Annotated in this window: 59 protein-coding genes, 1 tRNA gene and 2 pseudogenes (2 of these 62 only partly in view); 6 read left to right on the top strand and 56 right to left on the bottom strand. The window is 42.8% G+C overall.

Annotated features, from left to right (window positions below):
• From lysS to H7992_RS23910, 15 genes and pseudogenes are all read right to left on the bottom strand, one after another.
• On the bottom strand, nt 1-800 hold the 5' portion of the coding sequence (gene lysS / locus H7992_RS23840; protein ID WP_067213712.1) for a lysine--tRNA ligase. It extends 691 nt beyond the left edge of the window; only the first 800 of its 1,491 coding nucleotides appear in the window; its start codon is at nt 798-800; the stop codon falls past the left edge of the window.
• A 267-nt stretch (nt 801-1,067) separates the two neighbouring features.
• Nucleotides 1,068-1,157, bottom strand: a pseudogene (locus tag H7992_RS23845) (tRNA-dihydrouridine synthase); the annotation flags it as partial.
• Between the two features lie 7 nt (nt 1,158-1,164).
• Complete coding sequence (gene folK / locus H7992_RS23850; RefSeq protein ID WP_067213713.1) at nt 1,165-1,650, bottom strand: 2-amino-4-hydroxy-6-hydroxymethyldihydropteridine diphosphokinase; 486 nt, start codon at nt 1,648-1,650, stop codon at nt 1,165-1,167.
• Entirely contained in the window at nt 1,647-2,015 is a 369-nt protein-coding gene (gene folB, locus H7992_RS23855; RefSeq protein ID WP_067213714.1) for a dihydroneopterin aldolase, read from the bottom strand. Before folB ends, folK begins: the two co-directional genes overlap by 4 nt.
• Before the next feature lie 14 nt (nt 2,016-2,029).
• A complete protein-coding gene (folP, locus tag H7992_RS23860) occupies nt 2,030-2,878 on the bottom strand; it encodes a dihydropteroate synthase (protein ID WP_067213715.1) in 849 nt (282 codons plus the stop codon).
• Nucleotides 2,878-3,732: an aminodeoxychorismate lyase gene (pabC, locus tag H7992_RS23865; RefSeq protein ID WP_187046243.1), complete on the bottom strand. Its 855-nt coding sequence runs from the start codon at nt 3,730-3,732 to the stop codon at nt 2,878-2,880. The genes folP and pabC overlap by 1 nt, the downstream gene beginning before the upstream one ends.
• Nucleotides 3,733-3,748: 16 nt before the next feature.
• Nucleotides 3,749-5,158, bottom strand: coding sequence for an anthranilate synthase component I family protein (locus H7992_RS23870; protein WP_187046244.1), 1,410 nt, complete (start codon nt 5,156-5,158; stop codon nt 3,749-3,751).
• Nucleotides 5,159-5,348: 190 nt separating this feature from the next.
• The gene (gene cysK / locus H7992_RS23875) at nt 5,349-6,275 is read right to left on the bottom strand and encodes a cysteine synthase A (protein ID WP_067213718.1); all 927 of its coding nucleotides are present in this window, start codon (nt 6,273-6,275) and stop codon (nt 5,349-5,351) included.
• A 247-nt stretch (nt 6,276-6,522) separates the two neighbouring features.
• The gene (locus H7992_RS23880) at nt 6,523-7,443 is read right to left on the bottom strand and encodes a peptidyl-prolyl cis-trans isomerase (protein WP_187046245.1); all 921 of its coding nucleotides are present in this window, start codon (nt 7,441-7,443) and stop codon (nt 6,523-6,525) included.
• Nucleotides 7,421-8,308, bottom strand: coding sequence for an Hsp33 family molecular chaperone HslO (hslO, locus tag H7992_RS23885; RefSeq protein WP_187046246.1), 888 nt, complete (start codon nt 8,306-8,308; stop codon nt 7,421-7,423). The genes H7992_RS23880 and hslO overlap by 23 nt, the downstream gene beginning before the upstream one ends.
• A 16-nt stretch (nt 8,309-8,324) precedes the next feature.
• Nucleotides 8,325-9,089, bottom strand: coding sequence for a type III pantothenate kinase (locus tag H7992_RS23890; protein ID WP_187046247.1), 765 nt, complete (start codon nt 9,087-9,089; stop codon nt 8,325-8,327).
• Nucleotides 9,090-9,196: 107 nt separating this feature from the next.
• A complete protein-coding gene (ftsH, locus tag H7992_RS23895; protein WP_187046248.1) occupies nt 9,197-11,227 on the bottom strand; it encodes an ATP-dependent zinc metalloprotease FtsH in 2,031 nt (676 codons plus the stop codon).
• A 155-nt stretch (nt 11,228-11,382) separates the two neighbouring features.
• Nucleotides 11,383-11,925 (bottom strand): hypoxanthine phosphoribosyltransferase, encoded by a 543-nt coding sequence (hpt, locus tag H7992_RS23900; RefSeq protein WP_067213722.1) that lies wholly within the window; start codon nt 11,923-11,925, stop codon nt 11,383-11,385.
• Between the two features lie 28 nt (nt 11,926-11,953).
• Nucleotides 11,954-13,357 (bottom strand): tRNA lysidine(34) synthetase TilS, encoded by a 1,404-nt coding sequence (gene tilS / locus H7992_RS23905; RefSeq protein WP_187046249.1) that lies wholly within the window; start codon nt 13,355-13,357, stop codon nt 11,954-11,956.
• A gap of 87 nt (nt 13,358-13,444) precedes the next feature.
• On the bottom strand, nt 13,445-15,862 hold the full coding sequence (locus H7992_RS23910) for a SpoIIE family protein phosphatase (RefSeq protein ID WP_187046250.1): 2,418 nt from the start codon (nt 15,860-15,862) through the stop codon (nt 13,445-13,447).
• Between the two features lie 214 nt (nt 15,863-16,076).
• Here H7992_RS23910 and H7992_RS23915 point away from each other — a divergent pair.
• Nucleotides 16,077-16,150: transfer RNA gene (locus H7992_RS23915), tRNA-Met, on the top strand.
• A 549-nt stretch (nt 16,151-16,699) separates the two neighbouring features.
• On the opposite strand, the gene H7992_RS23920 is transcribed toward H7992_RS23915, so the two are convergent.
• From H7992_RS23920 to H7992_RS23950, 7 genes are all read right to left on the bottom strand, one after another.
• Nucleotides 16,700-17,128 (bottom strand): S1 domain-containing RNA-binding protein, encoded by a 429-nt coding sequence (locus H7992_RS23920; RefSeq protein WP_067213725.1) that lies wholly within the window; start codon nt 17,126-17,128, stop codon nt 16,700-16,702.
• Nucleotides 17,129-17,257: 129 nt separating this feature from the next.
• Nucleotides 17,258-17,677, bottom strand: coding sequence for an FtsB family cell division protein (locus H7992_RS23925; RefSeq protein ID WP_187046251.1), 420 nt, complete (start codon nt 17,675-17,677; stop codon nt 17,258-17,260).
• A 54-nt stretch (nt 17,678-17,731) separates the two neighbouring features.
• Nucleotides 17,732-18,199 carry a spore cortex biosynthesis protein YabQ gene (gene yabQ / locus H7992_RS23930; RefSeq protein ID WP_067213727.1) on the bottom strand — a complete coding sequence of 156 codons (468 nt, stop codon included), beginning with the start codon at nt 18,197-18,199 and terminating at the stop codon, nt 17,732-17,734.
• Nucleotides 18,196-18,492, bottom strand: a complete 297-nt coding sequence (gene yabP, locus H7992_RS23935) for a sporulation protein YabP (protein ID WP_067213728.1) — start codon at nt 18,490-18,492, stop codon at nt 18,196-18,198. Before yabP ends, yabQ begins: the two co-directional genes overlap by 4 nt.
• Nucleotides 18,493-18,580: 88 nt before the next feature.
• On the bottom strand, nt 18,581-18,871 hold the full coding sequence (locus tag H7992_RS23940) for an RNA-binding S4 domain-containing protein (RefSeq protein WP_187048032.1): 291 nt from the start codon (nt 18,869-18,871) through the stop codon (nt 18,581-18,583).
• Nucleotides 18,861-20,327: a bifunctional methyltransferase/pyrophosphohydrolase YabN gene (mazG, locus tag H7992_RS23945; protein ID WP_187046252.1), complete on the bottom strand. Its 1,467-nt coding sequence runs from the start codon at nt 20,325-20,327 to the stop codon at nt 18,861-18,863. Before mazG ends, H7992_RS23940 begins: the two co-directional genes overlap by 11 nt.
• 1 nt (nt 20,328) lies before the next feature.
• On the bottom strand, nt 20,329-21,921 hold the full coding sequence (locus tag H7992_RS23950) for a putative polysaccharide biosynthesis protein (RefSeq protein ID WP_187046253.1): 1,593 nt from the start codon (nt 21,919-21,921) through the stop codon (nt 20,329-20,331).
• Nucleotides 21,922-22,139: 218 nt separating this feature from the next.
• On the opposite strand from H7992_RS23950, the gene H7992_RS23955 reads away from it, so the two are divergent.
• Nucleotides 22,140-22,313 carry an aspartyl-phosphate phosphatase Spo0E family protein gene (locus H7992_RS23955; protein WP_082786772.1) on the top strand — a complete coding sequence of 58 codons (174 nt, stop codon included), beginning with the start codon at nt 22,140-22,142 and terminating at the stop codon, nt 22,311-22,313.
• Between the two features lie 270 nt (nt 22,314-22,583).
• Here the strand turns inward: H7992_RS23955 and H7992_RS23960 are convergent, their stop codons facing one another.
• From H7992_RS23960 to H7992_RS23975, 4 genes and pseudogenes are all read right to left on the bottom strand, one after another.
• On the bottom strand, nt 22,584-22,937 hold the full coding sequence (locus H7992_RS23960; protein WP_067213732.1) for a DUF3147 family protein: 354 nt from the start codon (nt 22,935-22,937) through the stop codon (nt 22,584-22,586).
• Nucleotides 22,928-23,344 carry a MarR family winged helix-turn-helix transcriptional regulator gene (locus H7992_RS23965; RefSeq protein ID WP_067213733.1) on the bottom strand — a complete coding sequence of 139 codons (417 nt, stop codon included), beginning with the start codon at nt 23,342-23,344 and terminating at the stop codon, nt 22,928-22,930. The genes H7992_RS23960 and H7992_RS23965 overlap by 10 nt, the downstream gene beginning before the upstream one ends.
• A gap of 153 nt (nt 23,345-23,497) precedes the next feature.
• A complete protein-coding gene (locus tag H7992_RS23970) occupies nt 23,498-24,721 on the bottom strand; it encodes an MFS transporter (protein ID WP_187046254.1) in 1,224 nt (407 codons plus the stop codon).
• Nucleotides 24,722-25,011: 290 nt separating this feature from the next.
• Nucleotides 25,012-25,159 (bottom strand): annotated as a pseudogene (locus H7992_RS23975) (cysteine hydrolase); the annotation flags it as partial.
• A gap of 1,132 nt (nt 25,160-26,291) precedes the next feature.
• Here H7992_RS23975 and lepB point away from each other — a divergent pair.
• A complete protein-coding gene (gene lepB / locus H7992_RS23980) occupies nt 26,292-26,837 on the top strand; it encodes a signal peptidase I (protein ID WP_067213736.1) in 546 nt (181 codons plus the stop codon).
• Between the two features lie 98 nt (nt 26,838-26,935).
• Here lepB and H7992_RS23985 read toward each other — a convergent pair whose 3' ends face one another.
• Together H7992_RS23985 and H7992_RS23990 are read right to left on the bottom strand one after the other, a co-directional pair.
• A complete protein-coding gene (locus H7992_RS23985) occupies nt 26,936-28,900 on the bottom strand; it encodes an iron ABC transporter permease (protein WP_187046255.1) in 1,965 nt (654 codons plus the stop codon).
• Nucleotides 28,900-29,883: an ABC transporter substrate-binding protein gene (locus tag H7992_RS23990; protein ID WP_187046256.1), complete on the bottom strand. Its 984-nt coding sequence runs from the start codon at nt 29,881-29,883 to the stop codon at nt 28,900-28,902. Before H7992_RS23990 ends, H7992_RS23985 begins: the two co-directional genes overlap by 1 nt.
• A 192-nt stretch (nt 29,884-30,075) precedes the next feature.
• Between H7992_RS23990 and H7992_RS23995 the strand changes: the two genes are divergently transcribed.
• Nucleotides 30,076-30,900: an ABC transporter ATP-binding protein gene (locus H7992_RS23995; RefSeq protein WP_187046257.1), complete on the top strand. Its 825-nt coding sequence runs from the start codon at nt 30,076-30,078 to the stop codon at nt 30,898-30,900.
• Nucleotides 30,893-31,600: a hypothetical protein gene (locus H7992_RS24000; protein WP_255428538.1), complete on the top strand. Its 708-nt coding sequence runs from the start codon at nt 30,893-30,895 to the stop codon at nt 31,598-31,600. Before H7992_RS23995 ends, H7992_RS24000 begins: the two co-directional genes overlap by 8 nt.
• Nucleotides 31,601-31,849: 249 nt before the next feature.
• On the opposite strand, the gene spoVT is transcribed toward H7992_RS24000, so the two are convergent.
• The 18 genes from spoVT to metG all read right to left on the bottom strand — a co-directional run bounded on the left by spoVT (nt 31,850) and on the right by metG (nt 50,604).
• Nucleotides 31,850-32,386, bottom strand: coding sequence for a stage V sporulation protein T (spoVT, locus tag H7992_RS24005; protein WP_067213740.1), 537 nt, complete (start codon nt 32,384-32,386; stop codon nt 31,850-31,852).
• Between the two features lie 90 nt (nt 32,387-32,476).
• Nucleotides 32,477-36,007, bottom strand: coding sequence for a transcription-repair coupling factor (mfd, locus tag H7992_RS24010; RefSeq protein WP_067213741.1), 3,531 nt, complete (start codon nt 36,005-36,007; stop codon nt 32,477-32,479).
• Between the two features lie 387 nt (nt 36,008-36,394).
• On the bottom strand, nt 36,395-36,625 hold the full coding sequence (locus H7992_RS24015; RefSeq protein ID WP_067213742.1) for an anti-sigma-F factor Fin: 231 nt from the start codon (nt 36,623-36,625) through the stop codon (nt 36,395-36,397).
• Nucleotides 36,626-36,679: 54 nt separating this feature from the next.
• Entirely contained in the window at nt 36,680-37,243 is a 564-nt protein-coding gene (gene pth, locus H7992_RS24020) for an aminoacyl-tRNA hydrolase (RefSeq protein WP_067213743.1), read from the bottom strand.
• A 312-nt stretch (nt 37,244-37,555) separates the two neighbouring features.
• Nucleotides 37,556-38,188 (bottom strand): 50S ribosomal protein L25/general stress protein Ctc, encoded by a 633-nt coding sequence (locus H7992_RS24025; RefSeq protein WP_067213744.1) that lies wholly within the window; start codon nt 38,186-38,188, stop codon nt 37,556-37,558.
• Between the two features lie 84 nt (nt 38,189-38,272).
• Nucleotides 38,273-39,232 carry a ribose-phosphate diphosphokinase gene (locus H7992_RS24030; protein WP_067213745.1) on the bottom strand — a complete coding sequence of 320 codons (960 nt, stop codon included), beginning with the start codon at nt 39,230-39,232 and terminating at the stop codon, nt 38,273-38,275.
• A gap of 14 nt (nt 39,233-39,246) precedes the next feature.
• Nucleotides 39,247-40,617, bottom strand: coding sequence for a bifunctional UDP-N-acetylglucosamine diphosphorylase/glucosamine-1-phosphate N-acetyltransferase GlmU (gene glmU / locus H7992_RS24035; RefSeq protein ID WP_187046258.1), 1,371 nt, complete (start codon nt 40,615-40,617; stop codon nt 39,247-39,249).
• A gap of 395 nt (nt 40,618-41,012) precedes the next feature.
• Nucleotides 41,013-41,297, bottom strand: coding sequence for a septation regulator SpoVG (gene spoVG / locus H7992_RS24040; protein WP_067213747.1), 285 nt, complete (start codon nt 41,295-41,297; stop codon nt 41,013-41,015).
• Between the two features lie 149 nt (nt 41,298-41,446).
• A complete protein-coding gene (locus H7992_RS24045) occupies nt 41,447-41,824 on the bottom strand; it encodes a RidA family protein (protein ID WP_067213748.1) in 378 nt (125 codons plus the stop codon).
• Between the two features lies 1 nt (nt 41,825).
• Nucleotides 41,826-42,653, bottom strand: a complete 828-nt coding sequence (purR, locus tag H7992_RS24050) for a pur operon repressor (RefSeq protein ID WP_067213749.1) — start codon at nt 42,651-42,653, stop codon at nt 41,826-41,828.
• A gap of 55 nt (nt 42,654-42,708) precedes the next feature.
• Nucleotides 42,709-43,575, bottom strand: a complete 867-nt coding sequence (gene ispE, locus H7992_RS24055) for a 4-(cytidine 5'-diphospho)-2-C-methyl-D-erythritol kinase (RefSeq protein WP_187046259.1) — start codon at nt 43,573-43,575, stop codon at nt 42,709-42,711.
• Between the two features lie 301 nt (nt 43,576-43,876).
• Nucleotides 43,877-44,053 carry a small, acid-soluble spore protein, alpha/beta type gene (locus H7992_RS24060; RefSeq protein WP_067213751.1) on the bottom strand — a complete coding sequence of 59 codons (177 nt, stop codon included), beginning with the start codon at nt 44,051-44,053 and terminating at the stop codon, nt 43,877-43,879.
• Nucleotides 44,054-44,185: 132 nt separating this feature from the next.
• Nucleotides 44,186-44,452 (bottom strand): biofilm formation stimulator Veg, encoded by a 267-nt coding sequence (veg, locus tag H7992_RS24065; protein ID WP_067213752.1) that lies wholly within the window; start codon nt 44,450-44,452, stop codon nt 44,186-44,188.
• Between the two features lie 142 nt (nt 44,453-44,594).
• On the bottom strand, nt 44,595-45,491 hold the full coding sequence (gene rsmA / locus H7992_RS24070; RefSeq protein WP_187046260.1) for a 16S rRNA (adenine(1518)-N(6)/adenine(1519)-N(6))-dimethyltransferase RsmA: 897 nt from the start codon (nt 45,489-45,491) through the stop codon (nt 44,595-44,597).
• A complete protein-coding gene (gene rnmV / locus H7992_RS24075; RefSeq protein ID WP_067214112.1) occupies nt 45,484-46,050 on the bottom strand; it encodes a ribonuclease M5 in 567 nt (188 codons plus the stop codon). The genes rsmA and rnmV overlap by 8 nt, the downstream gene beginning before the upstream one ends.
• Nucleotides 46,051-46,247: 197 nt before the next feature.
• Nucleotides 46,248-47,477, bottom strand: a complete 1,230-nt coding sequence (locus H7992_RS24080; RefSeq protein WP_187046261.1) for a resuscitation-promoting factor — start codon at nt 47,475-47,477, stop codon at nt 46,248-46,250.
• A gap of 135 nt (nt 47,478-47,612) precedes the next feature.
• Complete coding sequence (locus tag H7992_RS24085; RefSeq protein WP_187046262.1) at nt 47,613-48,380, bottom strand: TatD family hydrolase; 768 nt, start codon at nt 48,378-48,380, stop codon at nt 47,613-47,615.
• A gap of 250 nt (nt 48,381-48,630) precedes the next feature.
• Entirely contained in the window at nt 48,631-50,604 is a 1,974-nt protein-coding gene (gene metG, locus H7992_RS24090; protein WP_187046263.1) for a methionine--tRNA ligase, read from the bottom strand.
• A gap of 279 nt (nt 50,605-50,883) precedes the next feature.
• Here metG and H7992_RS24095 point away from each other — a divergent pair, with 279 nt between their 5' ends.
• The gene (locus H7992_RS24095) at nt 50,884-51,162 is read left to right on the top strand and encodes a transition state genes transcriptional regulator AbrB (RefSeq protein ID WP_067213757.1); all 279 of its coding nucleotides are present in this window, start codon (nt 50,884-50,886) and stop codon (nt 51,160-51,162) included.
• Between the two features lie 150 nt (nt 51,163-51,312).
• On the opposite strand, the gene rsmI is transcribed toward H7992_RS24095, so the two are convergent.
• From rsmI to H7992_RS24145, 10 genes are all read right to left on the bottom strand, one after another.
• Entirely contained in the window at nt 51,313-52,191 is an 879-nt protein-coding gene (rsmI, locus tag H7992_RS24100; protein ID WP_187046264.1) for a 16S rRNA (cytidine(1402)-2'-O)-methyltransferase, read from the bottom strand.
• A complete protein-coding gene (locus H7992_RS24105) occupies nt 52,169-52,456 on the bottom strand; it encodes a GIY-YIG nuclease family protein (RefSeq protein ID WP_067213759.1) in 288 nt (95 codons plus the stop codon). The genes rsmI and H7992_RS24105 overlap by 23 nt, the downstream gene beginning before the upstream one ends.
• The gene (locus tag H7992_RS24110; protein ID WP_187046265.1) at nt 52,440-53,192 is read right to left on the bottom strand and encodes a tRNA1(Val) (adenine(37)-N6)-methyltransferase; all 753 of its coding nucleotides are present in this window, start codon (nt 53,190-53,192) and stop codon (nt 52,440-52,442) included. The genes H7992_RS24105 and H7992_RS24110 overlap by 17 nt, the downstream gene beginning before the upstream one ends.
• Before the next feature lie 182 nt (nt 53,193-53,374).
• Nucleotides 53,375-53,746, bottom strand: coding sequence for a DNA replication initiation control protein YabA (yabA, locus tag H7992_RS24115; RefSeq protein WP_067213761.1), 372 nt, complete (start codon nt 53,744-53,746; stop codon nt 53,375-53,377).
• Between the two features lie 13 nt (nt 53,747-53,759).
• The gene (locus tag H7992_RS24120; protein ID WP_187046266.1) at nt 53,760-54,587 is read right to left on the bottom strand and encodes a PSP1 domain-containing protein; all 828 of its coding nucleotides are present in this window, start codon (nt 54,585-54,587) and stop codon (nt 53,760-53,762) included.
• Entirely contained in the window at nt 54,580-55,587 is a 1,008-nt protein-coding gene (holB, locus tag H7992_RS24125; RefSeq protein WP_187046267.1) for a DNA polymerase III subunit delta', read from the bottom strand. Before holB ends, H7992_RS24120 begins: the two co-directional genes overlap by 8 nt.
• 58 nt (nt 55,588-55,645) lie before the next feature.
• A complete protein-coding gene (locus H7992_RS24130) occupies nt 55,646-56,086 on the bottom strand; it encodes a YaaR family protein (RefSeq protein WP_067213763.1) in 441 nt (146 codons plus the stop codon).
• A gap of 20 nt (nt 56,087-56,106) precedes the next feature.
• Nucleotides 56,107-56,436, bottom strand: a complete 330-nt coding sequence (locus H7992_RS24135) for a cyclic-di-AMP receptor (RefSeq protein WP_067213764.1) — start codon at nt 56,434-56,436, stop codon at nt 56,107-56,109.
• Nucleotides 56,437-56,483: 47 nt separating this feature from the next.
• Nucleotides 56,484-57,119, bottom strand: coding sequence for a dTMP kinase (gene tmk, locus H7992_RS24140; RefSeq protein WP_067213765.1), 636 nt, complete (start codon nt 57,117-57,119; stop codon nt 56,484-56,486).
• A gap of 1 nt (nt 57,120) precedes the next feature.
• A protein-coding gene (locus H7992_RS24145) for an aminotransferase class I/II-fold pyridoxal phosphate-dependent enzyme (RefSeq protein WP_187046268.1) crosses the window boundary here: on the bottom strand, nt 57,121-57,671 show its 3' end. The gene runs 886 nt beyond the window's last position; only the last 551 of its 1,437 coding nucleotides appear in the window; the start codon falls outside the window, past its right edge — the gene reads right to left on this strand; it ends in the stop codon at nt 57,121-57,123.

A 57,671-nucleotide genomic window follows, 5' to 3' on the forward strand; every position in this document is an offset into this window, starting at 1 on the left:
AATTCAGGATTATGGCGCGTCGAAGTTCCCTCATTACGGAAAACACGTCCAATTTCATAAACTTTCTCAAGCCCACCTACAATGAGGCGTTTCAAATGGAGTTCGATTGCAATACGCATATATAGTTCCATATCGAGTGCATTGTGGTGCGTGATAAACGGACGTGCAGAAGCTCCCCCTGCAATCGCATGTAGCATTGGCGTTTCAACTTCAAGGAAACCTTGTCCATCTAAGTAACGACGCATCGACTGGATGATTCGGCTTCTTAGAATAAACGTCTCTTTACTGCCTTCCGTTGCAATCAAATCCAAATAACGCTGACGGTAACGTTGTTCAATATCCTTTAGACCATGGAACTTCTCAGGTAACGGACGTAGCGCTTTTGTAAGGAATGTGAATTCAGTCGCTTTAATAGAAAGTTCTCCAACTTTCGTTTTGAAGATTGTCCCTGTAATTCCGATAATATCTCCTAGGTCTGTACTATTGTAGAGTTTATAAGCATCTTCACCGATTGCATCTTGTCTTACGTAAATTTGAACCTGACCGCCAAGATCTTGCAGATTTGCAAATCCAGCTTTCCCTTTTCCACGCTTCGTCATGATACGACCTGCAATTGTTACTTCGTGAGGCGTTTCATCAAGATCTTCTTTCGAAATCTCTTCAAACCGCTCCCGGATTTCATTCGATAGGTGTGTACGTTCAAATCTTGAGCCAAATGGATCTAATCCACTTTCCCGTATATCTTCCATCTTCTGGCGTCTCACCAAAAGCTGGTCGTTCATTTCATCTAAGTGTGACATTTCTTTCACTCCTTCATCATTATCCGCTGCATTAGATAGCATGCATCTATTGTACACAATTTGTGCCGCCCGGACACGCTTTACTTATTCGCATTGTATGATTCATTTACAAAAAAGAGCCCCCACAATACGTGGCGGCCTGGATTATCCGACTCAAACAGCACTTACACTAACCGCCACTTGTTCGCGTTCCATCATTACATCGGCAAAGCCGTTCATTAGGTTAATTAAGTCAGCAGCTGTTTCCATTGTATTAATCATTCAATTCGCATCTTGAGGTGTTTCTACATTGCCGTTCCCGATTATAGGAATCGACACCGCTTCTTTCATTTGACGGATGATATCCCTGTTTGCTTTAGCATTTTCATTCGCCCTCTTGCAATAAATTATTGACCCCATTAACCTTCCTCCAAAGTATGACACCCGTGTCTACCATTGGATTGCCCATTAAAGGAGCAATTTCAAGAAGTGGAATAAGAACGAAGGCCCGCTCATGCATTCTTGGGTGCGGTACAACCAAGCTCTCTGTTTCAATACTGTCGTTATTATACAGCAAAATATCAAGGTCTGCAGTCCGCGGACCCCATCTTATATCACGAATCCGACCAAGCCCGTGTTCAATTTTTTGACAAACGCCCAGAAGTTCCTGCGCCGCCAAGTCCGTTTCCGCGCATACCACCATATTGAGAAAATCCGCTTGATCTGTAAAGCCGACGGGCGCTGTTTCGTAAATCGACGATACCGAAGTAACTGTTAGACCTTCGTGTGAATGAAGTGCCCGCACCGCCTCTGTCAGATGAAGTAACCTATCACCGATGTTCGAACCAATCGAGAGGTAAGCTACGTTCACTGGAAGTGCCCCCTTGTGATATCAACGGACACCGATGCATAATGACCTGGAATCGGCGGATCTGGTTTCACAAGCACGACACGAACACCAGTCACTTTATCCACAAATTCGGCTAATACAGCAGTTGCAATTTTTTCAGCAACCGTTTCAATCAATTTTACGGGTTCGCCTTCAACAATCGATTGACACACACTGTATACTTCCGCATAATTCACTGTTTTATCCAGATTATCCGTTTTTCCAGCCTCAGAAAGATTCGTAGCAAGAGAGACCGTCACACGGAAACGTTGGCCAAGCTTCGTTTCTTCAGGCAACGCCCCATGATAACCATAAAACTCTAATTCATTTAAATGAATATAATCCATAGCGCACCCTCCTATTATTCAAAATCTGTTTTCCCCGTCAGTACATCCATCATTTTCGCCATTCGCGCGATTTCCTTCACGTCATGAACCCGCATAATATGGCAGCCGTGTTCGATTCCATAACATACCGTTGCACCTGTACCTTCCAACCGTTCCTCGACCGGCAATCCAAGTACGTTGCCGATTAGCGACTTCCGCGAAGTTCCAAGAAGAACCGGGTAGCCCATTTCAGAAATTCGATCTAGTCCTTGCATCGTCCATATGTTTTGAATTGCATTTCGCGCGAAGCCGATGCCCGGATCGAGCCAGATATTATCGTGTGCTACACCAGCCGCAATCGCAATATCGACACTTTCTTCCAAGTCAGCGATAACTTCATCCATAAAGTTGCCCTCGTACTCTGCCTGCTCACGATTATGCATCAATATAATCGGCACACCGTGTTTTGCTGCAACGTCCGCGATGTAAGGTTCACGCTTCGCTCCCCATATATCATTTATTATCTGCGCTCCCGCAAGAATCGCTTCTTCCGCGACACCCGCCTTATATGTATCAATCGACACCGTACATCCAAGCTCTCTTGTCAAAGCCTTGATAACTGGAACCGTTCGTTCTAGCTCTTCTTCTAATGAAATCGGGATATGCCCAGGGCGCGTTGATTCCCCACCCACATCGATAATTTTTGCCCCGTCGCGAAGCATCTCTTCCGCGCGCTTAAGCGCCGCATCGATACGACCGTATTTTCCACCATCTGAAAACGAATCCGGTGTCACATTCAAAATACCCATAATAACCGTTTCTTTTTTGAAATCCATTTCCGTCTTACCAAACCGATATTTATCACGTGCACGAGCCAATTCCATCAACAGCAACCTTCTTCCATATCATCTATTGCCTGTATATAAAATGCATGTAGTTTTTTATAATAAGCGCCCATTGCCCCTGGTAGCGAGATTTCCTTAATCATAGATAGTGGCACAAGTTCCTGCACGGCATTCGTGACGAATAACTCGTCCGCTCCTTCTACATGTTCCTTACCGTAAAATCCTTCATTCACAGTAATTCCTGCAACTTTAGCGCATTCAATGATAAACGCACGTGTCGTCCCTGGCAGAATCCCTGTTTCGATAGCTGGAGTAAATAACGCACCGTCCTTCACCCAAAAAACATTTGACGTAATACCCTCCGCTACAAAACCTTCCTCTGTTACGAAAAGGCCTTCCAACTCTTTCAATGAAGGAAGCTCTAGCCGCCCCCGTACGTTATTAAGAAAGTTATGCGATTTGTGGCGCACAGTGCTCTCCGGTTTATCACGCAGAGTATCTAGCCAGACCGCCTTCTTTTCCGTACCACGAACAGTCGGAGCCAATTCTTTTCTGAATAAGATTACGTTCGGTGATGCGTATGAAGAGGGTGCAAGACCGATATCATGGACACCCGCAGAGACGTTCAACCGAAAATAGCCATCCTGTCCGCCATTTAACTGATCTAATTTACGCACAGCCGCAAGAATTTCGGTTTCATCATAAGGCATCGTAATGCGGTACTCTGTAAGTGCCGTATGCAACCTATCCATATGTTCATCATACAAGAGCACATTGCCGCCGTATGTCCTGAAGGTTTCAAAAAATCCAGCACCATATAGAAATCCATGATCGAACGGGGAGATTTTTAACTCCTCCGCACGCAGGAATTCACCATTCATCCAACACCACATACCGAATCCCCCAATCTCACTTTTCCGCCATCGCCTTTGCTTGCCAAAGCGCTTTTGCCTTATTCAACGATTCTATATACTCCGCTTCTGGTACTGAATCAGCGACAAGACCTGCGCCAGCCTGAATATGCGCAATACCATCCTTGATATATGCCGTTCGGATAACGATATTCAGTTCGAAATCACCGTTAAAGCCGAACCAACCAATAGATCCTGTATATAGCCCTCTGCGCGTCGGCTCAAGTTCTTCAATGATTTCCATCGTCCGGAGTTTTGGTGAGCCGGTAATTGACCCCCCCGGGAACACGCCTTTAACGATTTCTGCATTCGAAATACCTTCTGCCGCAGTTCCACGAACGTTCGATACAAGGTGCATAACGTGAGAATATTTCTCCACAACCATGAATTCATCCGTTTCCACCGTTTCCGGTGCACAAACCCGCTCAAAGTCTTCCCGTTCCAGATCTACGAGCATAATATGTTCGCCAGTCTCTTTTTCATTCGACAATAATTCCGCTTGAAGCGCAGCATCTTCGTTTTCATCTTTCCCTCTCGGCCGTGTTCCACCGATTGGTCGTGTACTTATTTCATCCCCACGCTTTTTCAATAACAGTTCCGGTGAACCAGATACGACAGCAAATTCCGGCGAACCCATTGAGGCCATATAAGGTGACGGATTGAATGAACGAAGTGCTTCATACATATCTAGCGGATGTGCTGACAACGGTTTTGATTGTCTCACTGAAAGATTAACTTGAGTAACATCTCCACTAGCAATATAAGTCTGCACGTCTCGGACCATTTGTTCAAACTGCGCTCCAGTTACAGATACAGCAAGATCATCTTCACCTAATACTACTTCCGCCGCTTTACTCGGCGTGAAGACTTGCTTGCTTAGTCCTTCCGAAACCGCAGTCATCCATTCAGCTTCCAACTCTGCTGGTTCCAATCCACAATTCGGAAGTGTCATGAAATAAGCCATTTCAGTCTTAACGTCAAGCACTACCCAGCGGTCAAATATATAAAAGAACAAATCAGGTGTATCGAGATCATCTATCGTATCGACTGGGATATTTTCATAAGTACGGACATAATCGTAACTGATGAATCCTGCCGCACCGCCTTGGAAGTCTGGCAGTTCAGGAATAGATTCCATTTCATGGGATTGAACAAAATCATTTAGCAATTCCAGCGGATTTCCTTCTCTTACTTCCTCCGTACCATCACGCCAGACAAGTTGTAATTTGTCGCCGTCCAATGTCCGTAACGTAACGAGCGGGTCAATTCCAGCCATGCATAGCGCACCGCCGCGTCCACTTTCAAGAAGGATATGACTTTCATGCTTGTGTGCCAACTCTTTATAAGCATAGAAGAGCTGTTCTTTCGTCATGGCTGATGTCATATAAGCGATCTTTTGTTTGTTCATCCCAGTTTCCTCCCGATAACAATTAGTATCTTCATCTTACCGCGTGAAAGCCGTTTTACGCTATAAAAAGAAAAGCAGATTATATCTTTTCATTTGAGGGGCGACCATATCCCACCACAGACCGATCATAACAAACAAATTTAAACAACAAAAAAGAAAGAGCATCTCAGCCCTTCCCCCTCCCACACTATTACTCTTCGTCAAATTGATATAGCGGAGTACTCAAATAGCGCTCACCGTTGGACGGAAGAATCGCAACGACTTTCTTCCCTTTACCAAGCTTCTTCGCCACTTGTAGAGCTGCAAAGATTGCCGCTCCGGATGAAACACCACCAAGAATACCTTCTTCGCGTGCTGCACGTCTTGCTGTGTCATACGCTTCGTCGTTCGTTACTTGGACGATTTCATCATAGATATCAGTATCGAGCACTTTTGGAATGAATCCAGCACCGATTCCTTGAATTTTATGTGGACCCGGCTTTCCACCTGATAGTACAGGCGAGTCCGTCGGTTCAACAGCAATGATACTTACTTCAGGAAAACGTTCTTTTAAGACGCTACCCACACCCGTAATCGTGCCACCCGTTCCAATTCCAGAAACGAACGCATCCACACGGTCTAGTGCATCTGCGATTTCAGGGCCTGTCGTTAAACGGTGAATTTCGGGATTTGCTTCATTGTTGAACTGTTGCGGCATGAACCAACCATTTTCCTTTGAAAGTTCTTCCGCTTTTCCGATAGCGCCTTTCATTCCTTCAGCACCCGGCGTTAACACAAGATCCGCGCCATAAGCACGAAGTAGATTGCGCCGCTCTGTACTCATCGTATCCGGCATAACCAAAACAGACTTATACCCTTTTGCCGCAGCAATCATCGCAAGGCCTATTCCCGTGTTACCACTTGTTGGTTCAATAATTGTACTGCCCTCTTTTAAATCTCCGGACTTTTCAGCCGCTTCGATCATCGCAAGCGCAATACGATCTTTTACACTAGATCCCGGATTCATATATTCTAGTTTCAAATAAACATCCGCATCATCTGCGCCTGTCATTCTGTTCATTTTAACAAGGGGTGTTTTCCCAACAAGATCCGCAATAGAGTTTCCAACTAGCGTCATTTATACCCTCTCCAATTCCTACTATTTTGATATGTCTTATAATATTAATATTACTACCATTATGTGAACATTGTCAACAATTGAATGCCCACTATATGTATTCTTTGCCCAATGCTTTCAGACTGAATCTAAAGAAGGCAACCCGGAGTCTAGACACTGATTTATGTAGAAAAAATTACACTTTCTTCCCTTTTAAGAAAAGCTGTCCGGAAATACCAATTTATATCGGTTTCCAAACAGCTTTCTATTATTTACCGTAAAACCATTTTGCGTCGAATTCTTTCCAAAACGCTTCCGGACTAACAGTTTGCGGAAGTTGCTCAAGTGCAATTTCACGCTTGATATGATCTTTTACTTCTTTAAATTTAAACGACTGCCCTTTCACCACTTCACTTACATGAGTAACCGCATATGTACCATCACTCAAAGCAATAACTCCACTCGTCATTCCTTCATTCGCATCGGCTACAGTCTCTACGATTGCCTTGTCTATTGAATCAGTCGAATCGTTGATATAGCCTATATCTCCACCCAGACTAGCCGAAGCCAAATCCGTCGATCGCTCTTTTGCGAGAACGTCAAAGCTTGAACCTTTTGAAAGCTCTTCAATTGTCTGCTCTGCATCAGCTTTCGTTGGAACAACAATAATAGCGGTTCTGTAAGCAGTTAAAATATTGTAAAGTGCAGTATTTTCATCATACTGTTTCTTTACCGCATTATCTTTAACAACGATATCTTTCGTTAATACCTTTTCAAGGATGAGGTTAGAACGGATTTTCTTCCGCATTCCTTCCTCATCTTGACCAGAATGAGAGCGACCGTCCACGGAACGAATAAGCGCAATTTCAAGATCAACTTCCTTTTCCGATACATCAATCCCGTATTGTTCTGCAGCTACCGCCATCACTTTTTCATTCACAAGGTCAAGAAGAGTTTCACGTCCAACTTCCTTTTCCATTGCCGACATCCATTGTTCTCTCGTAATAGGCTTACCAGCTACCGAAGCAACTTCTTCATCTGTCTGCTTAGGTTTGTCCGGTATAAGCCACCCAACAAGCCAGAAGATATTGAAGGCTAAAAGGATTCCAATTAACAGAATGAGCGGTTTCGTCTTCAGTTTTCGTTTCTGTAAACTTGTTGTCCCTTCAGGCTTCCGATTGTATTTCATCGATAAAACCTTCCAAAACTTCTTTCGGATACACGTATGTTTCCATACAGAAGTGACAATGTGCTTCCGCTTGTCCGTCCTCTTCAATCATGTCTCGAATTTCGCGCTCCCCAAGACCGATGATCGCATTTCCAAAACGTTCCCTCGAGCAATTACATGCGAATGAAACATCCATCCGGTCAAGAATTTCCACGTTCGCCGCACCCAGAACTTCACCAAGAATCTCCTCAGGAGTGAGGCCGCGGGCAATCAACGTTGAAATTGGTTCAACGTTGGCAATACGCTCTTCCAATACCACAATTGTTTCTTCCGTTGCGCCAGGCATAACTTGGACAATGAAGCCACCGGCAGCTTTCACTGTATTGTCCGGGTTAACCAGCACACCAAGACCCACTGCTGAAGGTACCTGCTCCGAAACGACAAAGTACTCCGTAAAATCTTCAGCGATCTCACCCGATACAATCGGAACTTGCCCCGTAAAGAAATCACGAAGCCCTAGATCTTTGACGACCGATAGCATACCGTCCGTTCCAACTGCACGCCTTACGTCAAGTTTACCCTGTTCATTTAAATCAAAATGCGTTTGCGGATTAGATGCATAACCCCGAACCTCGCCATGCGCGTTTGCATCAATGACCATCGAACCAATTGGTCCATTGCCATCCACCTTTATCGTCAGTTTATCATCACCCTTTGACATCGCACCCATCATGACTGCCGCTGTCATTGAACGTCCTAATGCTGCCGTTGCAGTTGGCCACATCAAATGACGACGTTGCACTTCTGATACTGTTTCGGTCGAGCGAGCTGCGTATGCCCGGATTGTCCCGTCGAACGCAAGCGCTCTTACTAAATAATCATTCATTTCTTATCTGCTCCTTTTACATGTTTCGTTCATAAATTAGATGAAGCCCTTTTAGCGTCAAGAAGTTGTCAACGACATCAATCACAGTCGTTTCACTTGCGATCAAACCAGCAAGCCCTCCCGTAGCGATGACGGTTGGTTCTTCCTTACTCTGCGCTTTCATGCGGGCAACAATACCATCAACTTGCCCAACATAACCGTAAACAATCCCAGCCTGCATAGCAGCTACCGTACTTTTCCCTACAACTTGATCCGGTTTTGCCAGTTCGATTCTTGGCAATTTAGATGCCCTGTCGAACAAAGCCTCCATGGAAATTCCGATACCTGGTGCAATTGCTCCACCCATGTATTCGCCTTTTTCATTCACATAACAATAGGTTGTTGCTGTTCCAAAATCAACGATGATCAGCGGACTTCCATATTCATGCACAGCCGCAACGGCATTGACAATCCGATCTGCACCAACTTCGCGTGGGTTTTCATACTTGATATTCAATCCAGTTTTGAGACCAGGGCCAACAATAAGCGGTTTTTGGTTGAAATACTTCCTGCACATCTGCTCCAGAGGAAACATGACTGGCGGGACTACTGATGAAATGATAATGCCGGTTACATCGTCAAAAGAGAGTCCAACGTGTAAAAATAAAGATTTCACTTGCATCGCATATTCATCTTCTGTCTTATGTCTATAAGTTTCCATGCGCCAATGATGTTTAAGCTGTCCCTGTTCATAGACACCAAGGACAATATTCGTATTTCCTGTATCTAGCACTAATAGCATAATGGTTTCCTCGCTAACTTCGTCATTTTCCAACACATCATACCACATATCCGGGTATAGAAAAAAGCTGACTGCTTCAAAAGAAACAGTCAGCTCTTATTAGGTGTTCAGTCTTTGCGTTCTTCGTTAATTGATTTAAGAGCTTCGTCCACTTTATACTCTTTCGGTAAATCACCGATCGCTGGGTCCGTAGGCGCTCCAGTTGCATCAGAAATGACTGTGTCATCTCCTTCTTTCGAAATATCCACACTCTTAACTGCTTCATCTTTATTGTCCAAGCCATAACGGCCATATGGGCGATCAGGCAATGTGCCGTGATCTTTCAGATGATTAATTTGCTCTGCATCGAGTGTTTCCACTTCAAGAAGTGTCGTTGCAATCAGATCAAGCAACTCGCGTTTACTCGAAAGAATTTCTTTCGTACGCGCATATTGTTCTTTAATGATACGTTGCATTTCTTGGTCGATTTCATACGCAATCGCTTCAGAATAGTTCTGTTCAGAGTTGAAGTCGCGTCCAAGGAATACTTGCCCTTGAGCCTGACCGAACTGCATTGGTCCAAGTTTATCACTCATTCCGTATTCAGTTACCATCGAACGAGCGAGACCAGTTGCACGCTGGAAGTCATTGTGAGCTCCAGTTGAAACTTCGCCAAGAACGATTTCCTCTGCAACACGACCACCGAGAAGTCCTGCGATTTTATCGAGAAGTTCAGGTTTCGTCATGAAGTAACGATCCTCTTTCGGAAGCATGACGGCATAACCGCCCGCCTGTCCGCGAGGGACGATTGTTACTTTATGAACGATTTCAGCGTCATCGAGCATTAGCCCTACAACTACGTGACCCGCTTCATGGAACGCCACAATATCGCGTTCTTTTTTCGAAATGACGCGACTCGTCTTCGCAGGTCCCGCAATAACACGGTCCGTCGCTTCGTCGATGTCTGACATATCGATTTTCGTTTTATCGCGTCTTGCAGCAACAAGTGCTGCCTCGTTCAATAAGTTTTCAAGATCTGCACCCGAGAATCCAGGTGTACGTTGTGCAAGTGCCTTCAAGTTGACAGTGTCGTCAAGCGGCTTGTTGCGCGCATGAACTTGAAGAACTGCTTCTCTTCCTTTTACATCCGGACGACCAACTGTAATCTGACGGTCAAAACGTCCTGGGCGCAGAAGTGCAGGGTCAAGAATATCAGGGCGGTTTGTTGCCGCAACAATGATAACCCCTTCGTTCTCACCGAAACCATCCATTTCAACAAGGAGTTGGTTCAATGTTTGTTCGCGTTCATCGTGTCCACCGCCGAGGCCTGCGCCACGTTGACGACCGACCGCATCGATTTCATCGATGAAAATAATACATGGTGCGTTCTTTTTAGCGTTTTCGAAAAGGTCACGTACACGTGATGCCCCAACTCCAACGAACATTTCAACGAAATCAGAACCTGAGATTGAGAAGAACGGTACACCCGCTTCACCTGCAACCGCACGCGCTAACAACGTTTTACCCGTACCAGGAGGTCCAACTAACAAGATCCCTCTCGGAATACGCGCGCCAACTTCAACGAATTTACGTGAATCTTTCAGGAAGTCAACAACTTCCACAAGTTCAGCTTTTTCTTCGTCAGCACCAGCAACATCCGTGAAACGAACTTTTTTGCGGTCGTCTGTATGAAGCTTCGCCTTACTCTTACCGAAGTTCATAACACGGCCACCGCCGCCTCCTCCGCCTTGCGCCTGATTTAACAGGAAGAAGAACAAGATGAAGATGATGATGAACGGTAGAAGACCCGTGAAGAAGGATACCCACGCGCTTGCAACAGGAGTCGGCAAGATGTCGATTTCCGTTTGAGTTTGCGTAGCAAGTGCACGGATATCTTCCTGCGTCTTGGTATCGTTCATAATATTCGTGACGAACTCTTCGCCTTCTTTATAGCCTTTCATTGTGCCCTTCACATTAAGGACAAGTTGAACTGGCTGTAAACTTACTGTTGTTACTTTTCCATCTTCCAACGCAGTAATAAATTCGTCATACCGAATCTCTTTCTGTTTCGGGTTTGTATTGTTTAGTGAACTAAATATCCCCATGATTGCAAGAAATATCAGTCCGTATAATAGAAAGTATCGAAGTATTCGATTCATCCCAAGCCTCCTCATTTCATTAGACAGAAAACTAGTGTAAATCTTATCACAGGTCTGATTCATCCTACAAAGGAAATGCCTTGACAGAAAAGCGCAAGCGCCTCTTATCATCAAAGTAGAATTTCGCGACCCTTAAAAGATTTTCCTGCAATTGTTTAGAAAGAATAGATTTCCTTTTTCAGAACACCAATATAAGGTAAGTTTCTGTATTTCTCCATATAATCAAGGCCGTAGCCTACAACAAACGCATCCGGTACGTCGAAACCAACGTAATCTGCTTTTAAGTCTACTTTTCGGCCAGTTGGCTTATCAAGGAGAGTAACAATTTTAATAGAATTCGCTTTTCGGTATTTCATCAGTTCGACAAGGTAACTTAATGTTTTCCCGCTATCGATAATATCTTCAATAATGAGTACATCGCGTCCTTCAACACTTGTGTTCAAGTCTTTGACGATTTTAACTTCCCCTGATGACACTGTTGCATTTCCGTAACTTGAAACATCCATGAAATCGAGTTCGATATAAGCATCGATACGCTTAATGAGGTCACTCATGAAAGGTAATCCACCTTTGAGCACACCAATCGCTAGTACATACTTGTCTTGGTATTCTTCTGTCAATACCGCACCAAGTTCACGGATTTTCTCTTGAATCTGTTCTTCTGTAATTAGTACCTCTTCGATATCTTTCCCCAACATCGAAATTCCTCCTCTTTCATACAGATCATTATAACTTTCTTGTACTAACTATGTACTTACTTTGATCTGTCTTGTGTCGTGAAAATATCACTCCGTACCGCACTCCTGGAACTGCACAAATTTCACCTTGCGCTGTAATGATTACCGGCAATCGGTCGCGTTCTGTCATGCCAACCTTTTCGTCGATAAACAACCTGGATAAACGTTTCGGGTGTGTCATCCCCGACAACAAGATTCGATCCCCATCCTCTCTTCTCCTGATAGACAAGGGAAGTGCAGAGTGAGGCAAGTCAAAATACATGATGTCATCAGTATCCATGAATAACTCCGTATCGAGATTACTCACTTCATTCCAATAAAGCTGAAAATCATTTCCCCAACGGGTCCAAACGCCTTTCGGCAACACTTTTTGCAACTCCACTTCTTCAATTGATGTATCACGAACGAACGTCAGCACGCCGTATTCCCGAATGAATCGGTAACCGCGTGGAAGGTGAATGGATACATTCCCGTCTTGCGAAGATAGATGGTGTAACAGTTGACTTATAAGCGCGGAATTATATTTTACGGGCATAATTTCCCCATTGTAAAGATACCTCAATAGTAGTGTAATTATCCGCCTTTGTAAAGTTTGGTGCATGCGGGAAAAAGCATTTCCGTCGACGACAGGCAGGCCCGCTTCTGTGAACTTAGTAATTTCATCAAAACGTTCCTGCGCCAGCATTTCAAGCAATTCTTCATCTTCCTGTAGATAACCAGACATTCTCACTGCATTTTCAGCAGCTCCCGGGTTTTCATCCAGAATAAACGGAACGATTTTGTGACGGTAACGATTACGCAGATAGGCATCACTTTCATTACTTGGATCTTCTCGAAAATGTAATTCATGCTCTCCAACATATGAATAGAGGTTCGCTTTCATAGCCGGAAGGAAAGGTCGAATAAGAATTCCACCTTCAACTTCACGCTTCACCGACATCCCCAATGGCTGACTGCCTTTCGTTACTTGCATCAAGACCGTTTCCAACTGATCTTCTGCGTGATGTGCCGTTGCTAAAACATCATAACCGTGCTTTGTCATGATCTCCTCGAAAAATGCATACCGTCCATTTCGGCAGACAGCTTGCACATTGCCACCGTCTTTCTCGATAATAGCCGGAACCGGGACACTTCCGCCAAAAAAAGGAATCCCATACACTTCACACAGCCTTGCCACAAATGTGCCGTCTGCCGCGGACTCTTCTCCGCGCAAATTATGATCGACGTGAATTGCGGCAACTTCAATCTCCATGCTTTCTTGATTTGAAGCCATGAAATGTAAAAGCGCTACCGAATCTACTCCACCCGAACAGGCGATTAAAATACGGTCCCCCGGAGCGATGAGTGACCATTCCTTGATAAAACGGAATATCGTCTGTTTAAATTTATCCATTGCTCCGCTCCCTCCTCTTTTCTAATTTATTCTTACTCGAATTTTACCATAGAATATCTAAAGGAGGGGACTCACTTACTTACATATTCATCCGATGACCCTTTCCCGGGAAATAGTTTGTGAATAGGGTGTGAAACTTGACCACTTCGGCAGAACATGATCGATTTTCATAACTAACACAGTACGATCGTCTCCAATCACACCAAACTTCCGCTCCATTTCATGCATAATACGGTCTGCAATTTTGTCACATTCGAATCCTCCATATTTTTCAAGCGTACTGTACAACGACCTCTCTTGCTTCTCAAGCGGGATATCCCCATTAAAAATCCCGTCCGTTAACATAAGTATAATGTCTCCTGACTTCAACTCTTCTTTTTTTGCCTCCACAGAAAAGGATGGAAGAAAACCGACAGGGACCGATTTGCTATCCAGTCTTAAAAAGTCGTCACCGCGTTTAATATATGTGCTCATCGATCCTGCCTTCCAAGACCAAATGCGACCATCTTGCAAATCTACGAGGGCCAGATCAAGCGTGGCGTACATATCATCAAGCCCATTCAAAGACATCATATAATGTAACGTATGCATGGCTGTTTCAGGATCCATTTTCCGGTCCAAACATTCTCGCATCAAACGAATTACCTTTCGACTCTCACGATATGCATTTAAATCCTGGCCCATTCCATCCGACAACAAAACCGCCGTCAACCCTTCATGAATTGGGAACACTTCATATGCATCACCGGCGTGAAATGTTTCGCCGCCTGCTGTTGCCGCGATACCATAATCAAGGGTAAAACGAACTGCCGAACCAAACGTTAGTTGTATATGTGGAAAAGGGTCCTGTAAAACGGCAGATTTGGCGACCCGGAACGGCTCATCGTACATTTCTTCAAGAATCGGCAGTATAAATCTTTCCGCAACTGTCGTATCCGTTTCAAAATCAGATCTTTTCTCAGGAATACAGCAGATGATGCGACGCGCACCCCTCTCTCCTGGTAAAACATCAATCTGGAAGTACTCAATACCTTTCTCTTGGAGCCGTTTTGCCAAATCTTCCTCGGCAGGCTTATAAACAGTCAAATCTTCTTTTACTTCATTCATTATTTTGTCCAGATGGGTGCTCATATCACGCAACTGGAGGGCAAGCATTTTTCTTCCATGCTGAAGTTGTCCCGTCAATAAACGACTGGCAGCTTGTTCCTCAAGTTCCGTAACTAATCCATTGAATCGGACGCACTTATATTTAATCTTTTCCTCAACACGATGACGCTTAGCTTTTTTCGTCATAGAATAGGTCATTTCCCACTCACTAAGAAGCCCGCCCATATCATTATCTGCACCTTCCCAGCACTTGGCATAACGGAAACAAGACTGGCAAGTTTTTGGAATAACCTGCTGAGGTAATACATCTGCATTATCGTGGGGGGAAGATCGGTCGCCAACAAGCGTCGACATAAATTCAGAGAACTTTTTGAAATCAGCTAGTTGATCATCGAGCCGCTCTGCTAACCATTTTTGTTGTTTGTCAGTAGTCTCTGTATTCTCTGGATAAAAAATGCGTTTAATCGACTCTAGTTTTTTCGAAGGGATTAGTAAAAAAATAATCGTCGCGGTTGCGAGTGTTATAAAGTGTGAAGTATCAAGAGGCAAGGTCAGATCATACATAAGGAAAAATCCCGATACAGAGGCCCCTCCTAACACGATGCCAATTTTCCCGAAACGGCGGAGTGTGCCTGCAAAAAATCCGGTCATACCATACACCGCCATCATTCCAGTGAAGGACAATTCTGCTACCCCCACAATAGCAGCGATGATCATTGCGATTGTTGTTGAAAATGGAAGCCCTCCCACAAGCGCCGCAAGCAAAATTGTCAGATGAATGAGTGTACCTGAAACCGAAACAGGACCTAGCATAAGTCCACTCATTCCAGTTGTAGCCAGTGCACCGACAAGGCAAGCCGCTCCAAGTCGTTCAGGTGTCCATTTACCAAAGAAGATTCGATCTGCGGCAGGAAAAGCAACAAAGAGGAAAAAAGTCATGAACAAAGCAAGAACTGCTTCAAAGCCAATATATAATTGAACATTTACTGGTGGTTGCCCGATATGCATAATGAACTGCCACAACACTTGAACAATGATAATGCATCCTGCTACTGTTAGCGGTACTGATTTTCGCATGAGCGGATATTTAATAACCGCATTAAATAACGCGAGCATCAATAGATGGATAACAGCCTGTCCAAGACCAAGGAATGCACTTCCAAACATCCCACCAATGAACACCCATATGAGATGCTTTCTGAAGCGAGCCCGTGCAAGTGCCCACACCGGCAAGAAAAAAGGAACCGCTGCATCGAATAATACGGCTTGCGACAAGAAAAAAGATCCAAACAAGAATAGAGTCGCAACTAAAATATCCATTTTTCGTTTTCCAATCATCTCGACATACATACCAATTGGATGGCCCACTGGACGTGCTAAATGATCAATTAGTTTCATTCCTCATTCCCCCTATGTCTGCTATGCCTTGAGTATACATAGGCAGGTGGAAAGAAATTGTCTGTTCATGACAACAAGAAAACAAAATGTTTCGACTCATTCCGAACTGTTTTTTCTTTTTTCCTAAGACGGGTTGACACTGCATTGATTCACTTGTATTATAAGTATTGTTGTTCTGATCAAGCGGAAACAAGTGCTAACTAGAATATACGAAGGCGGCGTAGCTCAGCTGGCTAGAGCGTACGGTTCATACCCGTGAGGTCGGGGGTTCGATCCCCTCTGCCGCCATTTATGAAATGCAGATACAACCGTCCAGGAGTTGGACAATAAATCACTAAAAAAGCAGTTCCTACATCGTGAATTCACGATGTAGGAACTGCCTTTTTTTGCAATGAAAAAATGCGCGATTGTTTGGGGAGCTGTGACGGTTTATGTGATTTCCCGTGATAGTTTCGTCATTTACCATGACAGTTCAGACGATTGCCGTCACAGTTTCACCATTTACCATGACAATTCGCGATTGCCATCACAATTTCGCCATTTGCCATGACAATTCAGACAAATGCCGTTACAGTTTCACCGTTTGCCATGACAATTCGCGATTGCCATCACAGTTTCGCCATTTGACATGACAGTTCAGACGATTGCCATAACAATTCACGAACGCCATTACAGTTTCACCATTTACCATGACAGTTCACGATTTCCGTTACAGTTTCACCATTTAACATTACAATTCTCCGCACAAAAAAGCAGCGAACAAGGGTCATTCCCTTTGTTCACTACTTTTCTTCATACTATTCGTACACTTTTTCATGAATTGAAACAGCTAGCAAGTTACCCTCTGCTTGCGCCACGGCCACCGCGTTTCGATTCTGTCGCTCTTTTCAAAGTAGAGAGACGCTCTTCGCTATCTTTCATGAACTTTGCCATTTTTTGTTCAAAGTTCTCTGGGCGATCCATAGCAGGACGGCCACCACCTTGACGCGGACGTTGCGGGCGCTGAGGACGTTCTGGACGCTGTTCAGATTCAGGTTTCGCTTTTCTAATCGACAACCCAATTTTACCATCTGCACCGACGTTCATCACTTTCACTTCAACCATGTCACCGACTTTAAAATGATCGTTGATGTCCTTGACATAATTGTCCGCCACTTCACTGATATGGACCAGGCCTGTTGAGCCATTCGGTAGCTCAACAAACGCCCCGAAGTTTGTGATTCCTGTTACTTTACCCTCTAGCTTGCTGCCTACTTCAATTGACATAAAAAAAATGCTCCTCCTTAAAATTTAAGCGGGCCCCGCGCTGGGAGCCTTGCAACCGTATTAATGAGCCCTGCAAATTGCAGGATCCTTACTTCCATTATAGCCAATAAAAAAAGAGTGTCAATAAGACTACTCTTTTCCTTTGTCTTGTTCATCTGTTTTTTTATTGTTTTCGGGTATTGAAAAAATGATTTCGCTCTTTTCAGACAAGAAATATTCCTTGCGTGCAAGCTTTGCGATATAGTCATCATCATTCAATTTCATAAGTTGTCTTTTTAGCATTTCTTGTTCTTCCTGTACCCCTTCAAGCTGGGCCAGCACCTCGACTTTTTGCAACTCTTTCGCTGCCAACGTCTGTTTCTGGTTGATGAACATATTCGTCAGACCACCTAGAATAACGGCTGCCACAATAGCAAACACAGCCAGTCTACGGTATAAACGGACTTTCCGCGCATTCTTCCTAGTCTCTTTCTTTTGAAGTGAGCGGACATATTCAGTTTGAATCGATGCGACCCTTTCGGACGATTTCCTCTGCTGTTTCTGTTCCACGTCCTGCACTTCCCCTCTTCACACACTACAATTTGTTAGTCCATAAATTATATATCATTTCACCCTTCTTTTAAAGAGTTTTCCGGAAATGATACGGAATATTTTAACAAATGGTGTAAAGAGGACTGCAAAGACTTTCACTATAAAACGAATGACTAGACTGATAATAGATACAATCAGACGCACGAGGAACAAGAGCGGCCTTATTAACAACACCAACAAGATCCTCCCGAAAAACCGGAACGGCTTATAAAAAATAGTTACGTATAGCAACATCCCACTAATCTGTGCAACTGGATCATATATCCGCCACGCCCCATCCCTGACGAGATAAAGGATGTAAAACGTCCAACATCCGACGAGTACCCATCCAATGACTTCGAGCCAAACCGCACGCTTTCGAATAATCGATTTCTTCCCGGCGTGCGCGGTACTTGTTCCAATCATGTCCATGAATGCCCCAGCAACAATGCCCGTCCCAATCATAGCAAGCAGGCTAAGAAATTGAACGGATAGACTCATCCAAACAATTTATGGAGGAAACCTTTTGAACCTGATTCTTCTTCATCGTATTGAATAGTGCCGACCGTTCCTTCTAGCGTTAGAAGCCCTTTATCGACATCGAGATGAACAATGCGCAGTTCCTCTCCCCGGATTTGCAATAATCCTTGCGATGTTCGAACGAGAAATTCTTCCTGATCGAAGCGGTCGATTGATTTTACAGACGTGAGATCCATCCGTTTTCTGTTGCGCATAGTGACGACATGGTCTCCTGATGGAATTGCGTACGTAGGACTATCAGTTTGAAATTGCATTATATGCTTCCCCCTTTGCTTGTACGTTCACAGCTATCTTATGCTAGGACATAAAAAAACATGACAGGAAAATTCCCTGTCATGTTGTTCAGTCTTCATCATCCATGAATTCCGGTTCCACTTTTTCAAGCTTCTCTTCCTTCAAAATCGTGTACATTGAGGCTGCATCGTCTTTTTTCGTCGTCTCTTTCAGCATGTTAATTTTAACCGTTACAATCTTCTGACCGAAACGGATCGCCAATTCATCGCTTTCTTTTACAACCGATGACGCTTTTGCCACTTTTTCATTTATTGTTATACGCCCTTGATCAGCTACTTGTTTTGCGAGTGTCCGTCTTTTAATTAGTCGAGATACTTTCAGGAATTTATCAAGTCTCATCATTATCTTCCCCTTTTTTTGCTAGTTTCCAAAACTCTTCAAGTTCATCAAGTGTATAGTCAGTAAACTTGCCTTGTCCATCTTTCACACTCTTTTCGACAAATGAAAACCGTCTGTTGAACTTTTGATTTGCATGGACCATTGCTTCTTCTGGAGATAACTTGAGGAAGCGTGAAATGTTAACGATTGTGAACAGAACGTCACCTAGCTCGTCCATTTGACTGTATTTCGTACCACTCTCTAGTTCTTTACGGAACTCCAGCCATTCTTCATCAAATTTTTCTAAAGCACCGTCAATCGTTGGCCAATCAAACCCAACCTTTGCCGCCTCTTTTTGATAATTAAGTGACGTTAAAAGTGATGAAGAAGGACGTTCTTGACCTTCCAAGAGTGAGTCGGCTTGCGGTTTTTCCTGTTGCTTGATTTCTTGCCAATTTTGCAGAACTTCTTCTGAATTTACCACGCTTTTATCTCCAAAAACATGAGGGTGGCGACGAATCATTTTCGATCCTACCGATTGAAGCACGTCTTCCATGGCAAAATAACCGTCGTCTTCGCCAATTTGAGCATGAAGGAATACTTGTAACAGTACATCACCAAGCTCTTCAATCACTGCGTCGTCATCTTCACTATCAATCGCCTCAAGCAGTTCGTGTGCTTCTTCAAGCAAATACCGCTTCAACGATGCATGCGTCTGTTCACGATCCCATGGGCACCCGCCCGGAGCGCGCAGTGCAGCGATGATTTCCCTGAACGTCGACCAATCTTTCAATCGCGCTTCTCTTTCAACTACAGGCGGTACATAAACGGTAGTCAAATTATTAATTTCAGTGACACGGTCCAGTTCAAATAGTGGAACTGTAATCAATTGCTCGCCCGTAGAACCTGCCGCCGTTACAACCGTCACTGGATGGTCGTAGGCGTATTTCTCCATTAATGACAGTTTCACTTCAGATGCCACGAACGCATCGTACACTTGTCCAATTAAAATATGTTGCTTCATCTGGACATCATCGCGTTTCATATCCGTACCATCGAGTAGTTGAAACCCTTCAATCGGATCGATGCGCAACGCTGCAAAAATCGGGTCAAGAAAACTATTCCCCCCCGCAATTTCCATTTGGATTAAACCTTCGCGTTCTTTCTCGACTAATAATTGGACTGTCCGTTCCGCAACAAGCGGATGTCCTGGTACTACATAGGTCACTGGTTGTTGTACACACATAATGAGCAGCTGTTCTACAATTTCATCATATACATGCTCGAACGAGTCGTGTTTTTCATAAATTTCATCGAAGCTCATCAGAACAATGCCCTCCGCTCTTAATTCAGCGACAGCAGGGTGCTGATCCGTACGCGCGACAATATATTTCGCTTCTTTCAACTTTCGATATGTCCCTAGCGCCAATTGGTCAAGGTCACCCGCGCCGAGACCAATAATTGTTAACTGATGCATACTATTCACCTTTTCTTTTAATAAGTCGTAATTGCAATGTAGCTAAACGTTTGCCGAATGGCAGAAGAAACCATTCCTTCTCTGCCATTATACGTGATTTCATAATGACGAAAAGGAAAACAACCGCTCCCACCGAAACAGATGTTAATGCGATAAGTGTCGCCTCAATCCGACCTGATAACTGGTCAAATAAAAACCCGTCTGCAATGAGCATCCACGGTAAAACAACCGCAATCATGAGAGTAGTTGCCCCTATCACCCATCCGTAAAAACGTGTTGGTGCAAGGCGAATTGGCCATACTGTTTTAAAGTAAAGCAGTAATCCAAACGTAATTACTGCGAAACCGATATTGCCCGCAATCGCCGCTCCCGTGACATTCCATAGAGGAACCAGAAGTTGATTCGCGAAGATTTTTATAACCAACCCACCGATAAGCAGGAGCGTTGGCACTTTAACTTTCCCCGCACCTTGAAGCATCGCTGTTAACGGTAAAATAAGCGATAACCAGAGAATTTGTAATGAGAAAATAATGAGGGCTACAGAACCATCACGTGTTTCAAACAGCATTTCATTCACATAAGGCAAAACAAGTGCAAGCCCTGCCGCTGCAGCCCAACCGAATAGGAAAGCAGTTCGGAACGTTAGCTGGATAAACGGTAATGCCCCTCGTCCCGCTTTTTTTGCCGAATGATGAGCGATAAGTGGAACAATCGCGAGCGCTAATGTCGAAGCAATCAGAATCCCCATTTGTACAAGCGGTTGCCCACGATCGTAGACACCTTTCATCACCATGGCTGCATCCGCCGCAAAACCATTAGATAGCAGGATATTATAGATTGTAAATGAATCGGCCAATTGAAACAGCAGGAGAATAAGTGAACTTGCGCTGATCCCCAAACTGACAATCGTCAATTCTTTCACCACTCGCCACGTGTCCACTTTTTCTAATGGTCCTTTGAACGTATTCCGAAAATAGAGTGCAAGTATAATAACGCCAGCACCTTCCCCGACAACTGCCCCCCACATCGCTACCTCACCTGCCACGTAGAGAGAAGCACCTGATCGCACCGCAATCCATGTGCCTATGAGAATGACCGTTACACGGAAAGCCTGCTCACCAACGCCTGAAACCGCAACAGGTACCATTCGACCTTCCGATTGAAATGAACCCTTCAAAACTGCTAACGCCGGCATCAGTAAAACAATATACGCGCCAGCACGCAGGAGAGGTACGAGCTCAACATCGCCCATGGAGCGCGCGAAAAATGGCGCGAAAATAGTTAATAGAGCAAAAAAGGCCACTGATAATAAAAGTAGATAGGTAAATGCCACACGCATCATCGCTTTTGCTTCACCGCGACTCGTACTTCCTGCAAGCAGTTTCGATACCGCCACTGCAAAACCGTACGACGTCCAGACAATAAAAATGCCAATGAACGGATACACTTGCTGATAAATATAAAACCCTTTGTCACCGACAAGGTTTTGGAACGGAACTCGATAGACTGCCCCAAGTAATTTCACAATGATTGCAGAGATGGTCAGAATCGACGCACCTTTCATAAACGTTTTCATGTCCCATTGCTGCGCCATAATCGTGCCTCTTTCTTTCGTACATAGTACACCCATTATATCATGAACGAATAATGACGATATTCAGGATAACATCGAATATTCTAATTTAAATTATTAAGAGGTTTAATTGTACAACGTTATGGGAAAGACATAGGTATAAGTTTTGTAAACATTTAACTGTTAAATTATATCAAAAAATAAAACTGATAAAAAAGGTAAAATAGGAGGGACCAAGGATGGTAAAAACAATTCCTAAAAAGCGAGTTCTATCCGTATTAATAAAATTAAAAAGAAATGATATGTACGCGACGGCAAAGCATTTTGGTTTAAGTCATCCGGTTGTCGTTGCACGTAGCCAAGAACTGGACACCTTATTGAATCGATATCAGGGGATCCGGGCTATACAGTGATCCGACAATATGTCGTTTTCTAAATACAAATAATCAACTATATAGGTTGAATACAAAATCCCATTGAATTCGCTACGGCGCTCGGGGATGCCTCTCACCCTAAGCCAAGCAGTTTTACTGCCAGTCTTAAGGCTTCGGCTACCCCTTGTAAGGCGCCTTCGCTTAATTTATATAGGTATTCATTTGTTCAGTATATATAGATAGAGTTAGTTACTGTTGATGATCCTTACTGAATCGCAAGGACTTCCGATTTTCACCTAAACCGCCCTGTTAACTTAAGAAAAGATCTTTTATGGATTTTAAGATGAAATCTTGAACTAACAAAAATAGCAACCAGCCACTCACTCCTAGGCCAATGGAGATAAATAGATGAACGGAATTTTGTAAGGCTACATAAACGACCACTAACAAAAATGCGGTTGCAGGAAATCCCCAAAGTACTCCTAACGCAAACTTACTTAACGTTGCGGCTTGTTCTCCCTGGACATACAGCCATACAATACTGAGTAAGCTGACTAAAGGAAGAGCAGCTATTATCCCCCCATACGAAGGAAATCTTCTTGAAACCTCCGTCACAATCCCAATAACGATTGCCGAAGCAATAATTTTCATTATCACATACATTGTTTTGCTCGCTCACTTAAGATTCTTAGGGCCTGCTCTATCAAATTCTTTTCATCATCATCCAGTTGGTTCAAAACTTGTTCTAATTTGTCTTCATCGAGACTCGTATTTCTATGCAAAACTTCTTTACCTAAATCCGTTATACAAAGAATCACTTTTCTTTCATCAAGAGGATCTCTCCCCTTTACTAAATACCCCTTTTCAATGATTCTTTTAGCATGTTCCGAAGCTGTATTATGAGAAACTCCTATGTGTGAAGAAATTTCATTGATTCCCGTCCCTTCCTGTTTATCTACAAGTTGGAGAATACGGACCATTTGATGAGAGATTTTTTCTTTATGGGGATAATGTAAATGAAAATAAGTATCCGTCCAATATTGATTTAATAGCCTAACTTTACTGTTCACAAATACCACTCCTTTTATATCTCGCAATACGATTATATCGCATTATAAGATATAAAAGGAGAGTTAATGCACTATAGGTGAAAATGAGGATAAAACCAAAAGTAAACCACCCCTGGGCCTAAGTAGCAAGGGTGGTTTACTTTTTCGTGCTGATTATCTTTCAAATGGGAAATTGGATTCCTCTATAATAAAATGACGATGACGAGTCACAGCATATATTGCTGCTATTCCTAACAATATTGCTGAAATTATAAAAGTAATTCGCACATCCCATATTTCGGCAAGTGCGCCAAACAGTAAAGAGGAAACTGCAAATAATAACGACACCAGCGAACTCTCTACAGCATAAATTTTTGGGAGTTCTTCGGGACTGGCTGATTTTTGAAGAAATGTGTTTGCAGCAATTGCTTTTAGTTGTTGAAAAACCCCAATGAGTCCCATAAGGACAAGAGACAGCCAAGCCATTGTCGTTAAACCGAAAAGAAGTGTCAGGATACTGATTCCAAAGGAAAAAGTAATCAAAACATACTTCAAGTTTGTCTCAAATACCGTGGTAAAACGTGAGCATATAATCCCACCGATGACCATTCCCAAAAAGAACGATGTATTAATATATCCCCACCAAGACTCATTCTCACCAAGAATTTCAGCCACGAAGACGTAGAGTATAGAAGCAATCCATACAACATTTGCGACTGCTTCAAATGCGATGATCACATAAAGACTCTTATACAACGGGTTTCTCCAAACGATTTGCCAACCTTCTTTTAGCTCACCGCTTTGACGACCTTCGGAAAATTTCCTGTAAAACTCGGTTGGATCAACAATTTTAGTCATCAGTAAAGTAGCAACCAGATACAATGCCAACGTGATTAAAATGACATCTTGACCGCTGAAAATTGCAACAAGCAGACCGCCAAGTGCCCAGCCCCCTAAATTTACTGTTTCGTAAATGATGGAGAAGAAGCTATTGGCTTTCACAAGTTCATTTTTGGGAACCAAGCGTGGTAACATTGCTTGGCTTGCTGGTGCTGCCCAACCGTCTAAGAATGCAATCGTAAATACGAAACTTACTATAACGAGTATGCTCGACGTTATGTGAAATACTAAGATAAGCGCTAGCAAACACAATAATAATGTCTTACTTACTTGCGAATGAACAAGCAGGGTCTTTAATGGATATCGATTTAACAGTAGCGGGGAAATCATCCCGCTAATAAAACGACCAAACATACTAAGAAATGGTACCAATGCCAATATAAATGGTGACTCTGTCGAAGCATATAAAATTGAAATAAGCCCCACAATATAAAAAATATCACCTAAATTGGCCATTGATTGGCCAATCCAAAGAAAACGGAAAGATGCACTCTTCATTCTTACTACCCCTTTACAATCAAAATTTAATTCTGATTAGTACAGGGTAGTTTTACACTCGACAAATACCTCCTAAAATCTATTGTTTTACAACACAAAATACAAAATGCAAAAAAATCACAAAATGCTACAATATAATAATGTTTATAGAGGTAGTAAGAATGAGTTATATAACTCTATTATACGTCAATTTGATATGTTTGAATACAAATTTTCAGAATACTATTCACTAAATCCATAAAGCTAATGTACCCACAAAGATTAACTTTCACAGTAGTCAAAGAAAAATGCTATAAATACTTTTTTAGGACTTGCTCTAGTGTAAGTATTGTCGCAAATTCACCATGTAGTGTCGCTAGGCGATATAGTATGTACAGTTTCTGCATCATAATAGGTATCATTTTGATCCATCTTTCCAAAGGCGGCTGTTGCATCTGAGGTATTGTTATTACTTTCACCAATGGGCATAAGTTTAATCTCCCACGTATGGAAGCATTCATTCAGATAAAATGCACCTCGTTCTATATCCTTGGACACGCTGCTACACTGTTGCGGATCAATAAGGTCATGACCCTCTGCATCATAGTTCCAGTCCCGTGATATCTCAACCCAACTTTGTCCAGCTTCCAAGTCTTTACGAGCTTTTAACGTATAAACTGCTGTGGGATCAGCGCTTTCGTTTTCAAAAACTACATAGCGAACTTCTCTTTCCATTTCATTCTTTGAATCCTCTACAAATTGATCCATAGCTTCCAAGTTCTCTACATCACTTCCTACTTGAATAATGTCAGTTTCATGTGGTGTAAAAATCTCTCCGCTTTTATGTCCCACTTGTACGCTGTTTCCACACGCTACAAGCCACATGCAGAAACCAATTATAAATCCAGCCTTTATGATTGGTTTCAATAAAATCATTCTCCATTTCGCATAGTTAGATTCTGTAATTCTAGTTCAGCTTACTTTTACGATGGACAGGCACTATTAATATTTATGTCCCACAACTCCCCGAAGAATATACAAATAGAAAACTCAATCCAAATAAGGTTAGTTATACAGAAAATTGCTAGAAAGACACACAATATAGATTATAGTTTTGAAAACGGCATATGAACTGAGTGTAGAAGCCTTTAAAGGAGTCGCCGAAGCGGATTTGAAAAGGGAATATTTATTAAAAAAAATATAGTATATATGTGGAACTAATGATTCTATATAATCTCCAGCGAAGGCATCCCCGAGCGCCGAGCGTTGTTGAGTGGTTTCTTTATATCAGCATATATAGTTGTTATACGTGTAGGTGGGACACAGCTTCAAGTATTTTCATTCTCAAATTAATCTTCTATTTTAGACGTTCGTATTGTTCTAAAGTTTCAAATTTTCTTTATATAATCCAATTGAAATCCATTAACTATTAAATCCTTCTTCAATTATCTACTTCCTACATAGGTATGTATCTCCCTAATCACCGCCCTAAATTTACTTATAGTGGGTAAAATTCATGTTTAAAGTATTAATAATGGGTCCCGTCTTGTACACTAAGAGATAAAGACGTTAATCGGAAGGGGAGATATGATTGGAGAAAACTGTGAAAAGTGAGTTGTTTTCTTGGATACAATCACTATTATTTGCATCTGCAATTGTTTTTATCTGTTACCAGTTTTTATTTGTACCAACGAAGGTGCAAGGAGAATCCATGTTGCCGACCTTCGAAGATAATAACCGTGTTATTGTGAGTAAAGTGAGCATGATTGACAGATTCGATTTGATTGTTTTTCATGCCCCTAATGCAACAGATAAATACATTAAAAGGGTCATCGGAGTACCCGGAGATCGTATTGAGATGATTGATGACATATTGTACGTTAATGGAAGTGTATATGATGAGCCCTATGCTAAGCGTATTGATGGAGATCCAATCACGGATCGGATAACTGGAGATTTCACGTTAGCGGAAATTACAGGGCAAGAGGAAGTACCTGAAGGCGCTTTTTTTGTACTTGGCGATCATCGCTTAAAGAGTAATGACAGTCGATATTTCGGATTCATTTCTGAGGATGCTGTCATTGGTGAAGTGAAGCTGCGGATTTACCCATTCACGGAAATCAGTATACCGAAATAAGTATATACTTGAAGGACTCCTTTTTTGGAGAATGATTAATTTTAATTGGTTTTATATATATCAAAATGAAAAGCGAGTCGCCAGTGGCGACTCGCTTTTCATTTCATTTTCCGAAGAAGGTAAAGCAAATACGGCGTGCCAATCAGCGCTACAATCAGACCACTCGGAATATCTTTCGGAGCAATAAGAATCCTTCCGACAAAATCTGCTGTGACAAGAAGCAGTCCGCCTAATAATCCAGATACGGCAAGCAAAGGCAGGTGACGGAAACCGACCAATCTACGTGCAATATGAGGTGCTACGAGCCCGACAAAGCCAATCGTCCCTACAATTGAAACGGCTGCCGTACTTATCGCGACACCAACGATCAATGCCCAAACACGGGTCGACTTCACTGAAAGTCCAAGACCCGCCGCCACATCATCACCGAACGTCAACGTATCCAAACTGCGTGTCAAGAAAATGGCCGGACCGATGAACAACGCAAATAGCAACAAGGCTAGCTGTACATCGTCCCATCCTTTTGCGTACGTACTTCCCGACAACCAGACGAGCGCAGCCGCTACGGCGAGTTTCGCTTTCACGACAAACACTTGTGTGGCGGCCGAGCCGAATGCAGAAATCGCAATTCCCATAAGTGCTACAAGCATCGGTTGGAAATTGTTTTTCCATGACGTCCCTAAAATTATACCGAGTGCAATGGCAGCTCCCACGACTGCACCTAGCGGCATATATTTGATCGGAATGGCGGGAAATAACACGAGAAGCATCATCGCCCCGGCACCACCCATTGATGTAACACCTAAAATACTTGCATCCGCCAATGGATTTCGTAATACCCCCTGCAATAATACCCCCGCAACTGCAAGCATAACCCCGACGATGAACGCCGTTAACACGCGCGGGACTCGGAAATTCCACACAACAGGTTTCAACCATTCGGTCGTCCATGCAGTGCCATTGAATGATAAAGCCAATGAAATAATAACAACAATAAGTGCGACAACGATTGTAATGACAACCGATAGTTTCACTGGTTTCAATGTACCGCCCATTTGACGGTCGCCCCGACTATGCGTTTTTGCAGTTTTCCATGCCAAGTACAACAGCCACGGTCCGCCGATCAACGCTGTCATTGCACCAACCGGTACTTCTTGTCCAGGTTGAACCAATCGCCCTAACACATCGGCTCCTATCAGCATGACACTTCCCCATAAAAATGACTGGAGGAGAATGTTCAAATGCCCTCGAACGCCAAGCATTCGAACAATATGCGGGGCCATTAATCCGATAAAACCGATTGGGCCGACTACACTTACTGTTGCAGCCGCAAGGACAATTGCAACAGCCCACGCGAGTAATTTAACAAACCTAACATTTTGCCCAAGAGACGATGCAATATCTTCACCCAGCGACAACGTATCCAATGGCTTTGCCAACACTAACGCGAGGACGAAGAACACAATGATAACCGGTCCTGCAAACGATACACCGTCCCAATTTAATTGAACAAGTGTACCGGAGCCCCATAAAAAGAGACCGTTCGTCTGGTTTTCGAATAATAGCTGCAAAGAACCTGTCATCGACGCAAACAATAACGAAATAATCATTCCTGTCAGCGCGACACGAACGGGTTCCATTTGCTTACCTGCTAGCATTACAACGAGAACGGATGACAGTACAGCACCCATCAATGCAACAATAAACGGAAAATTCCCGAGTAGCGATGGGAAGAAAATCATTGAAACAACGACGAAAAAATAAGCGCCTGCATTAATTCCTAGTGTGCCTGCAGATGCTAATGGGTTGTTCGTCAACGTCTGCAATACAGCGCCCGCCACTGCAAGGGCACCACCAGCAAGTATCCCGATTATTAACCGCGGAAGACGCAGAGAGAGCACGATGTCCTGCACGCGCCCCTCTGTCCACACTTCTTTTACTAATTGGGTAACAGTATAATCCGCTTGACCTTGTGTTAAGTGAATAAAAGATAATAAAACCAACAGGAACAACCCAATAATCATAACTAAAAAGGATCGTTTTCCTGAAGTCTTTCTTGCCATTACTTACTTACCATCGTGCTTGTAATTTTATTAAGCAGTGTTTCAGCTGAAAGAGGACCTCCATATAACCAAGTATCCCCGCCTAGATCATACAGACGGTCTTCTTTCACGAAATTCAAGTTCTTCCAAACCGCATTATCTTTTAATTGTTTCTCATAAATATTGTCGTCGGCCTGAACGATATACAAATAGTTTGCATCCTCATACTTCGTTAGACCTTCAACGTTATACGTACTCGAACCGTAAATTTCAAATTGATCTGGGATATGGATGTTGTTTAAACCAATTTTCTCTAACATAATTGAAGCCATTGAGTTTGGCGTAAATACACGAACTTCAGGTGCTTGAGGTCCTGTATAGGCAAGTGTTAAGACAACATCTTTTGTTTTCAAACCGGCATTTTCGATAGTCGTTTTCGCTTCTTCATATTTCACATCCAGGTCAGCTAATACCTGTTTCGCTTCATCCTTTTTATCAACCGCTTTTGCAATCTCGTTAAATGTTGTTATCATTTCTTGATACAAATCCATTTTTTCATCTTCAGGATACGGATTAAAAATGACCGTAGGCGCAATTTTCTCTAAATCCGCAATCATCCCATCATGACGGAAGCTAGTACCGATGATCAAATCCGGTTCCAATGCAGCAATCGCCTCCAAATTCGGTTCTTGGCGACCTCCAACATCTGCTACGTCTTTGCTAAGCTCTGCATCGATATTCACCCAATCATGATATTCTTGTATATCCGCCATCCCAGCAGGCTGAATGCCTACTGCCAATAAATCTTCCGCATATGTCCATTCTAAAACAACGATTTTTTTAGCAGGCTTATCGAGCGTCACTTCACCATTAACACCCGTAATTGTTATACTATTTTCTACTTTTTTATTGTCTGCAGCTTTATCTTCTTTCTTCGAAGAACAACCTACCAACAACACCGCAAAAAGCGCTAAAATAAGCAGGGATTTTAAAGACTTCTTCATACTTAACATTCCTCCATTTATCTATATCTTGATTATTATTCTCATTTAGTAGTTTAAACTTGATTAGACGGCTTTGTAAAGTTTATTCAAAAATAAATGACCATCATTCTCAATAGATGCTAAATATGCTATGCTTATCTCTAATTGAAAATGAAAATCATTTAGATTCCCTATAGATATGGAGGCATTCCAATGCATACCTCAATAAAAGCTGAAAACCTATCGATTGGCTATCAAGATAATCTACTCTTTGAAAACCTGAATTTATCGATTCCTAAAGGCGAAATCACTGTTTTCGTCGGTAGTAACGGCTGTGGTAAGTCTACGTTACTCCGTTCAATTGCCCGTCTTTTAAAACCATCTGACGGCTCTATTTTACTTGAAGGTAAGGATATCCACTCGCTGTCTTCACGTAATGTAGCAAAGAAAATGGGTATTCTTCCACAAGGACCTGTATCACCTGAAGGGCTTACGGTACATGATCTTGTGAAACAAGGACGCTATCCACACCAATCGTGGCTCTCAAGATGGACTGAAGAGGACACGAAGAAAACAGAAGCTGCAATGACAGCGACTAGGATAAGTGATCTACGAGATCAATCGATCGACACGTTATCAGGTGGTCAGCGGCAGCGTGCATGGATTGCAATGACACTGGCTCAAGATACAGACGTCATTTTATTGGATGAACCAACGACCTACCTCGACATGACGCATCAGATTGAAATTCTTGATCTACTGTTCGAATTAAATGAACAAAAAGGCCGTACCATTGTAATGGTGCTACACGATTTGAATTTGGCCTCCCGTTATGCGCACAATATCGTCGCTATTAAAGATGGCGGTGTCCATGCGCAAGGCAAGCCAGAGAATATTATTACCTGCGATTTAGTTCGAGCTGTGTTTGGGATGGAGTGTCAAGTTTCCACAGACCCTCTTTTCGGTACACCACACTGTGTTCCATTCGGACGGGGCCGTTGTATCGTACCGGAACTCTGGAAAAATACGGGTGCTTAAGTTACACGCAGAACACATTTCTGCACTAGAACGTTTCAGTGTGCGTATCGGTGAACAGGCGACCACGTTTATGTCGGCGGCAGATATGTTATCCGAATCAGGTTGCGACAAACTATTTGAGATAATTCAAAGTTTGTCTGGTGCCCCAACGAATACTGTCGCTACATCTATTTATATGAGAAGGCATGGTTTTTTCATTGCTGCCCAACTACATTTAATGAGTGAACATAATTTACTTTGGGCTGGTGATTTGGACGATGTATCGTTATTCATCGAAAATGATACAATCTTTTTTTCCGTTCCACCTGCCGGCTTTAGACTCGTACAAAACCGTGAAAAAGATATCCGCTTTATTCTTGAGACCTACGGATACCCTGTCGTTGACTATTTAAGCAAGCGTGCAAAAATCGCGAAGTTAATTTTGTGGGAAAACATATGGGGGTACGTCTTATGGATGTACTCGATGCTGCTTCAAGAAAATTCCTTATTTGCACAGCAAGATTTAGATGTTTTATTGGATGATGAAGCTTGGAAACCTGCAATGCGCCGCTCCCCTTTCAAACAATATTTGAACAACCAACAGGCACTGGACGCTATGGCGAATTATAAACGATTAACATGTTGTTTGTATAAGGAGCTTCCGAACACGGAAAAATGCCCCTATTGTCCACTGGCAAAGAGTAAAAGTACAAACGCCTAAGTTCAGAGGCAACAGGCATAAAGCCATTTATAGAAGGTATTCTAAATTTGCACCGTCTTGCCGCAACAAGGGGGGATATAGTTCAATTCCTACCCACTGCGTAACTCACTTCCTCCGCGCATTTTGCGTCCGAAGTCTAGACGTATAAATTCTATGTTGGAAATTATCCTCAGTTCGAGATTTTATAATTTCCTAGACGTTAAAAACAGCCCACACAAACCGTCAATATCCGGTTCGTGTGGGCTGTTTTTATGGTTCCATCTGTTTCGCTAAAAAATGCGCGGCCGTTTCCGCCGCTTTCATTTCAGTTTCGCCGATAAAATGCACCTTTGATAACAGGTAAACAGCACCAATCGTATCCCCCGCAGCAATAATGGGTGCAATACAATAAGACTTCACCTGCTCCACTTGTCCAGGCACCCACTCAATCGCCTTTTCAAGTTTTTCAGTAACGATTTTACGGCCTGTCATAATCTCATCGAGATCAGGCGACAACTGGCGATTCAAATAATCTTTTTTCGATAATCCGGACACGGCAATCATTTCATCCCTGTCACTAATGAGCGCAGGCGTGCCTAGTGTTTCGTACAATGTTTCCGCATACTCTTTTGCAAATTGACCGAGTTCTGATATCGGCGAATACTTCTTCAAAATAACTTCGCCATCCCGGTCGGTAAAAATTTCAAGTGGATCCCCTTCACGAATCCTTAGTGTCCTTCGAATCTCTTTAGGGATAACTACCCTGCCAAGATCGTCGATTCTGCGGACGATTCCCGTTGCCTTCATACATGATGCCTCACTTTCCACAAAATTGAACGTTAACTTTGTTTCAATTGTAGTATGCATCAAGGATGGACAAAATATGCAACATGCCCTTTAGACGGAATCACTAACAACAGTTTCCTTTAAAGACGACTGAAGAATTCGCATCATTTCTTCAAGTACATCAAATGCAGTCTGTTTCCCTGTATGACGCTCATCGATTCTCATGATAAGACAACCATTTTCCATCGTGAACCCAACTGCACGACCAAACGCCATTGAATCGGATACCAGTTTTGCGCCGTCTGTTTTCGCAGTTCCTTCAGGCGATATGCGAACTTCAATAAGCGATTGTTGTTTCTTGATGGATTCGGCACCCGCGATACGTCCCCAAGCTTTTACCCTTGCAACACGTAGTAACAAGTCAGCCTCGAGCGGCATATCACCGAATCGGTCTGTCATTTCATCGACAAGTTCATTGTAGTCGGTTTCATTTTCAATCGCTTTAACCATTTTGTACATTTGAATCTTTTGGAATCCATCACGTACATACTCATCTGGAATATATGCATTAAGCGGCAACGCAATTTCCAAGTCTGGTATATCCGCTTTTACAATACCTGTCTGCTTCTGCTCAACAGCTTCTTGCAACAATTGAGAATAAAGATCGAAACCAACCGAGTCGATGAAGCCATGTTGCTGAGAACCAAGTAAATTACCCGCACCACGAATTGATAAATCACGCATCGCAATTTTGAAACCCGAGCCAAGTTCCGTAAATTCCTTAATTGCTTGAAGACGGTTTTCTGCAACCTCTGTCAGCACCTTATCACGCTGATAAAGGAAATAGGCATAGGCAACACGATTCGAACGCCCAACGCGCCCACGTAGTTGGTAGAGCTGTGATAACCCCATACGGTCAGCGTCTTGAACGATAAGTGTATTGACATTCGGAATATCGATACCTGTTTCAATGATGGTTGTCGTTACAAGAACATCATACTCACCTTCAAGGAAACTTAAAATCACCGACTCAAGTGCCGACTCGCCCATCTGACCATTGGCAAATCCAACTCGCGCTTCAGGCACAAGCTGCTTGATTTCATCGACTTTACGCTCCATATCTTCCACCCGATTATACAAGTAGAATACTTGCCCACCACGGCCCATTTCCCTTTCAATTGCCTCGCGGACAAGTGCAAAGTTTTGCTCCATAACATAAGTCTGGACAGGGAAACGGTTTGCTGGTGGCGTTTCAATAACGGACAAATCACGAACACCAAGCATCGACATATGGAGCGTCCGTGGAATAGGTGTTGCGGTCAATGTCAGGACGTCGACATGTGTTTTTAACTGTTTAAGTTTTTCTTTATGCGTTACGCCAAATCGCTGTTCTTCATCGACAACAAGTAAACCAAGATCATGGTAGGCGATATCTTTAGAAAGAAGGCGATGTGTACCAACGATAACGTCGACTGTTCCCGCTTTCAATCTTTTCAACGTCTCCGTTTGTTCCTTCTTTTTCCGGAAACGATTTAAGAGGGAAACTTCAACTGGGAAACCAGAAAAACGCTCTTTCATTGTTTCGTAATGCTGTTGCGCTAAAATCGTTGTAGGTACAAGGAATGCGACCTGCTTGCCATCTGATACAGCCTTAAATGCAGCACGAATTGCAACTTCCGTTTTACCATAACCAACATCCCCACAAAGTAAGCGGTCCATTGGACGTTCTTTTTCCATATCCAATTTCACTTCAGCGATAGATCTGAGCTGATCATCGGTTTCGTCGTAAGGGAACGCGTTTTCAAATGCCATTTGCATGTCGTCATCCACTGCAAATGCATGTCCCTTTTCCGATTCCCGTTTGGCATACAGCTCAATTAGGTCGTCCGCAATGTCTTGTACTGCTGCGATAACTTTTGTTTTCGTCTTCTTCCAGTCTGCCCCACCCAGCTTATGCAGTTTCGGTTCTTTTTCCCCGGAGGCGACATATTTCTGGATTAAATCGATCTGGTCGGCAGGAACGAATAGCTTATCTTCTCCGCGGTACCTGATGTCGAGGTAATCTTTGTGAATACCGCTTACTTCGAGCGTTACAACCCCGTAATACTTCCCAATCCCATGATGAACGTGAACGATATGATCACCTGGCTTGATTTCCGAGTAACTTTTGATGCGTTCTGCATTGGTCATCTTTTGCGGACGTGCTTTCCGTTTCGGTGTCCCTTTGAAGAGCTCAGAATCTGTTATAACTGCCATCCGTTGAAACGGCAGCTCGAAGCCAGCAGACAAATCGCCATCGATGACAATTATGCCACCTGCTTTTGACGGTTTGCCAGACAAGGCAGATTGCATATCGTAATCTTCAAGGATAGATTGGACTTTCTGCATTCGTTCATTGCCGTCTGCGATAATGAAAATATTGAAACGTCCTTGGTGCCAGCGTTCTATCTCATTTTTCAATAAACTCATCTGCCCATGGAACTGCTGCATCGGTTTACAAGAAAACGTCACTGTCTTTTTCACAACAATTCCTGGAACTGTGCGCACGAAAAGGGATAAATATACTTTTCGTTGCTTTAATGTTCCATGTACCTCTTCGAATGAATATGAAGTTTTTGCATCATGAACAATTTTCCCTTCTTCAAGAAGAGCAACCATCCATTCCTTTTCATCCGACTCTAGTGATGCAACAACCTCAAGGACCCTTCCGATTTCATCAAATAAAACGATTCCGTTACTTGGAAAATAGCTTTCAAGGGAAGTCGTTCCAGCTGAAAACGATGCATATTTCAACATATTTTCCGGAATGGATCCCTCCCTCATTAAAGCAATATCCCCCTTCATATTAATGGTTAACCGTTCTTTCGCATCCACATCGTTCATCTTCTTCAAACTAACGCCAAGCGCATTCTCCAGGTTTTCTGCGATGATCGTCAAATCTTCAGCCTTCCAAACAAATTCGGCAGCGGGAAGAATTGATACGTCTTTCAACTTACCTGTTGAGCGCTGATCTTCCGCCGAGAACGTGCGAATCGAGTCAACGTCTGTATCAAATAATTCAATCCGTACGGGTTCTTCCAAATTCAGCGGATATAAATCCAGGATACCCCCACGCAATGCAAACTCACCTGGTGCTGTTACCATTGACTGTCTCGTATAACCCATTGACACAAGTCTTTCAAGCCATTCTTCCATATTAATTTCTGCGCCTATTGTCGTTGATAATGAATTGGATAGCCAGCGTGCTTTTTCAGGTAATAGTTTTTTCATGCCTGCAATCGGCGTGATATAAACCCCCTTCCCAGTTCGTACCATATGATCTAATGTATCGATGCGCTGGGCGCGAAGTTCATAGCTCGAAACAGAAAAGTCCGCAGCAATGAGTTCCTCTGCAGGGTAAAGGTGGACGAGTGAATCGCCCAACATTTTGACGAGGTCTTCATATGTACGCTGGGCTTGCAATAAATTTGGGGATACGATAAGAATGGGCCGTTTGCTCGACTGCTGAAGCACTTTGAAAAGAATCGACTTCGCCCCGCCTGACAATCCCGCGATAAGTTGACGGTCTATTCCCGCCTCCAACTCTCCCACTAGTTCGTCAATCTCTTTCTCTTGTAAAAACAAATCTATTAGTGATTCCAATGCTACACATCCTTTCTTTCATAATAATAGTAGGCGTTCAAAAAGGGCTAGGCCATTCAAGTGCGCCAAGTCCAAACTATATTTATATATTGGAAAAATAATTATCTATATATGTTGTAATAAAGAATCCTACCAACAACGCTTGGCACTAGGGGATGCCTCCCACAATAAGCCGGATAGAAAATCACTGTCAGACTTATTGCTTCGGCTAACCCAGTAGACGCCTTTGCTGGAAATTATCTCATTAACTGGACATCAAGTAACCGAAGCCCTAAGACATCCCCTTATGCCGCAGCCAATTCAAAATAATTTAATAGTTCAACACAACTACCTTTAGACAGAAAAACAGAAAAAGCTTTGGACGCATTTAGCGCCAAAGCGTACATCTTATTGAAGCCATTTGTTAAGTGTATAGTAGTCCGGGAATCGTTGAAGCGATTGCTCACACTGTTCGCAGATGCATCGCACCGTCAATGCCCCGTCTTTTTCATACGTCAGAAAATGCTCAACTTCCTCTTCGTCCATCTTGTGCAGCAGAAGGATAGCCTCCTTCGCAGATTCAAACGGAAGTGTGCCAATTTCAGTCTCACAGTGCCGGCAAGTATAACGGATCGCCATTTTAGTCTCCGCCCCTTTTCTCAAAGTATAGGCGCAAGACGGCTTTATTATTCCTTATACACCATTAAAGTTGTTCATGACATCATTAAATGGTTTGCCCAGCCACGCTTCACATGCGGATGCACTTTTTTTCACCATGTCTTCAATTAATGGTTTTTCATCTTTGCCGAAAGGTGCTAGAACGTAATCAGCCACTTTCATACCACCGATGGGACGACCAACACCGATTCGGATTCGATTGAACTGGTCCGTACCAAGATGAGCAATAAGTGATTTCATGCCGTTATGGCCACCTGCACTGCCTTTTTGACGCAGTCGAATTGTTCCGGGAGCAATATCAAGATCATCATACAGAACAACGATATCTTCTACGTCGATATCGAAGTAATCCATCAATGGCCGAACACATTCACCAGATAGGTTCATATAAGTAAGCGGCTTGACAAGCATTACTTTTCCTTCCGGACGATGGACAACCGTATACATGCCACCAAATTTCGATTGTACTGCAGTGATTGGCAGACGAGTACTAAGCTCGTCAATGACATGAAACCCCACATTATGGCGTGTTTTTTCATATTGTTTACCCGGATTTCCGAGTCCTATTATCATTTTCATAGATTTCATCTTCCTTTTACACTAGAGGATTTAGAAAAGCGCTAGAGTCTAGACACCGATTCATGTAGATAAAGTTATACTTTCCTATCCTTGAGAAAAGCACAAGGATAGGAAACGATACAGATGCCATGGGCTTAAAGAGAGCAAAAAAGGCAGTCTAAGTGAGCGACTTCCTGTCGCAAACGACTGCATAGCTATATCTTAGAAGCCTTGTGACTAGTGCTAAGACACTATTCCAAGTTAAAAAACCTATAATTACTTAACTATGAAACAGAAAAGAAGCGCACGGATTTCCGTGCGCTCATGTTTGTATTACTTCGCTTCTTTCTTCTCACCAATTACTTCTGGCTCTTCTGATTCAGAAGCTTCGCTTTCAAGTTCTTCCATCTCCGCCGCTGTACGTGGTGATGAAATTAGAACAAGTGCATGATCATCTTCGTTTAAAATCTCATATTTCGAATTCGCACGAATTTCAGCTACTGTAATCGTTTCGCCGATTTGAAGTTTTGAAATGTCGATATCAAATGTCTCCGGAATATCCGAAGGTTTCACTTTGATGGTCACTTCACGGTTCGGTTGTTGAAGTACGCCTCCCTCTTTCAAGCCAACAGATTCGCCAATAAGATGTATAGTAACATCTACTTCAAGCTCCTCTGTCATATTGATAGCAAGGAAGTCCGCATGTCGAATTTCACCTTTTAATACGTCAGATTGATAATCGTTTAGGACAACATTAAGGTCCTTCCCGTCAATATTAAGTTTAATAACGCCATTACGGCCCGTTATTTGTAATGTTTTCAGTAAGTCTCGCTCTTTTACTGAAATCGATGTAGCTTCTGTTTTATAACCGTAGACGACCGCTGGAACATAGCCCTCTTTACGTAATCCAGTTAGTGCTGATTGTTTTGATGGTACTCTCGCTTCTGATTGTATAGTTGTACTCATTTTATTTAATCACCCTTCTTTAAAAAAAGTTGTGTTAACTAATAAATACCCAATGACAAGCGACATGAAACATCTAAATTAAATTTACTCAAACAATGTACTAACAGATTTCTCTTCGAACACACGCACGATCGCTTCTGCAAGCAATGAAGCGATAGAAAGTTGCTTGATTTTTGGGGATGTTTTCGTTGCCGGAAGCTCAATTGAATTTGTAATAACCAATTCTTTAATTTGCGAATTATCAATTCGTTCGATTGCTGGACCTGACAACACTGGGTGTGTACAACAAGCATACACTTCTTTTGCTCCACTTTCGATTAAAGCGCTCGCCGCAATTGTGATTGTCCCTGCTGTATCGATAATATCATCAATTAGGATTGCTGTTTTCCCTTCAACATTGCCAACGATATTCATCACTTCAGCAACATTTGGGCGTGGGCGACGTTTGTCAATAATCGCAATAGGTGCTTTCATGCGGTCCGCCATCTTACGCGCACGCGTTACACCGCCATGATCCGGTGATACAATAACAAGCTCATCGATGTTCAAGCCTTTTCCTTTAAAGTATTCTGTAAGGATTGGCTCAGCAACAAGATGATCGATTGGGATATCGAAGAAACCTTGGATTTGTGGTGCATGCAGATCGATTGCAATGACACGGTGGGCTCCTGCTGTTTCAAGTAAATTTGCAACAAGTTTCGCTGTAATCGGTTCACGTGAACGTGCTTTACGATCTTGGCGCGCATAGCCATAATAAGGCATAACGACATTGATTGTGCGTGCTGACGCACGTTTCAAAGCGTCAATCATAATAAGAAGTTCCATCAAGTTTTCATTGACAGGGTACGATGTCGACTGGATGACAAATACATCGCAGCCACGGATACTTTCTTCGATATTGATTTGGACTTCTCCGTCACTGAATTGTTTGACCGAGCATTTGCCAAGTGGACGTCCGATTTTTTCCGCTACTTGCACCGCAAGTGTTTGGTTCGAATTCAAAGAAAATATCTTAAGTTTATCGTTAGGATAGTGATTAGCCATCATGTTCCCCCTGTTTAACTGAGATTTAGTTTGTTTGCATATCCTTCTTTATTCTCCTGCCGTGCACGCGCAATTGCAAGTGAACTTTCTGGCACACTTTTAGTAATTGTCGATCCAGCTGCTACATATGCACCTTTTCCAACTGTAACTGGAGCGACTAAATTGGAATTACAACCAATAAATGCATTATCTTCAATTGTTGTAAGATGCTTGTTCTTGCCATCGTAGTTAACAGTGATTGTTCCACAACCTACATTTACATGCGACCCAATTTTTGCGTCACCAATATAGCTTAAATGTGACACTTTGCTACCTTCACCTAGTGTCGCCTTTTTCACTTCCACAAAGTTACCGATTTTCACACTGTCGCCAAGATCAGAGTCCGGGCGGATATGTGCGAACGGTCCTATTGCCGTAGTTGAACCAATTCTGCTAGATAGTACAACAGATGAATGCACATTTGTATTATCACCGATTACACTGTCGACAATCTGGCTATTTGGTCCTATTACACACTTATTGCCGATAACGGTATGACCTTCAATCATTGTGCCCGGTTGAAGAACTGTATCACGGCCAATTTCGGCTGCCGCGCTTATATACGTGCTTTCGGGGTTGATAATTGTTACACCATTCCGCATATGCTTTTCAGCTATACGTCTACGCATGACACGCTCTGCTTCTGCCAAGACTACGCGGTCATTGATACCGAGTGTTTCACTGAAATCCCCTGTCACGTATGCTGAAACGAGTGCATTTTCAGATTGCAAAATACCGACAACATCAGGGAGATAGTATTCCCCTTGCGTATTATTATTTTTCACTTTTTTCAACGTTTCAAAAAGTGTCCGATTGTCAAAGCAATAGGTCCCTGTATTGATTTCCGTCACTTTTTGTTCTTCAGGAGTTGCATCTTTCTGTTCAACATTTCGGAGGACTTGGCGACTCTCTCCCCTGATAATGCGCCCGTATCCTGTTGGATCATCCGCATTAGCCGTCAAGATAGTTGCTTTTGCTCCTGTTGCTTTATGATGCGCAATCAATTCCTCCATTGTCTCAGAACGAATGAGCGGCGTATCTCCGCATACAACGATAGTCGTACCATCCAAGTCACCAATAAGCCTCTCAGCCTGCTGAACAGCGTGTGCCGTGCCTAATTGCTCTTGCTGTAGCGCATATTCACTTTTCTCTCCAAGCGTTTCTTCTACCGTTTCTGCACCATGTCCAACAATCGTAACAATTCGACCAATACCAAGACCGCGTATATGATCAATTACGTGTTCGACCATCGGTTTTCCACAAACGGGATGCAGTACTTTATATAAATCGGACTTCATCCGTGTACCTTGCCCTGCAGCCAGGACAACGGCATATGTATTTGTCATTTAATAGCCCCCATGAATGAGGGATGAAGGCGAATCCCCCTCGAATGTTTTCACTATTGACTATAGCTGAAAACGGGCTAATTTTCAACCTCATACCTCTTGACAAGTTGATTACAATCTTTTATCATTATTTTCTCTTTTTTATTCAGCTTTTTAATGCCAAAAAAATCCATAAAAAAAGCGCAGGGAACCTGCAAGTGAACACAACCTAAGTTGTCCTTATCATCTAGCACAAAGTGAATCGTAGTTCAATCCCGCTTCAACGGAACCCACATCCTGCAGGTCTCCGAGCATTTTGTGCCCGGAGCCTAGACGTGAAACTTCTATATTGTAAATTATCCACAGGCTGTCTATATTATTTCACGATAAGTATAGGTAAAAACGAAGGGGCCACATCATGCACCAGCGCCTTCAAATACTGCTTCTTCTGCAGAAAGGTGGTATGCCGCCATTACTGCATCTTGGATTTTGGTTCGAGCACTTGTATTAATTGGATGTGCTACATCACGAAACTCTCCATCAGGTGTTCGTTTACTCGGCATCGCTACGAACAATCCCTCATTTCCATCGATGACCCGAATGTCATGCACGACAAATTCATCGTCAATTGTAATCGAAGCAATTGCCCTCATCCTTCCATCAGTTTCCATCTTTCGTAACCTCACATCTGTTACTTCCATCTCTTACCACTCCTTTTGTCTTTACAGTGCATGACGACTATATTCCACAAAAGTAAGCGTTTCCCTTCTTTATAAACACAATTATTTAAACATTTTGAAAGACACGGAAATAAAAAAACCGCCCAAAGTGATATTTGGGCGGGTATCTGTTATTTGGCTACTAGAGCAATAACCTCTATTTCAATTTTTACGTCTTTCGGTAATCTAGCAACTTCAACAGTTGAACGTGCAGGTGTATGAGACCCAAAATGCTGTGCGTAAATGTCATTGACAGCAACGAATTCATTCATATCTTTAATAAAAACAGTTGCTTTGACTACTTTATCCAAAGATGAACCTGCTGCTTTCAGCACTTCTTTTAAATTGGCGAACACTTGGTGCGTTTGATCTTCGATAGTCCCCTCAACAAGCAGTCCTTCCGGTGTCAATGGAATTTGCCCGGATGTATATACCATTCCGTTCACACTAACCGCTTGTGCATAAGGTCCAATTGCCTGTGGTGCGTTTTCTGTCGCTACATAATTCATATCATTTTCCACCTTCCGCAAAATAGTTTCCTTCTTCTAACTCGATGGTCCCATTCTTTTCATTTACTGCATGAAGCTTAACAAGAGATAAGTAGTTATCGACGAGAACCTCTTCAGCATGATCGGATTCTACTAGAACAGCTATACCTGCCAGTTCGCAACCAAATTCCTCCAGAAGACTCTTCATCCCAAGCATCGTACCGCCTGCTTTCATGAAATCGTCTGTAATGAGGACTTTGCGTCCGCTTTGCATGCTTCTTTTCGATAATACCATTGTTTGAATACGTCTGGTTGAACCAGATACATAATTAATGCTCACAGTTGGTCCCTCGGTCACCTTGCTATCACGGCGAACGACAACGACTGGGACATTCAGGTGACGCGCAATTGCATGGGCAATCGGAATACCCTTCGTCGCTACCGTCATAATCACATCAATGTCTGTCTCCGCGTACGCTGAAGCAAATACTTTACCCACACGATCCATAATGCGCGGATTGCCAAGAAGATCCGTCATGAATAAATAACCGCCTGGCAGCAATCGATCCGAATGCCCAAGTTTCTCCATTAGAAGCGACATCACTTCACGAACGTCGGATTCTACCATCTTCGGGATGAACTTCACTCCTCCCGCTGCTCCGGAAACCGTCACCAGTTTTCCTGTGCCTTTTTCCTCAAACGTTTCTTTTACAATCGTCAAATCCTCACTAATCGAGGATTTAGCCGCTTGGTAACGTTCGGAGAAGAAGGTCAGTGGAATAAGTTCATGTGGAGATTCTAACAATTGGCTAGTCATATCTACAAGCCGCTCGCTCCTTTTCCACTTCATAGTACCATCTCCTAAACCCGAATATTTTAATGTACATTACCACAATCGTACGTATTTAATCAAGAATTGTATGTCCACCGACCATTCTAACCGCATATACTTCTGGACAGAACCCTTTTAGCCCGTTATAAATTCTCGGTACCCTGGATTCATGTTTAACGAGACCGAAAACTGTCGGGCCGCTACCACTCATTAAAACTGCATCTGCACCAAATCTCTTCATCTGCTCTTTCAGAACAACGACTTGTGGATACAGATCCATTGTGACGGTTTCTAGGACATTTCCGACTGAGTTGCACATTTTGTCGTAATCTCCCGCCCTTAATGCTTCAATCATTCGAACCGTATCGATATGATCAATCGCAGATAAATTCAGCTTTCCGTATATATCTCCTGTCGAAACCGAAATGGCCGGTTTCGCGAGAATGACCCAACAGTTTGGTGGGGGAGGTAGGATTTCAATTAATTCTCCGCGCCCCGTCGCAAGTGCTGTACCGCCATGTACGCAAAATGAAACATCCGAACCAATTCGTGCCCCAAGCCTCGCGAGTTCTTCGACACTCAATTTTAAATTCCATAGCCTATTCAATCCCCGTAGCGTAGCAGCAGCATCCGAACTTCCGCCCGCGAGCCCTGCAGCAACAGGAATACTTTTTTCTAGTGTAATCTCAACACCTTTTGTAATACCACATTCAATTTGTAACAATTCAGCAGCTTGATAAGCCAAGTTCTTTCGATCATTGGGTACATGTCGTTCTGACGCCTTGATGATGATTTTCCCGTTATCTGTCGGACGAAGCCAGATTCTGTCTGCTAAATCAACCGTAGTCATAATCATTTCGACTTCATGAAAATTATCCGGTCGCTTATGTAATACATCGAGTGTTAAATTGATTTTTGCTGGTGCCTTTTCATAAAGCATCCGGCTCCCTCCATTCCAGCTAGTCTGTATCCCCCTATTTTAGCATAGGGTGAAATATTTGCGCTGTGAAATGATAATAATAGGATAATTGATTTTTGAAAGCCTCGGTTTCAGAACAAATGTGGAAACACAACCGACCATATAATCATACCTACCATTCATAAACAACGGACGACCAATCCTATCTATATCGCACAACTTCCCAAGCACTAAAAAGAAGAGCTGACCGGATATCTTGATGCTCCCGGATTCAGCTCTTCTTTTGTCAGCCTGTTAGTTGGATAATGGGTAATTCATAGCGTTATTTCTTTTGTGCTACTCCTCGTTCGGCCATTTCAATTGCTCGCTTCACCATATTGCCCGCGTCGCGTGATTTGATGCCGCCCCAACCTTCTCGCTCCACAACATCATAAAATCCAAGCTCTTTCGCAATTTCTACCTTCAAGCCTTCAGACATAATGCCACGTTTTTTCGCCATTCGGTTTTCCTCCTTTTGGCTGACAATTGTAGTATGAACCAAACGAAAGAAAAAACACCCGCACAAGACATCCATTTTCAGAATGCTTGCACAGGTGTTGTTTAAAAATGAATTAAATCATTAAGACTGTAATTATTTGATAATGAATGCAGTAGGATCTGCACCTTCAAGAATTGTTATTTCAACCGCTTCGGTTAAAATGTCTGCGTAGCTGTAAGATACTCTTTCAAATGCATTTTCGTCCTGGTCAAGTTCAACTACGAATACTGCACGATATGTTTCCCGCAGCACTCCAGCTCTCTCGATTGTCTTCTTCCGACCACCGTTTGCTTTTAAGTGCAAACGTTTTCCCAGATGAGAATCCAATGACTTCTTAATGTCCGCTAATGTTTTTGGCACGTCGCTTACACCTCACTAAGTATAAGCATAACACTTTTAAAAGTTTCTGTCAATTAAAATCTTCATTTTAACAATTGCTTGTCTACTTTGTCAATCTTTTTATTAGAAAAAAGGGTATTTTTCTAATAAAAACGTTCTAACTCTATCGTTTTTTCTTCTTCTCAAAGAAGTCCTCATACAAGGCATTCGACAAGTTTGCAAATTCTTCTATTGTCAGTGTTTCTCCACGTCGGCCAGGGTCCATGCCAATTTGTTCGAAAGCTTGCAAGATCACTTCTTTCTTCAACTTGCCATTAGGAAGTGAGGATTGCAAGTTGTTCAAAATCGTCTTCCGGCGCTGGACGAATGAACCTCTAGAAACTACAAACATAAAGTCTTCATCGATTACTTTTGCTGGCGCCGTTTCTTTTCTTGTCAAACGTAGAACAGCCGACTCAACGTTTGGTTGCGGCATGAATACCGTCTTCGGTACAATCATAGCCACTTCCGCATCCATATAGTACTGAATAGCTATGGATAGAGAACCGTATGCTTTTGTCCCTGGAACGGCGGTAATGCGATCTGCTACTTCTTTCTGCATCATAACTACCATACCTGATACTGGAACTTTACCAAGTAAGAATTTCATGATAATTGGCGTTGTCACATAATAAGGCAAGTTTGCAACAACTACAACATCCTCATAATCCGCGAAGTGATCCTGCATTACTTGTAGAAGGTCAGCTTCCAGTATGTCCTGATGAACGATTGTCACGTTGTCGTAAGGCGACAGGGTATCTTCCAATACAGGAAGGAGGCGTCCGTCAATTTCAAAAGCGACGACTTTTCCTGCGCTTCTTGCAAGATGTTCTGTCAATGCACCAATACCGGGTCCGATTTCAATAACACCTGTTTTTTCGGACAAGCCTGCGTGCGAAACGATATTGCGTAAAATATTGGGGTCAATCAAGAAGTTTTGACCTAAACTTTTTTTGAGCGAAAAACCGTATTTAGCGAGAATCTCTTTCGTCCTGACCGGAGTCGCAATATCTTTATTCATTATTTTCCGTTTCCTCCTCGTCTAGAACCTTTAATACTTCTCCCAATCGATCATAACCAATTCGGAACATTTCCAACCGCTTCTTTAATCCTTTGCCATTCACTTGACCGATTTGCAACAGCTCACTTAAGCGCTCACGGCGCCTTTTTGCATCAGGATGTCCGATAAGCCTAGCCGTCATCAAATCTGCTAGTGGTATATCAACAGCAGGCTGGTCGTCCACGGTGTAAACCGCACTTAGCGCAGCCCGTATATGCTCATCATGTGCATGCTCAATACCTAGCCCCGATCCATTTTTGGCAATCGTCAGCTTCTTTTCAAGAAAAGCATGTTTAACACCTGGAATACGCTCTTCAATGATGGCGCGGATTCTTCTGCCAGGAAAGTCGGGATCCGTGAATACGATGACGCCTCGCGTTTCCTGAGCATGCCGAATACGCGTGAGTGTTAACTCGTCGATTGCAGAACCGTTCGTTTCAATCGTATCCGCACCTGCTGCCCGTTTCACGGCTACTGTATCAGACTTGCCTTCAACAACAATAATTTCTTTAATGTTCACAAAAATCCTCATTCCCATTGCATTCTTTCCCTAATTCTACTCTGACGGCAAGCGGATGTACAGATGGGCAGGCGATCAATTACGCCTCGGCGTAATTCAAAATTTATAATATCCCCCATAGGTTTAACTTCCTTCAGCAGAAGATAGCTATAACACAATAATCCGCGGGACTAATATCAGTCCTGCGGATGTATATATCAATCGATGATTTTAATTTTCACTTGGCGTCTGCCGAATTTATAAGCATCGCCTTTCGTTGCTACGTGCAGATCAATCTTCTTGCCTTTGATTGCACCGCCTGTATCCCCTGCAACGGCATAGCCATATCCTTCAACCCACACTTTAGAACCGAGCGGGATAACGCTTGGGTCGACTGCAATGACTTTCAAATTAGGGTTCGCACGTAAATTAATGCCTGTTCGTGTAATTCCAGAACAACCATTACAATGCGCCGTATAGGCCGTAGCGGTTACGTAGAACTCCCCACCTTCCGCGGATGAATCGTTACGCGATACAGTTTTTGAATTAGACATCCCAGCTGATGCACTTGCGACCATCACTTGCGAGCCTATGGAAACGATCTTCGTTTGTGGTTTTTTAATTGACTTCTCTTCTAGAAGCTTACGGGAAATTTCCTTCCCGTTTTCTTTCACAATTTCAAACTTCCGTGAAACCGTTCCTTTTTTTCCCGCTTGGACGATTTTTTCGCGCCCTTTCAGTAAAGATGGATCGTTGCGTGTTTCAACTGCAAAGTTCGCCGGTTCTTCCACTACATCGGTGACTTTTTCCACTCGTACGACTGCCACTATAGAGCCAGGCTTTAGATACCCATCTGCCTTTCTATTCAGACGATCGTCATCATTCAAATGAATGTTCTCTCTCTTTAAAAAGTCAGCGACCGTAGTCGAAGTTGACCGGACCTTCTTTTCTTCTCCGCCGTCATTCAACGTTACTTCAAACGCTTTTTGGACGGTAATGCTATTTTCTTTCCCTAGCTGTTCATCTAGCACTGGGTTTACAACATCATATTCGGTAATTTCGATATCTGCTTCAGCAAGTATCTCTTCCACCTTATGATTAGTCGTCCATATGGATTTGGTATCCTGATCGACATTTATTACAACTTGTTGCGACTGTTCCCACCTAATCGATAGACCATCCTCGATAGGTGTATTCACTGAGGGTATTACTAGATCGTGTTTGGCAACTTCAATTTCCTGTTCGGAGAGAAGTTTACCAACTGTATGTGCGTGCGTTTTAATGTTAAGTTCTTTACCGTCCACGTCCAACGTGATCGATTTTTTTGTTCCCTCAAAGAGAACAAGTGAAATAACAGTAACAAATAGCGTTAGCGAAACTACGGTAATCGCTACTTTTTTACTCCTCAATGACTTATAGAACAGGTTTTTCATGGTACTTTTTGACATGAAAAAAACTCCTCCTTCATCACTCGGCTGATTATAAAGGGTACTCTTCGGCATGTCAACCCGTATGAATTTGGTGAATAACAAATTTAGGAAGCCCTTCATATAAAAAGCATGGAAAACTTCCTACCATCTTATTCATGTTATGTTAAATACTTTCAAAGCGTTTGCGGTCGTTCTTTTTGCCACTTCTTCAACAGGGAGACCTTTAAGTCTCGCTATTTCTTCCGCAACAAGCGTCACCCATGCCGGTTCATTCCTTTTTCCACGGTACGGATGAGGTGCGAGATAAGGCGCATCTGTTTCGATTAATAAATGATCAAGCGAAATTTCCGTTGCAACTTGTTTTGGCGCCTTTGCATTTTTAAATGTAACTGGTCCTCCCAATGAAATCATGAAATTCATTTTTATGCAGTCATTTGCAGTCTCGACACTTCCACCAAAACAATGCATAATTCCGCCCGTTTTTTCTGCTCCCTCTTCTTTCAAGATACGAACGACATCCGCCGTTGCATCTCGGTTATGGATAATAATTGGCAGGTTTACTTTCTGGGCAAGCTGAATCTGTTTTCTGAACACTTCCTGTTGCACATCTCGCGGTGATTTATCCCAATGATAATCCAGTCCTGTTTCCCCTATACCAACAACTTTAGGGTGCGCGGCGAGTGATTCAATCCATTCCAAGTCTTTTTCTGTGCAGTCGATTGCATCTACAGGATGCCAACCGACAACGGCGTAAATGAAAGCGTGCTGTTCAGTCAGTTCCATTGCCTTCAAAATCGTCTTGCGATCAAATCCAACGACCACCATCTTGTCAACACCGGCTTCTTGGGCACGTTGAATCACTTCATCTATATCTTCTTCATACTGATCTGCATTTAAATGAACGTGTGTATCTATATACATTATTTTCGCCTCACAATTGTTTTATTTTAATCGAACGGGTTTCCTTCTTATTCGCTACGGCGCTAGGGGATGCCTCCCACCCTAAGCCAAGCAGCTTCGCCCGCCAGTCTTAGGGCTTCGGCTACCCCTTGTAAGGCGCCTTCGCTCAGTTTATATAGGTATTCATTTGTTCAACTCAAATAGTTTACAAATTGATAATATACTCAAAAAAAGAAAAACGGCGTTTCCATGAGGGACGCCGTTTCTATTCTTATTTAACTTGTGCACCATTTTCAAGTGACTGATCGACTGTGGCAAGTTTCAAAATACCATCTGATTTCCCAGCCAAAATCATACCTTGGGATAGCTCTCCACGTAATTTTACAGGTTTCAAGTTGGCAACAACAATTACTTTCTGCCCGACTAGTGCCTCAGGTTCGTAATGTTCTGCGATGCCCGATACAACTTGTCGTTGCTCATAACCCATATCTAGTTGGAGCTTCAGCAATTTATCTGCTTTCGGAATTCTTTCACATGCAGTTACTGTCGCAACGCGTAAATCGACATTCAGGAAATCATCGATTGAAATCTCCGTCACTACCGGCTCTTCAACTTCCACTTTTGCAGGTTGCTCGGCAGGCGCATTCTCAGCCGGTGCAGTAATCGCCATCTGATCACGGATATAAACGACTTCAACATCCGCATCCAGGCGCGGGAAGATTGGTACACCCTTTTCTACGACTTTTGTGCCTGTCGGAATCGCGTTGAAATTCCCCAGCGTATCCCAAGCAAGCAGTTTTTCATCCAGACCCAGTTGCGTCATAATCTGTTTAGGCGCTTCCGTCATAAACGGTTGCAATAATACAGCAATGTGACGGAGTGATGTCGCAAGATGCATCATAACAGACGCTAGTTTCCCTTTATCCGCCTCTTCCTTCGCTAACACCCATGGAGACGTCTCGTCGATGTATTTGTTGGTCCGCGATATAAGAGCCCACAAATCGCCAAGGACAGCGCTAAACTGCATGTTCTCCATTGATGCTTCGTATTTCCCGACTGTAGTCGTCATGAAATTCGTCAAGCTGTCATCGAAATCTGTTGCGACAAGGCCTTGTGTCGGTATCTCTCCGTCGAAATATTTATTGATCATCGAAATTGATCGGTTCAATAAATTTCCGAGGTCATTTGCAAGGTCATAATTCGTCCGCTCCACAAAGGATTCGGGTGAGAATACACCATCTTGCCCAAACGGCAATTCACGAAGAAGGAAATAACGTGTCGCATCGAGTCCGTAGCGCTCAACAAGCATTTCCGGATAGACGACATTGCCTTTAGATTTCGACATTTTTCCATCTTTCATCATGATGAAACCATGTGCAAATACTTTCTTCGGCAACGGTAAATCGAGTGCCATTAAGAAAATCGGCCAATAAATTGTATGGAAACGAACAATATCTTTTCCAACAACATGGACATCCGCCGGCCAATACTTTTTGAATAACGAATCGTCATCTGACTGATAGCCAAGCGCTGTGATGTAGTTCGTCAACGCATCGACCCATACATAAATGACATGCTTCAGATCCCCAGGAACTTTTATGCCCCAATCAAACGACATACGAGAAACAGATAAGTCTTCAAGCCCCGGTTTGATAAAGTTATTAATCATTTCGTTTTTACGCGATTCCGGTTCGATAAACTTCGGATTATCTTCGTAAAACTTCAACAGTCTTCCAGCATACTTCTTCATATTGAAGAAGTATGATTCTTCCTTCACTTTTTTGACAGGTCGTCCACAATCAGGACAGTTGCCATTTTCAAGCTGCCCTTCCGTAAAGTATGTTTCACAAGGTAGGCAATACCATCCTTCGTACTCCCCTTTATAAATATCGCCGTTATCAAGGAATGTTTTAAAAATCTTTTCGACAATCACTTTATGGCGCTCTTCCGTCGTACGGATGAAGTCGTCATATGAAATGTCCATTGTATTCCAGACCTTTTTCGCTGTCTCTGCGATACCATCGACAAACTCCTGCGGTGGCAGTCCGGCCTCTTGCGCTTTTTCCTGTATCTTTTGACCGTGCTCATCCATTCCAGTCAGGAACCGAACATCATACCCGCGCAGTCGTTTGTAACGAGCCATCGCGTCTGAAGCGACAGTGGTATATGCGGTACCAATATGGAAATTCCCGCTTGGATAATAAATAGGTGTAGTAATATAGAAAGTCTTTTTCTGATCAGCCACGAATATTCCTCCAGTGTATAAGTATGTACTATCTATTCTATCTAAAGCGTACTGGCGATACAATGAAATTCCTCGACAACAGCTAACGTCATTGTTATTTCCGTGTCTATTAGTCTACTTTTGTCGAAAAATAGCGCACTTTTTTAAATAACTACTATTTTTCTCATAGTTTTAAGCGCCTAGTATTGACGTTAATTGGAAGACTTGGTATGATAAAAGTTGTTAAGAGAATTTTGTCGAATTTTGACGAAACTAAATGTATCGAAAGGAGTTAAACTCATGAAATCAACTGGTATTGTAAGAAAAGTCGATGAACTTGGACGTGTAGTAATTCCAATTGAATTACGCCGTACACTTGGTATTGCACAAAAAGACGCTTTGGAAATTTACGTTGATGAAGATAAAATCATCTTGAAGAAATATATGCCGAATATGACATGCTCGATTACGGGCGATGTGTCTGACGACAATTTAAGTCTTATCGATGGCAAGTTAATTTTGAGCCCAGAAGGCGCAAAACAACTCATCAAGGAAATTGAAGATAGCTTAAAAAAGTAAATCAATAATAGTATTGTCCGGATCGGTTAACCGTTCTGGATTTTTTTTCGTTGCTTAGGATACTATGAAACCTCATACTGTGAATACATTGCAACATAAAAATTTCACGTCCAGACTACAGCGCATTTCTTATGTACTACTGTCTGTCTGTCATTCATCTTCGACATGAAATTCTTTATAAACATCGCGACGGCTTAATCCACGGTCATTTGCTACTTCTCGGATTGCCTCTTTTGAACGAAGACCTTTTCTTTCCATCAATTCTGTCACATGATCACGAATTTCTAAGTCGTTCCACCACGCCTGTTGCTCTTCTACAATAACTCCGTCACTGCCTTCGATTACAATACAGAACTCGCCACGTATTTCATTTGATTCTGCCCATAAAACAGCTTCTTCAAGCGTACCACGAAGAAATTCCTCAAAACGTTTTGTCAATTCCCTTGCCAGGACAACAGAGCGTGTCCCACCGAAGCTCGTCTGTAACGCGCGTAAAGTCTCCTTTAGCCTGTGAGGTGCCTCATATAAAATAACCGTCTCTTCTCGTTGTTTTAAATCGTCTAATTGAATGTTCCTGGCCTTCTTCTGACGTGATAAGAAACCAAAGAACATAAAAGGTTGCGGTACTAACCCTGAAGCAACTAGCGCGCTGATTGCTGCATTCGCACCTGGAACAGGAACTACGTCGTACCCTGCAATAATTGCCTTGGCTACAATGTCTGCCCCCGGATCAGAAATGCATGGCATACCCGCATCACTCACGAGTGCAACCGTCTTTCCATCCGCAAGCATGGCCAAAATCTTTTCGCCACCAACTTCAATATTATGTTCATGGTAACTTGTTAGCGGTGTCTTAATTTCAAAATGGTTACATAACCTGATTGTATTTCGCGTATCCTCTGCCGCTATCATATCTACCTCTTTCAAGATACGAATCGCTCGGTATGTCATATCTTCAAGATTACCGATTGGTGTTCCGACTAAAAACAGTTTTCCACCGCCTGGTTCAGCACTTTTCTGTGACTTCATTTACGTTTCGCCTCTTTCTAATATAGATCTCTTTCGCATTCCTCTTCAGTTGTTTAAATTGATACTCTGCCTGCATAGCTTCACGTTTTGTTTCGAAGTTCTCATGGTAAATACATTGTACAGGTCGTTTTGCGCGTGTATATTTAGCACCCTTCCCTTCATTATGTACACGAACACGCTTTTCCAAATCATTCGTATAACCGGCATAATAGGACCCATCCTTGCATTCTAATACATAAAATAAGTGATCACCCATTTTGTCCATAAAGGAGGAGCCTCACTTCTTCCGTATATTCATTATCAGCACCATACACATAGAGAGGCGGTAATACTTTCAAATCTGGCTTACCGTCTTTAATCGCCTCAATTAGCAATGTATTTGCTTCTTTACCTTCTTTCGGATAAATAAACTGAATTCGTTTAGGCTCAAGTCGATTTGCACGCATTGCAGTGACAATGTCGAGTAAACGTCCTGGACGGTGGACAAACGCTGCCTTTCCCCCCTGCTTTAACAATTCGCTTGCCGACTGGATAGCCTGTTCAAGCGTTAGATGGATTTCATGCCTGGCAATTGCCAGATGCTCCGATAAGTTCTTTTCGCTTGCCTCATGCGCTGGGAAGTAGGGAGGGTTACATGTTACTGTATCGTATTTCTCATAGCCGATTTTTGCCGCAATGCCAATGACATCATCATTAAGGATGCGAATCCTGCTTTCCAGCCCATTATACCGGACACTTCTTACCGCCATATTTGCAAGCCGCTCCTGTAATTCAACAGCAGTAATAGTAGCGTTCGTTCTGGCGCTTAAAAACAACGGAATCGCTCCGTTACCTGCACATATATCTACAATTTTTCCAGTTTGTTGTAGCGGGACATAGGCAAATCTTGCAAGTAGTACTGCATCCAAAGAAAAAGAAAATACAGACGGACTTTGAATAATCCGCAAATCTTCCGCTAATAAATAATCGAGTCGTTCATCATCTTGTAAAATTTCATCCATAATATTTTCCTCCATAATAAAAATGCGTGAAGCGCCGAATTAAGGAACACATCCTAAGTACGCCGCGTCCTGCGGCAACAAAGAGGGGTGTAGATCAATCCCTCTCCGATGCATGACCCACCCCCTGTTGGCCCACAATAAAAGAAAAGCCGATGCCTACGTTGCAATAGGATCGGCTCATTTTACACGTTTTGTTTATTTAAGAAAGAGAGGCAGAACAGACAATCTTCCCCTTTACGAATACCACCGTAATGGACATTGCAGACGTGAAATCCTTCATTATATAGGCGCGCTAAATTATCAACGCCTTCTCCAACGTCTATTTTATTCGTTTTTTTCCGATGTTGCCTTGTGTTGATTGTCTGTACTTCTTCATCAATTTGTTTGTCCATTTCTTCAAGCCGCTTGCGCAAATGATGGTTTTCGAGTTGAAGCGAATGGTTCTCTTCCGTCATCTGCGCGACGAATCCAATCAATTCGCGGAATTGCTTTTGCATAGATTCGAGTTCTTGCTCGAATTCCATAACCCTATCCAGAAAACTCTTTTCTTTCAACTATCCCACCTCATTATTTCATCAATTGAGCCATATTTTTTTGTTGTTCCATTATTTCTTCCAACGTATACTCCAATACCAAATCCTGATCCGTCATACTTACTTGAAGAAGGCGTTCAAGCAGATTCAGTCCAACTACTTTTCCAGGCCCCTCAGGTGTTTGGACACGTGTTCCTACATCTGGCATAAGTGCTTTTGCTTCTTCGTAATCATCATTCTCATATTTCAAGCAGCACATAAGACGTCCGCACAGACCTGATATTTTAGAAGGATTAAGTGATAAGTTCTGATCTTTTGCCATTTTTATCGAAACCGGTTCGAAATCACCTAGGAATGTTGAACAGCAAAGCATCCGACCACATGGTCCAATGCCACCAAGCATTTTCGCCTCATCACGTACACCAATCTGTCGCAGTTCAATACGTGTCCGGAAAATCGAAGCAAGATCTTTAACAAGATTCCGGAAATCAACGCGACCTTCAGCCGTAAAGTAAAAGACAATCTTGTTTCGATCGAATGTATACTCGACATCAACCAACTTCATCTCTAACGAATGTTCTATAATCTTTTCTACACCTGTACTAAAAGCCCGTTCAGCCTCAAGACGGTTCTCCTCTACTTTTTCGAGGTCTTCCGTTTGCGCTGGACGAATGATCTTTTTGAGTGGCAAGACAACATCATTCTCACCAACTTCTCTTACCTTACCTGTAACTTTACCGTATTCGATTCCACGTGCTGTTTCAACGATGACGTAGTCACCTTCGTCGAGCGTGTACTCCAGTGGATCGAAATAATATATTTTACCCGCTTTCTTAAAGCGGACACCTACAACTTTATACAACAAGTAACCCCTCCTGCATGCTGAGCACCAATTGTTCCATTAAAAGTGTGCGATTCATATTGCCATGCAATTGCTTTTTCGACTGCAATATTGCCTCCATATTAGCAGACAGCTGGCTATATGTCATCTTCATCGAAAGACCTCTAACTAGTTCTTGCTGATCGGGAAATGTTGCTGTTGACTGCAAACCGGCTTTGGATGCCACCACATCTCTGTAAGCATAAAGCAGTAAATCCAGTCCACTCTCAGTCTCTTCCTTCTCTTTAAATAAAGGGGCCCATTCTGATTGAATGAATAACAACGCTTCATGGACATGTCTATCCGATGCTTCAACCAATTTTAACACTGTTTTTCGCATGTGTGCAAATTGATCATCTCCAGCCAGTCGAAAAGCTTCATCCAGATTGGCAGTGACCATCGTAACGGTCGCTGCCATTGAAGGCGTAATCCCCTTCTCGACTAGCTCACTAATCATCATTTCTCTAGACGGCGGTAGAAAAGATAACCGTTGACACCGTGATTGGATCGTTGGCAATATCGATTGATATGAATCCGTTAAAAGGATTGCCGTTACATCGCCTTCGGGTTCCTCAAGAAACTTAAGCAACGTATTCGCCGCAGCAACGTTCATCCGATCTGCCCTAGTAATAATATATATTTTCCTACCCGACTCGTAACCCTTTTTCGTCATGCTATACACAAGATTGGACATCTGCTCTTTCCTGATATCCTGACCATCTGGTCGAATAAGCGTTACGTTTGGATGATTACTGGACGTCACTCGTCGACAAGAATGACATGTTTCACATGGAACAAAGTTTTCAGGACTAGCACAAAGAAGAAGTTTGGCGAAAAAAAGTGCAACCGCTTCTTTTCCTGTTCCACGTTCACCGTCAAACATATATGCATGTCCAATTCGCCCATTTTTATAAGAAGAACTTAATCGTTCAGTTATTTTTTTTTGCTCTACTACAAGTCGGTTATTCATTTGATCTTGCATAAGCACACACCTCCGTGTTCAAAAAAACCGTGTTTCTTAAACGACAGAAAACACGGAATCACATGTATAGATTGATGAGTAGCCCTTTGATCTCACCAATTTTAGCTAATAGATCGACAGATGTTTTTTCTTCATTCAACAAGTCTTCTGCCAACTCAATAAGCCTTTCATCTATCGTTTCGACAATTTTCAACCTGCGTCCCTCACCGAAACGATTCCATGTATGAGACTGTTTAAGTCCCATTCCAGATTCAACGGCTTCTTTAAGAAAACGTCGAACTAGCATTTTAAATTTAGCCATATCGCGCAAATTGCGAGAACGGGCAATTCGGTCCCCTGCCGATGAAATATCGCCGAGGAGCTTAGTAACCTGCTCTCCTTGGAGGCGCTGCTCTTGTTTAACGACCATTTGGCCGAACCGCGCTCCACCTTGAGATGAATGTAAAGGATCGTTCCTCATCTTATCGAGGCCCGAACGGTAGTCACTATTGACTTTCATTTAGGTTCACCTCTTATTCATCAAAAATGATGAAAATGTTCAATTGGAAGGACGAATACGGTAGCACCGCCAACCTCGACTTCAACCGGGTAAGGAATGTATGAGTCTGCATTTCCACCCATTGGAGAAACTGGAGCTACCATTTGATCTCGTGAACGGCAATTTTCTCGAATAAGTTCAAGCGCCTTCGGAATGAGGGCATCATCGGTACCAATCAAAAATGTCGTATTTCCCGACCGTAAAAATCCTCCCGTACTAGCCAATTTCGTCGCTCGGAAGTCACCTTTGGTCAAAGCCGTAGACAACCGGTTACTGTCTTGGTCCTGTACAACTGCCACAATCAATTTCACGATAATCTCCCCTTTTCCGCTTTCCAACTATTATATCATGAATCTGACTATTTAATGAGTTGGGAGCATATGATTTTCCAAACATTTTCCGTTACTTGCTCTTTAGAGAGCGATGCATCCGTTGATTGAATCCGTTCTGGGTAACGACGAATGAGCTCCTGATAACCCTCATAAACGTTTTGATGAAAATGGATACTTTCATTATCCAATCGATTCTCTTCTCGTTTGTCATTTGCCGCAATTCGCGCAAGTCCTTGTTCTGGATTAATATCAAAAAAGACCGTCAGATCCGGCATCGTATCACTGATAGCAAACTCATTAATCGATAGAACCTCATCAATTCCAAGTCCGCGCGCATGCCCCTGATAAGCTAGCGAACTATCAACAAAACGATCACATAGGACAATCATTCCGTCCTTAAGTGCAGGCATCACTTTTTCAACAAGATGCTGCCTTCGTGCGGCTGCATAGAGAAGTGCTTCCGTCTTCGCATCCATTTCCTGATGATCATTATCGAGGATTATTTCACGGATTTTCTCCGCAATACGAATTCCACCCGGTTCGCGCGTAAGAATGACCTTCAATCCTTGTTCTTCCATACGTTTATATAACTCTTTGATGACTGTTGTCTTTCCAGCCCCTTCAGGTCCTTCAAATGTAATGAATACACCTTTCTGTATCATGTTATTCCTCCACTCTATTCTTTACTACAACTATCTGTTTTTCGTTAATTCGAATTTCCCCCTGGAATTTCGCCCCCATTTGGAGCAATTTCCCTAAAGTTTGAACATGCTCATCCTTTACAATTTCTCCGGCAATTAAAAGCGGAATACCCGGCGGATAGGGAATCACGGAAGCGGCCGCCACACGCCCCAGGGAATCCACGTATGGAATCCACTCCACTTCCATATTCGCCACTTCCTCTGACGTGTAAGCAAGACGAGAAAGTCCCTCCCCAAGTAGTGGTGCTTCTATTGTACTTATTATCTTATCCACTCCATCCAAACAAGTAACCGCAGTTTTAATTTTCTCATAAACTTCATCGAAAGGATAAATCGACCCCACTTTTAATAACGGTAACACGAACAACACTTGATAGGGATCTGCAATTTCACTATAAATTCCTTCCGCTTCCAGTTTCTTTTGTAGATCAAAACCAGAATAACCTTCAATGCGTAAAATAAGCTTTAACGGATCATCCGTTTCAAACGCTCGAAGTCTTGGTATCAGTTTCA

It is taken from the genome of Sporosarcina sp. resist (genome assembly GCF_014302295.1).
GTDB classification, from domain to species: domain Bacteria; phylum Bacillota; class Bacilli; order Bacillales_A; family Planococcaceae; genus Sporosarcina; species Sporosarcina psychrophila.

Coding starts and splice junctions, on each gene's coding strand:
- folB (WP_067213714.1), bottom strand. CDS start 2,015: ATGGATTATATTCATTTAAATGAATTAGAGTTTTATGGTTATCATGGG.
- folP (WP_067213715.1), bottom strand. CDS start 2,878: ATGGAATTGGCTCGTGCACGTGATAAATATCGGTTTGGTAAGACGGAA.
- pabC (WP_187046243.1), bottom strand. CDS start 3,732: ATGTGGTGTTGGATGAATGGTGAATTCCTGCGTGCGGAGGAGTTAAAA.
- H7992_RS23870 (WP_187046244.1), bottom strand. CDS start 5,158: ATGAACAAACAAAAGATCGCTTATATGACATCAGCCATGACGAAAGAA.
- cysK (WP_067213718.1), bottom strand. CDS start 6,275: ATGACGCTAGTTGGAAACTCTATTGCGGATCTTGTTGGGAAAACACCC.
- H7992_RS23880 (WP_187046245.1), bottom strand. CDS start 7,443: ATGAAATACAATCGGAAGCCTGAAGGGACAACAAGTTTACAGAAACGA.
- hslO (WP_187046246.1), bottom strand. CDS start 8,308: ATGAATGATTATTTAGTAAGAGCGCTTGCGTTCGACGGGACAATCCGG.
- H7992_RS23890 (WP_187046247.1), bottom strand. CDS start 9,089: ATGCTATTAGTGCTAGATACAGGAAATACGAATATTGTCCTTGGTGTC.
- ftsH (WP_187046248.1), bottom strand. CDS start 11,227: ATGAATCGAATACTTCGATACTTTCTATTATACGGACTGATATTTCTT.
- hpt (WP_067213722.1), bottom strand. CDS start 11,925: ATGTTGGGGAAAGATATCGAAGAGGTACTAATTACAGAAGAACAGATT.
- tilS (WP_187046249.1), bottom strand. CDS start 13,357: ATGGATAAATTTAAACAGACGATATTCCGTTTTATCAAGGAATGGTCA.
- H7992_RS23910 (WP_187046250.1), bottom strand. CDS start 15,862: ATGAAACTAATTGATCATTTAGCACGTCCAGTGGGCCATCCAATTGGT.
- H7992_RS23920 (WP_067213725.1), bottom strand. CDS start 17,128: ATGTCAATTGAAGTAGGCAGCAAGCTAGAGGGTAAAGTAACAGGAATC.
- yabQ (WP_067213727.1), bottom strand. CDS start 18,199: ATGAGTCTATCCGTTCAATTTCTTAGCCTGCTTGCTATGATTGGGACG.
- yabP (WP_067213728.1), bottom strand. CDS start 18,492: ATGCAATTTCAAACTGATAGTCCTACGTACGCAATTCCATCAGGAGAC.
- H7992_RS23940 (WP_187048032.1), bottom strand. CDS start 18,871: ATGAGACTTGATAAATTCCTGAAAGTATCTCGACTAATTAAAAGACGG.
- mazG (WP_187046252.1), bottom strand. CDS start 20,327: ATGCATCAGTTAACAATTATTGGTCTCGGCGCGGGTGACCTTGACCAA.
- H7992_RS23950 (WP_187046253.1), bottom strand. CDS start 21,921: ATGGCGCAGCAATGGGACATGAAAACGTTTATGAAAGGTGCGTCGATT.
- H7992_RS23955 (WP_082786772.1), top strand. CDS start 22,140: ATGGTAAAAACAATTCCTAAAAAGCGAGTTCTATCCGTATTAATAAAA.
- H7992_RS23960 (WP_067213732.1), bottom strand. CDS start 22,937: ATGTATGTGATAATGAAAATTATTGCTTCGGCAATCGTTATTGGGATT.
- H7992_RS23970 (WP_187046254.1), bottom strand. CDS start 24,721: ATGAAGAGTGCATCTTTCCGTTTTCTTTGGATTGGCCAATCAATGGCC.
- H7992_RS23985 (WP_187046255.1), bottom strand. CDS start 28,900: ATGGCAAGAAAGACTTCAGGAAAACGATCCTTTTTAGTTATGATTATT.
- H7992_RS23990 (WP_187046256.1), bottom strand. CDS start 29,883: ATGAAGAAGTCTTTAAAATCCCTGCTTATTTTAGCGCTTTTTGCGGTG.
- H7992_RS23995 (WP_187046257.1), top strand. CDS start 30,076: ATGCATACCTCAATAAAAGCTGAAAACCTATCGATTGGCTATCAAGAT.
- spoVT (WP_067213740.1), bottom strand. CDS start 32,386: ATGAAGGCAACGGGAATCGTCCGCAGAATCGACGATCTTGGCAGGGTA.
- H7992_RS24015 (WP_067213742.1), bottom strand. CDS start 36,625: ATGGCGATCCGTTATACTTGCCGGCACTGTGAGACTGAAATTGGCACA.
- pth (WP_067213743.1), bottom strand. CDS start 37,243: ATGAAAATGATAATAGGACTCGGAAATCCGGGTAAACAATATGAAAAA.
- H7992_RS24025 (WP_067213744.1), bottom strand. CDS start 38,188: ATGAGTACAACTATACAATCAGAAGCGAGAGTACCATCAAAACAATCA.
- H7992_RS24030 (WP_067213745.1), bottom strand. CDS start 39,232: ATGGCTAATCACTATCCTAACGATAAACTTAAGATATTTTCTTTGAAT.
- glmU (WP_187046258.1), bottom strand. CDS start 40,617: ATGACAAATACATATGCCGTTGTCCTGGCTGCAGGGCAAGGTACACGG.
- spoVG (WP_067213747.1), bottom strand. CDS start 41,297: ATGGAAGTAACAGATGTGAGGTTACGAAAGATGGAAACTGATGGAAGG.
- H7992_RS24045 (WP_067213748.1), bottom strand. CDS start 41,824: ATGAATTATGTAGCGACAGAAAACGCACCACAGGCAATTGGACCTTAT.
- purR (WP_067213749.1), bottom strand. CDS start 42,653: ATGAAGTGGAAAAGGAGCGAGCGGCTTGTAGATATGACTAGCCAATTG.
- ispE (WP_187046259.1), bottom strand. CDS start 43,575: ATGCTTTATGAAAAGGCACCAGCAAAAATCAATTTAACACTCGATGTA.
- H7992_RS24060 (WP_067213751.1), bottom strand. CDS start 44,053: ATGGCGAAAAAACGTGGCATTATGTCTGAAGGCTTGAAGGTAGAAATT.
- rsmA (WP_187046260.1), bottom strand. CDS start 45,491: ATGAATAAAGATATTGCGACTCCGGTCAGGACGAAAGAGATTCTCGCT.
- H7992_RS24080 (WP_187046261.1), bottom strand. CDS start 47,477: ATGTCAAAAAGTACCATGAAAAACCTGTTCTATAAGTCATTGAGGAGT.
- H7992_RS24085 (WP_187046262.1), bottom strand. CDS start 48,380: ATGTATATAGATACACACGTTCATTTAAATGCAGATCAGTATGAAGAA.
- H7992_RS24095 (WP_067213757.1), top strand. CDS start 50,884: ATGAAATCAACTGGTATTGTAAGAAAAGTCGATGAACTTGGACGTGTA.
- rsmI (WP_187046264.1), bottom strand. CDS start 52,191: ATGAAGTCACAGAAAAGTGCTGAACCAGGCGGTGGAAAACTGTTTTTA.
- H7992_RS24105 (WP_067213759.1), bottom strand. CDS start 52,456: ATGGACAAAATGGGTGATCACTTATTTTATGTATTAGAATGCAAGGAT.
- H7992_RS24110 (WP_187046265.1), bottom strand. CDS start 53,192: ATGGATGAAATTTTACAAGATGATGAACGACTCGATTATTTATTAGCG.
- holB (WP_187046267.1), bottom strand. CDS start 55,587: ATGCAAGATCAAATGAATAACCGACTTGTAGTAGAGCAAAAAAAAATA.
- H7992_RS24130 (WP_067213763.1), bottom strand. CDS start 56,086: ATGAAAGTCAATAGTGACTACCGTTCGGGCCTCGATAAGATGAGGAAC.
- tmk (WP_067213765.1), bottom strand. CDS start 57,119: ATGATACAGAAAGGTGTATTCATTACATTTGAAGGACCTGAAGGGGCT.